Source organism: Streptomyces sp. NPDC046122, from assembly GCF_056429965.1.
Genome location: NZ_JBWKLQ010000016.1, coordinates 1 through 57671, shown reverse-complemented (window position 1 = coordinate 57671; position 57671 = coordinate 1). Strand labels below are relative to the sequence as shown.

General features: G+C 68.1%; 47 protein-coding genes and 7 pseudogenes. 27 read left to right on the top strand and 27 right to left on the bottom strand.

Going from position 1 to position 57671, the window contains the following annotated elements; genetic code table 11:
* Positions 1-49: 49 nt before the first annotated feature.
* The 11 genes and pseudogenes from AC07FK_RS29525 to AC07FK_RS29475 all read left to right on the top strand — a co-directional run.
* Positions 50-742, top strand: a pseudogene (locus tag AC07FK_RS29525) (ISL3 family transposase); the annotation flags it as partial.
* 281 nt (positions 743-1023) lie between these two features.
* A complete protein-coding gene (locus AC07FK_RS29520) occupies positions 1024-4065 on the top strand; it encodes a type I polyketide synthase (protein ID WP_479108001.1) in 3042 nt (1013 codons plus the stop codon).
* Positions 4062-4865, top strand: coding sequence for a thioesterase II family protein (locus AC07FK_RS29515; RefSeq protein ID WP_479108000.1), 804 nt, complete (start codon positions 4062-4064; stop codon positions 4863-4865). Before AC07FK_RS29520 ends, AC07FK_RS29515 begins: the two co-directional genes overlap by 4 nt.
* The gene (locus AC07FK_RS29510; RefSeq protein ID WP_479107999.1) at positions 4862-5164 is read left to right on the top strand and encodes a hypothetical protein; all 303 of its coding nucleotides are present in this window, start codon (positions 4862-4864) and stop codon (positions 5162-5164) included. Before AC07FK_RS29515 ends, AC07FK_RS29510 begins: the two co-directional genes overlap by 4 nt.
* 37 nt (positions 5165-5201) lie before the next feature.
* Positions 5202-5834, top strand: coding sequence for a flavoprotein (locus AC07FK_RS29505; RefSeq protein WP_479108077.1), 633 nt, complete (start codon positions 5202-5204; stop codon positions 5832-5834).
* Between the two features lie 11 nt (positions 5835-5845).
* Positions 5846-8443 (top strand): class III lanthionine synthetase LanKC, encoded by a 2598-nt coding sequence (gene lanKC / locus AC07FK_RS29500; RefSeq protein WP_479107998.1) that lies wholly within the window; start codon positions 5846-5848, stop codon positions 8441-8443.
* A complete protein-coding gene (locus tag AC07FK_RS29495) occupies positions 8443-9150 on the top strand; it encodes a GAP family protein (RefSeq protein WP_479107997.1) in 708 nt (235 codons plus the stop codon). Before lanKC ends, AC07FK_RS29495 begins: the two co-directional genes overlap by 1 nt.
* 176 nt (positions 9151-9326) lie before the next feature.
* Entirely contained in the window at positions 9327-10340 is a 1014-nt protein-coding gene (locus tag AC07FK_RS29490) for a beta-ketoacyl-ACP synthase III (RefSeq protein WP_479107996.1), read from the top strand.
* A gap of 34 nt (positions 10341-10374) precedes the next feature.
* Entirely contained in the window at positions 10375-10629 is a 255-nt protein-coding gene (locus AC07FK_RS29485) for an acyl carrier protein (protein ID WP_479107995.1), read from the top strand.
* A 121-nt stretch (positions 10630-10750) separates the two neighbouring features.
* Positions 10751-11752 (top strand): ATP-binding cassette domain-containing protein, encoded by a 1002-nt coding sequence (locus tag AC07FK_RS29480; protein WP_479107994.1) that lies wholly within the window; start codon positions 10751-10753, stop codon positions 11750-11752.
* A complete protein-coding gene (locus AC07FK_RS29475; RefSeq protein WP_479107993.1) occupies positions 11749-12543 on the top strand; it encodes an ABC transporter permease in 795 nt (264 codons plus the stop codon). The genes AC07FK_RS29480 and AC07FK_RS29475 overlap by 4 nt, the downstream gene beginning before the upstream one ends.
* Positions 12544-13693: 1150 nt before the next feature.
* Here AC07FK_RS29475 and AC07FK_RS29470 read toward each other — a convergent pair.
* From AC07FK_RS29470 to AC07FK_RS29445, 6 genes are all read right to left on the bottom strand, one after another.
* Positions 13694-15067, bottom strand: coding sequence for a cytochrome P450 (locus AC07FK_RS29470; protein ID WP_479107992.1), 1374 nt, complete (start codon positions 15065-15067; stop codon positions 13694-13696).
* Positions 15068-15385: 318 nt separating this feature from the next.
* Positions 15386-15670 (bottom strand): hypothetical protein, encoded by a 285-nt coding sequence (locus AC07FK_RS29465; RefSeq protein WP_479107991.1) that lies wholly within the window; start codon positions 15668-15670, stop codon positions 15386-15388.
* Between the two features lie 232 nt (positions 15671-15902).
* The gene (locus AC07FK_RS29460) at positions 15903-17624 is read right to left on the bottom strand and encodes an alpha/beta fold hydrolase (RefSeq protein ID WP_479107990.1); all 1722 of its coding nucleotides are present in this window, start codon (positions 17622-17624) and stop codon (positions 15903-15905) included.
* Positions 17625-17704: 80 nt separating this feature from the next.
* On the bottom strand, positions 17705-18271 hold the full coding sequence (locus tag AC07FK_RS29455; protein WP_479107989.1) for a TetR/AcrR family transcriptional regulator: 567 nt from the start codon (positions 18269-18271) through the stop codon (positions 17705-17707).
* Positions 18272-18436: 165 nt separating this feature from the next.
* Positions 18437-19315 carry a C1 family peptidase gene (locus AC07FK_RS29450; RefSeq protein WP_479107988.1) on the bottom strand — a complete coding sequence of 293 codons (879 nt, stop codon included), beginning with the start codon at positions 19313-19315 and terminating at the stop codon, positions 18437-18439.
* A gap of 372 nt (positions 19316-19687) precedes the next feature.
* A complete protein-coding gene (locus AC07FK_RS29445; RefSeq protein WP_479107987.1) occupies positions 19688-20191 on the bottom strand; it encodes a hypothetical protein in 504 nt (167 codons plus the stop codon).
* A 10-nt stretch (positions 20192-20201) separates the two neighbouring features.
* Here AC07FK_RS29445 and AC07FK_RS29440 point away from each other — a divergent pair, with 10 nt between their 5' ends.
* Complete coding sequence (locus AC07FK_RS29440) at positions 20202-20726, top strand: transposase domain-containing protein (protein WP_479107986.1); 525 nt, start codon at positions 20202-20204, stop codon at positions 20724-20726.
* A gap of 626 nt (positions 20727-21352) precedes the next feature.
* On the opposite strand, the gene AC07FK_RS29435 is transcribed toward AC07FK_RS29440, so the two are convergent.
* Entirely contained in the window at positions 21353-22033 is a 681-nt protein-coding gene (locus AC07FK_RS29435; RefSeq protein ID WP_479107985.1) for an NAD(P)H oxidoreductase, read from the bottom strand.
* Between the two features lie 113 nt (positions 22034-22146).
* On the opposite strand from AC07FK_RS29435, the gene AC07FK_RS29430 reads away from it, so the two are divergent.
* Positions 22147-23076 (top strand): AraC family transcriptional regulator, encoded by a 930-nt coding sequence (locus AC07FK_RS29430; RefSeq protein WP_479107984.1) that lies wholly within the window; start codon positions 22147-22149, stop codon positions 23074-23076.
* Between the two features lie 123 nt (positions 23077-23199).
* Here the strand turns inward: AC07FK_RS29430 and AC07FK_RS29425 are convergent, their stop codons facing one another.
* Positions 23200-23610, bottom strand: a complete 411-nt coding sequence (locus AC07FK_RS29425; RefSeq protein WP_479107983.1) for a DUF6281 family protein — start codon at positions 23608-23610, stop codon at positions 23200-23202.
* Positions 23611-23758: 148 nt separating this feature from the next.
* Positions 23759-24277 (bottom strand): restriction endonuclease, encoded by a 519-nt coding sequence (locus AC07FK_RS29420; protein WP_479108076.1) that lies wholly within the window; start codon positions 24275-24277, stop codon positions 23759-23761.
* Here AC07FK_RS29420 and AC07FK_RS29415 point away from each other — a divergent pair.
* Both AC07FK_RS29415 and AC07FK_RS29410 read left to right on the top strand, forming a co-directional pair.
* On the top strand, positions 24173-24709 hold the full coding sequence (locus AC07FK_RS29415) for a hypothetical protein (protein ID WP_479108083.1): 537 nt from the start codon (positions 24173-24175) through the stop codon (positions 24707-24709). The genes AC07FK_RS29420 and AC07FK_RS29415 overlap by 105 nt on opposite strands.
* Positions 24710-25394: 685 nt before the next feature.
* Positions 25395-26159: an MFS transporter gene (locus tag AC07FK_RS29410; RefSeq protein ID WP_479107982.1), complete on the top strand. Its 765-nt coding sequence runs from the start codon at positions 25395-25397 to the stop codon at positions 26157-26159.
* Between the two features lie 1047 nt (positions 26160-27206).
* Here the strand turns inward: AC07FK_RS29410 and AC07FK_RS29405 are convergent.
* Positions 27207-27521 (bottom strand): hypothetical protein, encoded by a 315-nt coding sequence (locus AC07FK_RS29405; RefSeq protein WP_479107981.1) that lies wholly within the window; start codon positions 27519-27521, stop codon positions 27207-27209.
* A gap of 2279 nt (positions 27522-29800) precedes the next feature.
* Positions 29801-30593: pseudogene (locus AC07FK_RS29400) on the bottom strand (helix-turn-helix domain-containing protein).
* A 387-nt stretch (positions 30594-30980) separates the two neighbouring features.
* Here AC07FK_RS29400 and AC07FK_RS29395 point away from each other — a divergent pair.
* Positions 30981-31784 carry an SGNH/GDSL hydrolase family protein gene (locus AC07FK_RS29395; protein WP_479107980.1) on the top strand — a complete coding sequence of 268 codons (804 nt, stop codon included), beginning with the start codon at positions 30981-30983 and terminating at the stop codon, positions 31782-31784.
* A 175-nt stretch (positions 31785-31959) separates the two neighbouring features.
* Entirely contained in the window at positions 31960-32478 is a 519-nt protein-coding gene (locus AC07FK_RS29390; RefSeq protein ID WP_479108075.1) for a hypothetical protein, read from the top strand.
* Positions 32479-32754: 276 nt separating this feature from the next.
* Here the strand turns inward: AC07FK_RS29390 and AC07FK_RS29385 are convergent.
* A pseudogene (locus tag AC07FK_RS29385) lies at positions 32755-33105 on the bottom strand (transposase); the annotation flags it as partial.
* A 243-nt stretch (positions 33106-33348) separates the two neighbouring features.
* Here AC07FK_RS29385 and AC07FK_RS29380 point away from each other — a divergent pair.
* Positions 33349-33783 (top strand): hypothetical protein, encoded by a 435-nt coding sequence (locus AC07FK_RS29380; protein ID WP_479107979.1) that lies wholly within the window; start codon positions 33349-33351, stop codon positions 33781-33783.
* A gap of 379 nt (positions 33784-34162) precedes the next feature.
* On the opposite strand, the pseudogene AC07FK_RS29375 reads toward AC07FK_RS29380, so the two are convergent.
* The 5 genes and pseudogenes from AC07FK_RS29375 to AC07FK_RS29355 form a co-directional block, all read right to left on the bottom strand.
* A pseudogene (locus AC07FK_RS29375) lies at positions 34163-34555 on the bottom strand (DUF7144 family membrane protein); the annotation flags it as partial.
* A 135-nt stretch (positions 34556-34690) separates the two neighbouring features.
* Positions 34691-34966 (bottom strand): SHOCT domain-containing protein, encoded by a 276-nt coding sequence (locus tag AC07FK_RS29370; RefSeq protein ID WP_479107978.1) that lies wholly within the window; start codon positions 34964-34966, stop codon positions 34691-34693.
* A 6-nt stretch (positions 34967-34972) separates the two neighbouring features.
* Positions 34973-35404, bottom strand: coding sequence for a DUF6325 family protein (locus tag AC07FK_RS29365; RefSeq protein WP_479108074.1), 432 nt, complete (start codon positions 35402-35404; stop codon positions 34973-34975).
* Between the two features lie 176 nt (positions 35405-35580).
* Complete coding sequence (locus tag AC07FK_RS29360; RefSeq protein WP_479107977.1) at positions 35581-36909, bottom strand: hypothetical protein; 1329 nt, start codon at positions 36907-36909, stop codon at positions 35581-35583.
* 105 nt (positions 36910-37014) lie between these two features.
* Positions 37015-37902 carry a DUF1214 domain-containing protein gene (locus tag AC07FK_RS29355; protein ID WP_479107976.1) on the bottom strand — a complete coding sequence of 296 codons (888 nt, stop codon included), beginning with the start codon at positions 37900-37902 and terminating at the stop codon, positions 37015-37017.
* A gap of 547 nt (positions 37903-38449) precedes the next feature.
* On the opposite strand from AC07FK_RS29355, the gene AC07FK_RS29350 reads away from it, so the two are divergent.
* Positions 38450-39094, top strand: coding sequence for a GAP family protein (locus AC07FK_RS29350; protein ID WP_479107975.1), 645 nt, complete (start codon positions 38450-38452; stop codon positions 39092-39094).
* A 477-nt stretch (positions 39095-39571) separates the two neighbouring features.
* On the opposite strand, the gene AC07FK_RS29345 is transcribed toward AC07FK_RS29350, so the two are convergent.
* Positions 39572-40120 (bottom strand): LURP-one-related/scramblase family protein, encoded by a 549-nt coding sequence (locus tag AC07FK_RS29345; RefSeq protein WP_479107974.1) that lies wholly within the window; start codon positions 40118-40120, stop codon positions 39572-39574.
* A gap of 281 nt (positions 40121-40401) precedes the next feature.
* Here AC07FK_RS29345 and AC07FK_RS29340 point away from each other — a divergent pair, with 281 nt between their 5' ends.
* Entirely contained in the window at positions 40402-41706 is a 1305-nt protein-coding gene (locus AC07FK_RS29340) for a cation:proton antiporter (protein WP_479107973.1), read from the top strand.
* Between the two features lie 102 nt (positions 41707-41808).
* Here AC07FK_RS29340 and AC07FK_RS29335 read toward each other — a convergent pair whose 3' ends face one another.
* Positions 41809-42207 (bottom strand): ATP-binding protein, encoded by a 399-nt coding sequence (locus AC07FK_RS29335; protein WP_479107972.1) that lies wholly within the window; start codon positions 42205-42207, stop codon positions 41809-41811.
* A gap of 54 nt (positions 42208-42261) precedes the next feature.
* Here AC07FK_RS29335 and AC07FK_RS29330 point away from each other — a divergent pair.
* The 5 genes and pseudogenes from AC07FK_RS29330 to AC07FK_RS29310 form a co-directional block, all read left to right on the top strand.
* Positions 42262-42689: pseudogene (locus tag AC07FK_RS29330) on the top strand (transposase); the annotation flags it as partial.
* Positions 42690-43436 (top strand): annotated as a pseudogene (locus AC07FK_RS29325) (transposase); the annotation flags it as partial. It lies immediately after the preceding pseudogene.
* 186 nt (positions 43437-43622) lie between these two features.
* Positions 43623-45137 carry an FAD-dependent monooxygenase gene (locus AC07FK_RS29320; RefSeq protein ID WP_479107971.1) on the top strand — a complete coding sequence of 505 codons (1515 nt, stop codon included), beginning with the start codon at positions 43623-43625 and terminating at the stop codon, positions 45135-45137.
* 555 nt (positions 45138-45692) lie between these two features.
* Positions 45693-46460: a hypothetical protein gene (locus AC07FK_RS29315; protein WP_479107970.1), complete on the top strand. Its 768-nt coding sequence runs from the start codon at positions 45693-45695 to the stop codon at positions 46458-46460.
* A gap of 46 nt (positions 46461-46506) precedes the next feature.
* Positions 46507-47109, top strand: a complete 603-nt coding sequence (locus tag AC07FK_RS29310; RefSeq protein ID WP_479107969.1) for a sortase domain-containing protein — start codon at positions 46507-46509, stop codon at positions 47107-47109.
* Positions 47110-47290: 181 nt separating this feature from the next.
* On the opposite strand, the pseudogene AC07FK_RS29305 reads toward AC07FK_RS29310, so the two are convergent.
* Positions 47291-48051: pseudogene (locus tag AC07FK_RS29305) on the bottom strand (transposase family protein).
* A gap of 352 nt (positions 48052-48403) precedes the next feature.
* On the opposite strand from AC07FK_RS29305, the gene AC07FK_RS29300 reads away from it, so the two are divergent.
* Complete coding sequence (locus AC07FK_RS29300; protein WP_210992464.1) at positions 48404-48589, top strand: hypothetical protein; 186 nt, start codon at positions 48404-48406, stop codon at positions 48587-48589.
* Between the two features lie 293 nt (positions 48590-48882).
* On the opposite strand, the gene AC07FK_RS29295 is transcribed toward AC07FK_RS29300, so the two are convergent.
* The 7 genes from AC07FK_RS29295 to AC07FK_RS29265 all read right to left on the bottom strand — a co-directional run bounded on the left by AC07FK_RS29295 (position 48883) and on the right by AC07FK_RS29265 (position 56892).
* A complete protein-coding gene (locus tag AC07FK_RS29295) occupies positions 48883-49260 on the bottom strand; it encodes a hypothetical protein (protein WP_479107968.1) in 378 nt (125 codons plus the stop codon).
* 350 nt (positions 49261-49610) lie between these two features.
* Complete coding sequence (locus AC07FK_RS29290) at positions 49611-50648, bottom strand: beta-ketoacyl-ACP synthase III (RefSeq protein WP_479107967.1); 1038 nt, start codon at positions 50646-50648, stop codon at positions 49611-49613.
* A gap of 151 nt (positions 50649-50799) precedes the next feature.
* Complete coding sequence (locus AC07FK_RS29285; protein WP_479107966.1) at positions 50800-52368, bottom strand: wax ester/triacylglycerol synthase domain-containing protein; 1569 nt, start codon at positions 52366-52368, stop codon at positions 50800-50802.
* A gap of 89 nt (positions 52369-52457) precedes the next feature.
* Positions 52458-53834: an SDR family NAD(P)-dependent oxidoreductase gene (locus AC07FK_RS29280; protein WP_479107965.1), complete on the bottom strand. Its 1377-nt coding sequence runs from the start codon at positions 53832-53834 to the stop codon at positions 52458-52460.
* Positions 53831-55357, bottom strand: a complete 1527-nt coding sequence (locus AC07FK_RS29275; RefSeq protein ID WP_479107964.1) for a prenyltransferase/squalene oxidase repeat-containing protein — start codon at positions 55355-55357, stop codon at positions 53831-53833. The genes AC07FK_RS29280 and AC07FK_RS29275 overlap by 4 nt, the downstream gene beginning before the upstream one ends.
* 161 nt (positions 55358-55518) lie before the next feature.
* Positions 55519-56349, bottom strand: a complete 831-nt coding sequence (locus AC07FK_RS29270; protein ID WP_479108073.1) for a terpene synthase family protein — start codon at positions 56347-56349, stop codon at positions 55519-55521.
* Between the two features lie 150 nt (positions 56350-56499).
* Positions 56500-56892 carry a hypothetical protein gene (locus AC07FK_RS29265; protein ID WP_479107963.1) on the bottom strand — a complete coding sequence of 131 codons (393 nt, stop codon included), beginning with the start codon at positions 56890-56892 and terminating at the stop codon, positions 56500-56502.
* Positions 56893-57403: 511 nt separating this feature from the next.
* Between AC07FK_RS29265 and AC07FK_RS29260 the strand changes: the two genes are divergently transcribed.
* On the top strand, positions 57404-57671 hold a 268-nt coding region (locus AC07FK_RS29260; protein WP_479107962.1), incomplete at its 3' end, for a transposase.

Sequence of the window (57671 nt, the reverse complement as noted above, 5' to 3'; positions counted from 1 at the left end):
TTGTGCACGCTGAGTGACAGGGCTCGGCCGAGTCGGCCTTGGGGAAGTGGTGGTCGGGGTCGATGAGTACGCGACCTGCAAGGGTCGCAACTACGGGACCATCCTGGTCGATGTCGAAGGTCGGCGGCCGGTGGACCTGCTACCCGACCGGGAGGCATCCAGCCTGGCCGCCTGGCTCGCGAAACGGCCAGGGATCGAGGTGGTCTGCCGCGATCGCGCACCGTTCTTCGCCGAAGGCGCCACCGTCGGGGCACCCCGGGCGGTGCAGGTGGCGGACAGGTGGCATCTCTCGCAGCTACCAGCGCGTTCGCGCCTACTTCCGGAAGAAGCGGCTCTCTCCCGGCCCCGTCACAGCTCGGCCGCCGTGACCCCGCGTCGTCGCCGGATGGATTCTCCACCTGCCCGAGTCCCTGACGGAGACCGACCGCCTTCACTCAAGGCCATCCTGGTCCACTGCCCCGAACTCGATGCCCTCACCGGTCACGTCCGGCCCTTCTGCCAGATGCTCACCGAGCGCCAGGGCGAACGACTGCCGCAGTGGCTCGACGCCGTCCGGCAAGACGACCTCCCCAGCCTCCACACCCTTGCCGCAGGCATCGACCGTGACCGCGACGCGGTGATTGCCGGCCTCACGCTGCCCTGGAGCTCCGGCGTCGTCGTCAATCGGATCAAGATGCTGAAGCGCCAGATGTTCGGCCGGGCCGGCTTTCAACTCCTCCGAAAGCGAGTCCTGCTGTCGTGACTCAAGCTGTGCAATTGGACAGGGCTCTCGGAAGATGCGCGAAATTGGCAAGCCCCCCGCCCGGCCTCGGTGCTACCCGACCCGCGCTCGCCGCCACTCCGCTTCCTCGGCGGTCATCGGGGCCTGGATGCTGTACACGTCGCCGACCGCAGATTGTCCGGCGTGCTGTACTCGCCGTAGGTGCCTATGACGGAGACGGCGGTGCACCGACCCTCGCCGAGTTCGAGGCCGTCGCCCGGACCGTCACCTACCACGAGCCCCGCACGGACATCATCTCCACGGTGACCGGCAAGGACATCGGTTCGGACCTCGCCCACTGGAGCTATTGGGTCGAACAGACGACCCGGCCCGTGCGCTTCCACGACGCGGCCTCGACCCTGCACGGACTCGGTGTCCGCACCCTGCTGGAGATCGCCCCGAAACCCACACTGCTGCCACTCGCCGAAGAGCTCTTCGATGAGCCCGGTGCGGCACTCGTCCCCAGCACGAGGCCGGACCATCAGTGGACCCAGCTCCTCGACGCGGTCCGCCGCCTCTACGAGAACGGCATTGACCTCGACTGGCACGAGGTCACCGCAGACCCAGCCCGGCGACGAGTGCCTCTTCCCACCTATCCGTGGCAGCGTGAGCGGTACTGGATCGCCGCCCCGGACCCGGCGACAACGATCGCCGCCCCGCACACGACCCCGCTCCTGGGAAGGCGGCTCGACCTCGCAGATGAGGGGGGCGTTCGCTTCGACTCCGTCGCCAGCGTGAGCACCCTGCCGTGGTTGCGCGATCACCGGGTCTTCGACTCCCTGGTACTGCCCGGCGTCGCGTACATGGAGATGGCGTTCGCCGCGGCCGGAGAGGTCTTCGGGCCGGCCCCCGCCGAACTGCGGGACTTCCACATCCACCACGCCATGTCCTTCCCGGATGAGAACGCCCCGCGTCAGACCCAGATCGCCCTCAAGCCGGAGGAGGAGGGGACCTACACCTTCGAGGTCCACTCCCGCCTCCTGGCCACGGGCGAAGAAACCCAGCGCGCCCACCAAAGCTGGACGTTGCACGCCTCCGGCAGCCTGACGCTGGCCGCCCCCAGCACCACTCGGTCGTACGGCCTCGAACGGCTGAACGTGGAACGGAACGCACTGCAGGGCCATGAGCTGCGACCGGAAGAGATCTACCAGCGCGAGCGCGAACGGCAAATCGACCTCGGGCCGCTGTTCCAGGTCACCGAACAGCTCTGGCAGCAGGGCCCGAACGCCCTGTCAAAGGTACGCCTCGGCCCAGAACTGCGCTCCGAGGCGTCTCTCCACCGGGCTCATCCCGTACTCATCGAGGCATGCTTCCTCGCACTGACGGTGACGTACCCGGAGAAGCTGGGCCGTAGGACGTACGTACCGCTCGGTGCGGACCGCATCCGTATCGAGACCATCGCCGCAGGGACCGAGGCATGGTGCCACGCACGGCTGCGTCCCACCGATGAAGAGGACCCGGGGATCCTCCGCGCCGACATCGACCTCATCGCGCCGGACGGCACTCTGGTCCTGGCCCTGGACGGCGTCCTGCTCAAGCGCGCCGCGCGAGAGGCGATGATCCCGGCACGACGCGAGAACTGGAGGGAATGGCTCCATTCGACCCGTTGGACCCCCACCGCGCTGCCGGAACCGGCCCCCGTCCCGGCCCACCGGTGGCTGGTGATCGCCGACGGCCGACTGGGCCGGGAAGTCTCCGACTTCGCCCGGGTTCACGGCGTCACCTGCGAGGTCGTCGACGGCTACGGGGAGGACGTAGACCTCTCCCCGTACAACCTGGTCGCCGTGTGCCGCAGCGGCCGCGGAGGCACGGACGATGCCAGCGCCGAGGCCGTGGCGGAAGGCGGACGCATGCTCCGCCTCACCCAGCGACTTGCCATGCTCGACGCGGCCGCGCCCCGGCTCTGCCTGGCCTCAAGCGGCGCCCAGCCCGTGGCCGGCCGCCCCGTCACCTGGCCTGCGGGCGCGGCGCTGTGGGGCATGGGACGGGTGACAGCCAGCGAACACCCGGAGCTGTGCATCACCCAGATAGACCTCGATCCCCGTACCGACACCCGAAGCCAAGCTGCCCTGCTGTACGCGGAACTCGCCCTGCTCAGCGGCACGGTTCACCAGCCCGAGCAGCACCGGGTCGGCTACGAAGGCCACCGCAGGCACGTGGAGGTCCTCGGCCGCGCGGAACCGGCCGACGCGCCGGGTACCGCGATGCCGATTGAGCACCCGGTACGCCCCGACGCCACCTACCTGATCACCGGCGGACTCGGCGGGCTCGGTCTGGAGTCGGCACGCATGCTGTGCGAGGCCGGAGCGCGCCATCTCGTGCTCCTCGGCCGGACACCTCCGGGGGAGGCCGCGCGCCACCTGATCGAGCGACTGCGCGCCGACGGCGCCACCGTGTCGGCGTTCACCGCCGACGTCGCGGACCACGACGCGCTGTCAGGGGTGTTCGCGCGCATCGACGCCGACCCGGCATTCCCCCCGATAGCCGGAGTGCTGCACCTGGCCGGCGTCCTGGACGACGGGGTCCTGCTGTTGCAGTCACCGGAGCGGTTCGCACAGGTCATGGCGCCCAAGGCGCTGGGTGCGTGGCATCTGCACACCCTGACGGCCGCCCGGCCACTGGACTTCTTCGTCCTGTTCTCCTCAGCGTCGTCGCTGCTCGGCACCCCGGGTCAGGCCACCTACGCGGCGGCGAACGCGTTCCTCGACGGCCTGGCGTCCCACCGGCGTGGCCTAGGACTGCCCGGTCTCGCGATCCAGTGGGGGTCATGGGGTGAGACGGGTATGAGCGCGCGGGCGGGGCTGAACGCCGTCCTTGTCGGCAAGGGCGAGCATGTCATTCCGACTTCCGACGGCCTGGCTGCCTTGCAGCGACTGCTCTCCGGCGAGAACCCCGATTCCGTCGTCGCCGTCCTGCCGGCCGACTGGAACCGGTTCGAGGACCGCAACGCACCCGCACTGCGTGGCCTCCTGGCTGACATGCCGGGCGGCAAGCGCGCCGATGCCGAAGAAGGCGTTCGGGCTGTACTCGACGGGGCTCCGCCGGAAACCCGCCGAGCTCTGTTGCTCTCCCTCGTACGGGAACAGGTGGGGCGCGTGCTCGGGGACAGCACCGGCGGCCTGACGGACGAGCATGATCTTTTCGCCCGTGGCCTGGATTCGCTCAGGGCCATCGAACTGAGAAGCCGCATACAGCGGACTCTCGAATGCAAAGTGCCACCATCGATAGTGTTCGACAACCCGACCATCGTCGCCCTGTCGGATCGGCTGCTCGACATGGTGAGCAGGGGAGGCGGAGCGCGATGACGAAACTGGTGTGCCTTCATCACGCGGGCGGTAGCGCCTCCGTGTTCCGCCCGTGGGTCCAGTACGCGCCGGCCGGCGTGGAAGTCGTGCCGGTCACCATTCCGGTCCGGCAAAACTCGGGCCGCAGACTTCACCTCAGCACCGAGGAGCTGATTCCGGCGCTCGCTGCCGAACTGGAGCCGCACACGAACGACGATTTCGTGCTGTTCGGAAAGAGCATGGGCGGGCTCCTTGCCTACCTCCTCACCCGGCACTTCGAGCAGCATGGCGAGCGGCGGCCAAAGGCCCTGGCCGTTGCCGCGTTCGGTGCGCCGCACATACCGTGGGGCAGCTTCACGGCCCAGGACGACGAAGACGCACTGCTGGCCCGTCTGCAGTCCATGGGGGGCATCCCTGACTGGCTGGTCCGGCACCCTGCCTGGGTCCGGCCCTTTCTCGGCCTGCTGCAGGATGACACGCGCATGTGCGCCGAATACCGCCATCAGCCGCAGGAACGCCCACTGTCGGTGCCGGTCAGAGTCTTCGCCGGCGATTGCGATCCTCTGGTCCCCAGGGACGCATTCGCCGGATGGAAGGAGCTCGGCGAGGACGTGGACGTGAGCTTTATCCCCGGCGGGCATTACCTGGTATCGCAAGATTTCGGCCTGCTCAGACAGGCGATTTTCAGTCTCGCTCTGCGCGATCCATCTCCGGCATGTAAAATTCCGGCCCGTCAACTCACAAGCTGCGCAGCCTGGTTGAGCCAGACCCTAGGTTGCTACGGACAGAGAAAGGTCGATCGATCGTGTCGACAAGTTTGAAGAGGATTTTCGGGATTGCCCTGATCGCGGTGGGCGTGGTACTCATCGCCGCCTTCCCGGATACCGAATTCATTTGGTTCGATGGCAGGCCGTTCGGTATCGCACTGGTCCTCTTCGGAGGCCTTGAATTCGCGGAGAGTTATCGACGTACCAAGCCTCGGGGGCTTGTTGATGAATTGCGCAGTGACTTCGGCCTTAAGTCCTCCGAAGACCGGAGGCGGGACGAGGACCGGAGGCGGGACGACGACCGCCGGTGGGACGAGGACGGCAAACGGCGCCGGGACTCGCGCGACGACTGACCGCAGCAACGCAAGCAAGGGACGGAACGTGAAAACGATGCCCCGGCTCGACCAGAGTGACGCGGCAAAGGCGCGACAGGCCAGCCTGTTCCTCGTCGCCACAGGCACACTCTCCACCGCACACCTGCCGTTCTGGCTCAACTGGCTGTCCGCGAACCGCCCTGACTACAAGGTGACGGTGGGGTTGACCGACACCGCGGAGCACTTCGTGAGTGCGTCGGCCCTCGCCACGATGACGCAGACCCCGGTCGTCTCCAACACCTGGGAAACGGTGAACGGCCGACGGGAGCCGGTGCACACCAAGATCGCGGCCGACTACGACGGCATCATCGTCTTCCCCGCAAGCGTCGCCTTCCTGTCGGGGCTGGCATCGGGATCGGGCACCTCGCCCTTCTTCCTTGCCGCGCTCGGCACCCCTGCCCCGGTGGTGATCGCCCCGTCCTTCCCGCCGGGGGTCGCACAGAACCCGATCATCGGCGACGTGCTGGCCCGCCTCACCGACGTTCCGAACTATCACCTCGTCGAGCCCCGGAAGGGCACGAGTCGTTCCACGGGGGCCGATACCGAGGTGACCGCCCCCTTGTGGGACGTGATCGCCACGTTCGAGGCGGCCACCACCATGGCGCCGGACACAGAGACCACAACCCCAACCGCACCTGTGAACGCGTAAAGAGGCCGGGCATGGACCACTTCTTCTACACCTTCGCCGACCCCGACTCGTACGACGAGATCGCCCGCTGGAAGGCCGACCCCGGCGACACCAGGTTCCAGGCGATACGGCGTGGGCTGGTACCGGTCATTCACGCCGACGGATGGCAGTACGCCCAACACGGCATCTGGACCGTCTGCCGGCCCGGCGGCGAACCCGTCACCGGCCAGGGGTGGAAGATTCACATCGCTGTCACGCCCGACACCTTCGAGGCACTCCGGGAGAAGGTCTCGGCGTTCTGCTTCGCGCGCGGCGTCCCCTTCAAGTTCCTGGCCCGCTACGAGTACGCGTGGCTGATCAACGCCAAGTACGCGCCCCGGCAGGTCAGCGGCAAGGGATTCGTCCTCTACCCAGCCACCGAGGAACAGTCCGTCACCCTCTCCGGTGAGCTGGTCGGCCTGCTCGCCGACGCGGAGGGCCCCCGCATCCTGTCCGACCTCCAGGTCGACCAGAGCGTTGTCCACGTCCGGTACGGCGCCTACACCCGCCGGTACTGCCGTACCGGCGAGGGCAAGCCGATCCTCGCCCTCGAGCACCCTGACGGTCATCTCGTCCCCGACCGCAGGTCCGTGCCCTTCAATGCCCCGTCGTTCGTAAAGATCCCGGACGCGTTCAAGCCGGCGACGCCCACCGCGGGCGGGCCGGTTCCGCCGTACCGCATCGACAAGACGCTGCACTTCTCCAACGGAGGCGGTGTCTACCTCGCCACCGACAAGAACACCGGCCGGCAACTGGTACTCAAAGAAGCCCGGCCCTTCGCCGGATACGACCTGGTCGGCGGCGACTCGGTCGCCCGGGCCATCAACGAATACCAGGCGATGCGGACCCTCTCCGCACTGCCGGGCATCCCCGAGGCCTACGACCAGTTCAGCTGGCAGTCGCACGTCTTCACCGCAATGGAATACGTCGACGGGACCACCCTCCAGGAATGGTGCGCCGCCAGGGTTCCCTTCCTCGTCCGCCCCGACCCCTTCGAGCCGCCGACACCCGAGGACATCAGGGTCTACCGCGAAGACGTCCACGCCATCCTGGAAAAGGTCCGTCACGCGATGGACGCGATCTGGGATCGAGGCTACGTCTTCGGAGACCTTCACTCGGGGAACGTGATGGTCACCCCTGACCTCGACATCAAGCTCATCGACCTGGAAACCTGCCTCCCGCAGGACGCGCCCCGGCCGTTCCCCGGAGCGCCCGGCTTCACCGACCTGACCAGGACCGGGCGAGCCGCGGACGAGTACGCCCTGTGCATGCTGGAACTCTCCTGCTACATGCCTCTCACCCATCTGATCCGGATGGACGGGACCAAGCTGCGTCAGATCGTCGAGGCCTGCCGGACGTGGTACGACCTGCCCGAGGAGTGGGCGAACCGAGTGCTGCGCGTTGCACATCGTGCGGAAACCGCACTCGACGGCCCGACAGGGCTCGCCTCCAGTCACCTCGACGACTCGCTCGGATTCGAGACCTGGGCGTCGCAGATCGTGACCGGGCTCCGGGCCACCATGGACCAGGACCGGACCGACCGTCTCTTCCGGGGGGACTTCACCGGCTTCTCCCTCTCCCCGGTCTCCCTGGCCACGGGGGCCTCCGGAGTGCTGTGGTCGCTGCTGGGCACACAGGGCCTGGACGCACCCGATCTCACGGAACAGGTGACCGAGTGGATCGCCGTCCGCAGCCGGGAATCGGCCCACAGACTTGAACGCGGCCTGTACGACAGCGCGCTAGGCGCCGGTTACACCCTGTGGAAGGCCGGGCGCCACGACCACGCCCAGTGGCTGGTGGAGACGAGCCTGGCGAAGGGCCGCGGCGGAATCGGACTGAGCGTCTTCAGCGGCATCGCCGGCATCTTCCTGGCCACGTCCGAGATGGCATCAGGCCCCGAACCGCTGGTGCCGGAAGGGCTCGCCGAGCAGCTCGGTACCGAACTCACCCAGCGGGCACGGGCATACCTCGACCGCCTCGTGAAGAGCGAACAGCCGGACGTGTCGCACTTCGGCCTCATGCACGGCGCGGCGGGCATCGCCCTGGCCGTCCACCGCCACGGACTGCGCACCGGGGACACCGCCGCGGTCGACCTCGCCCGGCAATTACTGGAGTTCGAACTCTCCGGTTACGTCCGGTGCGCGGACGGCTCCCTGCAGTTCAACGAGGCCGGACGCAGAAGCCTCGGATATCTCGAAGTGGGATCCTGCGGCGCCGCGCTCGTCCTGGCGGAACTCACCAGGCACGAGAACTGGACCTCCGCACAGGCCTCAGTGGTGGATCTGGTGCGGGCGACCGGTCCTGAACTCATGGTGCAGAGCGGTCTGTTCCGTGGGCGTGCCGGCTTCGTCGCCGGACTGTCCACACTCGCCCGGAACGGGACGGTCGAAGCTCAGGCCCGTGCGTTGATAGCCCGGCACTCGCAGCAACTGGGCCTGCACGAGATCCGGCCACGCGAGGGCGAGCTGCACTTCCCGGGCTCGCGCAACTTCAAGCTGTCGAGCGATCTGCGGACAGGCAGCGCGGGCGTCCTCACCGGCATCGCCTTCGCCTCCGGCCGCCGGGACAGCTGGCTCCCTGGAGTCTTTTAGTGGGTGTACTGGGACACATCATTCCGCTGGCCTTGATGGACACCTTGAGCGTGTCCACCCTGGCCATACCAGTCTGGTTCCTGCTGACCCCGCAGGCGCTGCGCATGGCGAACGTCTTCGGTTATCTGCTGATCGTCGCCGTCGGCTATCTGGCGCTGGGCCTCTTGATGCTGAGCGCGCTCTCGGCCGTACGCGAGCCTCTGGGCTCCGCACTGGACTCGCCCGCCGGGGACATGGTGACGGCGGGGAGCGGCGTGGTGCTCATCCTCATCGGGGTCTGGTACGGCCTTCTGCGACGTGAGAAGGCGAGGGAAGGGCGCTTCACCCGGTGGCGGGAGTCGGCGGTCGGCGCGTCGGCCACGGCCCGAGGTGTGGTCGCCGTGGCCTTGATGGCCATCGCGCTGGAGATCGTCACGATGTTCCCGTATCTCGCCGCGATCGACGCCCTCGGCGATTCCGGTCTCCCGTGGCTCGCGCAAGCCGCCATGCTGGCCCTGTACTGCCTGGTCATGATCGCCCCTGCAGCACTGATGGCGCTCGGCCGGCTCGTCTCCCGACGGGCGGTGCAGCCCGCTCTGCGCCGGATCGACCACTGGCTCAGGGTCAATGCCCGGGAAAACACGGCATGGCTGTTCGCGCTGGTGGGCTTCCTGCTCCTGTCCGGCACCACCGCCTATGGGAAGGCCATGGATCACCTCACTGGATAGGTCCGCCCTCCGCGAGGAACCGACGACACGCACCGTTGCACATCACGGCGACCGGCATCCGGTTAATCCACCGACGTAACACGACCGACAGGTGCTCCTTACGCACCGACCGCCCAGACATTGGCAAGGAGAGCGACATTGACCAAGCCGCGAGGCACCACGAGGCGGGGGCCGGCATGAGCCACATCCCTGTACTGGTCGGCCTCGGCGCCACGGTGCCCCCGCGCGTGGTGGACAACGAAGAGCTGTCGCAACGGCTCGGCACCGACGACCACTGGATCCGCACCCGGACCGGGATCACCCAGCGGCACTGGGCCGACCCCAAGACTGCCACGGGCGATCTCGCGGTGACCGCGGCACAACGCGCCCTGCGATCAGCCGGTGGCGGCCGGGTCGACATGCTCATCCTGGCCACCAGCACCCCCGACCACCCCATGCCAGCCACCGCCCCGGACGTCGCCGCACGCCTCGGCCTGGGGCCGATCGCCGCGTTCGACATCTCGGTCGCGTGCGCGGGCTTCGTCTACGCCCTTGCCTCTGCCGCTGGCGCCATCGCGGCGGGGATCGCCGAGCGTGTCCTGGTCATCGGCGCGGACATCTGGTCCACTCGGCTCAACCCGCAGGACCGCAACACGGCGGTCATCTTCGGCGATGGCGCCGGCGCGGCGGTCCTCCGGGCCGGGGAGCCCGGTGAGCCCGGTGCCCTCACCGGCTTCGACCTCGGCGGCGACGGCACGCTCAAGGACCTGGCCCTTGTTCCCGGCGGAGGCTCACGCCAACGCTCCGATCCGGACGGCACGGGCGAGGCGGACGACTACCTCACCATGCGCGGCAAGGAGATCTTCACGCACGCCGTACACCGCATGGGAGAGTCCTCGGCACATCTGCTCAAGAAGGTCGGCTGGTCCGCCTCCGACGTCGACTGGGTCGCGGGACACCAGGCCAATGTCCGGATCCTCCACACCGTCGCCGACCTTCTTGAGGTCGACCGGGCCCGCGTGCTCATCCACCTCGACCGCGTAGGCAACACGTCCGCTGCCTCCATCCCCCTCGCCCTCACCGACGCAGCAGCCGACGGACGCCTCGGCTCGGGAGACCGCGTCCTCATGACCTCCTTCGGCGGGGGCCTCAGCTGGGGCTCCGCCGCCCTGACCTGGCCACCGATCCAGGTGTCCGAGGTCCTCGTCTGACTTTCACCCGTCCTCACGCGAAAGGCACCACACCATGACCGTCGATGCCCTCAAGGACCAGCTTGTCACCCTCCTCATCGACAAGCTCGAGGTCAAGGGAGAGGTCACCCCCGAGATCCCCTTCACGGAACTCGAACTCGACTCCCTGGTCCTGCTCGAGTTCTCCGTGCTCCTCGAGCAGCGCTACAGCGTCGAGATACCCGAGGAAGACCTCCTCGACGCCGGCGACATCGCCGGCGTCGCCTCCCTCGTCCTCGCGCGGCAGGACTCCGCGACGACCCGGGCATAACCGCCCCTCATCTGCCCGAACCCCGTGCGCGCGTCCCAGACCGCCGGAACCCACCGCAGCCCCCGCATGCGATGGGTTCCGGCCACCCGCCCCGCACCAGCTGAGAAGTGGAGTAGTCGCGATGGAGACGGCAATCACGGCGGAGGGTCTCCGCAAGCGGTACGGAGACCACCAGGCGCTGAGCCACGTCGACCTCGCCGTACCCGCGGGCACGATCCTCGCCGTCCTCGGCCCTAACGGCGCGGGCAAGACCACCACCGTGCGGATTCTCACCACGCTCCTGGAGCCGGACGAGGGGCGTGCCACCGTGGCCGGTTACGACCTGGCCACCCAAGCGCGCGAAGTGCGCGGCAGTATCGGTCTGGCGGGCCAGTACGCGTCTGTGGACGAGCGGCTCACCGGACGCGAGAACCTCCGGCTGATCGGCGTGCTGCTGCACCTCGGGCGGCGCGGGGCGAAGGCAAGGGCTGACGACCTCCTTGAGCAGTTCGGGCTCGTGGCGGCAGCCGATCGTCCGGCGAGAACGTACTCGGGCGGGATGCGCCGCCGTCTCGATCTCGCCGCGAGCCTGGTCGGCCGCCCCCAGGTGCTTTTCCTCGACGAGCCGACCACGGGCCTCGACCTCACCGGCCGGCGGACGCTCTGGGACATGATCCGCAACCAGGTGGCCGAGGGGGTGACCGTGTTGCTGACCACCCAGTATCTGGAGGAGGCCGACCAGTTGGCCGACCGGATCGCGGTCATCGACCGGGGCACTGTGATCGCGGAGGGCACCCCTGACCAGCTCAAGCGGAAGGCGGGGGGCGAGCGGCTGGAGGTGTCGGCTGCCTCCGTCGCCGATCTGGCGACCGTGGAGCGGACACTGTCCGGCCTCTCGTCGGAGGAAACGGTGACGAATCCGGAAACCCGTACAGTCTCCATACCGTTGACCGACGGTGTGAGCACGATCGCCGCGGCAGCGAAGGGTCTCGAACTGCTCGGGATCGAGCCGGAGGACTTCGCCGTGCGCAGATCGACACTCGACGACGTGTTCCTCGCCCTGACAGGACAGCAGAGCGAGCCCCGGCCGGAGCCGGAAGCGACCGGGGCCGTTGCCGCGTCCGAGGAGAAGCAGCCGGCATGATCGAGGCAGTCAGCGACTCGTTCGCACTCGTCGGACGCCGGATGCGGCACATCCGCCGGATGCCGGAACACCTCCTCGGCGTCACCGTGATGCCGGTGGCGTCCGTCATCGTCCTCGGCTACCTATTCGGCAGCGCCATGCAGGCACCCGGCCCGGGCGGCTACAAGGAATACATCATGGCTGGCATCTTCGCGCAGGTGATGCTCACCAACATGACCACCACCGGAGTCGGCGTGGTCAGCGATCTCAACAACGGCCTGGTGGACCGGTTCCGCGTCCTGCCCATCTCCGGTTCCTCCGTCCTGGTAGGCCGGACCTTGGCGGACGGGCTGCTCGTCGCCTGGAGCTGTGTAGTGATGACACTCGTCGGGTACGCCATCGGCTGGCGCGCGCACAACGGCCCGCTCCAGACGCTGGCCGGTTTCGGGCTGCTGCTCCTGATGGGCTTCGCGATGTCCTGGCTCGGGGCCCTGCTGGGACTCGTGCTGCGCAACGTGGAGACAGTGAGCGCGGTGTCCGGCGTGATCATGATGCCCCTCGCGTTCCTTTCCAACGCGTTCGTACCCTTGGACGGGCTGCCGGGCTGGGTACGGGGCCTCGCCGAGTGGAACCCTGTCAGTGCGGTCGTCTCGGCGAGCCGGGATCTGTTCGGCAACGAACGGGGTCCGACCAGCGGGGCGTTCCCTGCGGAGCATCCCCTTCCTACGGCGTTGGCGGTGCTCCTGTTTCTCCTGGCCGTGGTGGTTCCGATGGCCGGACGGGCGTACCAGAAGGCGGCCGCGCAACGCTGAAACCGTTCACTCGCCTCAGCCGGCACGGCAGGATGAGGCGGCGCGGCATGAACGGCCTTGATGTACTCAACGGCATCGCCAGGCCCGAAGTCCCGGGGTAGCGCCTTGTGGAGTTCCGGAAGAACGATGATCTGCATGGGGCAACGGTCAGCCCATAGCGCGTCGACCGTTCGTGCCCCCGGGCAGCGAGTACGCCGTCCGGGGCACGAACGGAGCGCGTCAACTTTGCGGTCGGTGTGCCCCCTCGCCGGGGCCGGGGCGACCGGAGCCTTGGGCGCGGCGGCGGGGGCCTTTGGTTGTGCCAGCTGCATGGGCGTTCTGCGGGGCCCGTCCGGCGCAATTCCCGTGCGGAGCCTCAGCGTGCCCCCGGGGCAGCCCCACTGCGGGAGTGTGCGACATTCCGCGAGTTCCCCTGAGTCCGGCTGAGGCATTGCCCCCGTGCCCTCGCGCAAAGCGGGCCACGGCGTCCTCTCGGGTGATGTCGCTGGCCGCCTGGAGGCCCGGCTACCTGAGTGGCACCTCGCGTGCACCAGCTCGCAGCGACCGAAGCGACTGTGGCCCAGAGTTGAATGAACCACCTGTTACGGCAGGAGATACCGGTGGCGGGTCGCTTTGGTCGCCGCCTTCGCTGCCCAGTGGCAGCGACTGAGAGGCCAGCGACCGAAGCAAAGCGACCCAGCAGGCGGGGCAGCTCCCCCGCGCACCGGCAAAAGATCAGGTCAGCAGGCAGCAGGCAGCAGGCGAAGGCGCAGCGACTGAAGCTACTCACGGCCGCTATATATGAGCCCAACCTTGAGTGTGCGTGTGCGTCATATATAGAAGACTTCAGTCGCTGTTCTCTGACTCATAAGGCCCTGACCTGCACTTTTAGGAGTCCCGCCTGGCAGCGACCGAAGGTCCCTCAGTCGCTGGCCGCGCTGGTGAGTCGCTGAAGTGCCACGAAGCAGGCCCCGTCGACACAGCAGGGCGCTTCCCCTCGGCTGCGCACCCCCTGTCCAACGCTTCGCTGGTCTGTGTTCGTTGTTGAGTCGCTTCAGTCGCTGATAGGGGAGCACATGCCTGCTGAGCTGTGGATTTCCCGTAGCGACTCAAGGCTGGCGAACCCTGCTGCCTCACTCACCCCAGCTTCTCTGGCTCCGAGAAAGACGGCCTAGGCGGTACGGGGCCGGACGCGGCAGCGTGCCGGGCCGGTCGCCCGGAGGGTGATCGCGGAGCTGATCGGCACCTCTGTGTCGATCGCCTCCAGGTCGTGCTTCTGGAGGATCATCGCCAGCGCGATCACGGACTCCAGCATCGAGAAGTGCTGCCCGATGCAGGCGCGCGGGCCGCCGCCGAAGGGGAACCAGGCGTAGCGGGGGCGGCCCGCCTCGGCTTCGGGGGTGAAGCGCTCGGGGTCGAACCGCTCCGCGTCCTCCCAGTACGCGGGGTGCCGGTGGGTGACCCAGGGGGCGACGATCACGTCGGCGCCGGCGGGGATGGTGTGGCCGCCGATCTCGGTGGCGGCTACCGCCCGGCGGCCGATGACCGGTGCGGCCGGGAAGAGCCGCATGGCCTCCTTGAGCACCTGGGTCACGTAGGGCAGGGCCTCGAGGTCGGCGGCGCCGGGGGTACGGCCGGCCAGGACGCGGTCGACCTCCTCGTGGGCCCGCTTGCGCTGCTCCGGGTGGAGGGCGAGCAGGTGGAGGGCGAAGCCGAGGGAGGTGGCGGTCGTCTCGTGTCCGGCGAGCAGGAAGACGAGGACCTGTTCGCGCAGTTCGGAGGCGTCGAAGCTGCCGTCCTCGGCGCTCTCGGCCTCGGCGAGGAGGGACAGCAGGTCCTGTCCGCCGCCGTCCCCGGCGTCCTGCCCGGCCGCCCGTCGCTCGGCGATGATCCGGTCGCAGACGGCGTACAGCTCCTCGTGCGCGGCTGCGGCGCGGCGGTTGCCGGGGGTGGGCCAGTCGCGGGGGATGTTGACGGGCGAGAACCCGCGGCGCAGGACGTAGTCGCCCATGACCGGGAAGGCGCGTTCGACGATCTCGACGGCCGCCTCGACGTCCGTGCCGAAGAGGATGCGGGCGACGGCGCGCAGGGCGAGTCGTGTCATCTCGTCGAGGACGTCGACGGTGGAGTCCGCCGCGGTGCTCCACCCCGCGGTCACGGCTCCCACCTCGGCGGCGATGGCCTCGGCGTAGCTGTCGACGCGGCGGCGGGTGAAGAGCGGCTGGGCGAGCCTGCGCTGGCGCAGGTAGTCCTCGTCCTGGCTGGTCAGCAGTCCGTTGCCGAAGGACTCGCGGACTTCTTGGTAGAAGTGGTTGTCCTTGCGGAAGTTGGCGGACTCGGTGGCCAGGATCTGCTGGGCCCCTTCGGCGGAGAAGACGCCGTAGACGACGCCGCGCATGCCGGGCGGTCCGGCGGTGATCCGGACGACGTCCCCGTGTGTGCGCTGGGAGTTCAGGAAGGTGCCGAGGGAGTCGTTCTTGAGGTCGAACATCGAGCCGAGCAGCGGTAGCCCCGCCGGGCCCGGAATCGTACTGGTGGTTGCCATGTGTGCGTTGCCCCCTTGATCGTCACCGGCCCGGTGATTGTCCCGCACCGGGTGACTCACCGGTAGCCTCGCACGAACACCGGGCCGGATCCGGGGGGTTGGCTCGAATGTCGGTGGCGCCCGGGCCACCTCCGCGATCGCATGACCCTCGGCGCACTCCAACACGATCCGCGAACGCAACACCAACGACTGAGCACTCGAACGACGACGCACCCACGACAGCAACATGTCCCGCTCGGCATCAGTCAGAACAACCGGCGGAATCTTCGGTCCAGGACGACTCACACCAGACCAACGACAAACCTCTGACTCAGGACACTAGATGCTCAGCACGCCGATGAAGGTCAGCGCGACGCCGAGGCCGGCGGCGCCGAGAGCGGCACCGGCGACAGCCGTCCACAGGCGGCCGATGCCCAGACGCGCGTAGTGGATGCCGGCCACGCCGAAGGTGACGGCGAGAGGCCCGGCGAGGACCGCGAACACGAGCACCGGCGTCCACGGACCGACGACGGCGAGTACTCCGAGGACAAGTGCGGTGGGCCCCAGGGCGACCGCGGGTGAGTCGGTGGGGTTGGTCGGTACGGGTGTGGTCGGCTGAGGCATGGCTCGGTCCCCCCTTTGAACGTGTTCAAATCCTGTGCTGATCGTACCAACACGGTGTGTGGCGGCTGGGGGTGGCCCTGCGAAGGACTCGCCGAGGGGCGGCTGTACGACGCGGCGGCCAAGCGCCACGGGGTGCCCACCGGCCGCCTCGGCGCGGCTGTCTGGGGCAGGGCCGGGGGAGCGCGGCTGCCGAGGGCGGCCGTCTCCGGCGTGCGCCGGGACGGCCCCACCGTTACGGCTGCTGCCCACCGGTCGTGCGAAGGAGGACGCGGGCCACCTCCTCGGGGTGGGTGAGCTGCGGGTAGTGCCCGGCCCCGGGGACGGTGAGGTGGTGCGCATCGGTGCGGGCCAGGGGGTCGGAGGCGCCGGCCACCAGGGTGACGGGAACCGCGACGTCGGCCAGTTCCCGCCGCAGCGCGCCGTCGTCGCGGCGGGCAGCACGCAGGGCGGCCACTGTGCGCCGAGCGGTCCCCGAACGGCGCAGCGCCGCAGCCGCGCTATCGAGGGCGGGTCCGGCGGGCACGCCGAGGCGGGTGGCGAGCCGGGCGGCGGACATCCGGCGCAGTGCCACCGGGGCCACGAGGTCGCGCACGAACCGGCGCGGAGCGTCCTGGAGGAAGGCCGGCGCCACGAGTACGAGCCCGCTGATCCGGTCCGGATGGCGCCGGGCGTAGCGCACGGCGGGCCCGCAGGCCAGGGAGTGTGCCGTGAGGAGGGGGCGGCTCGTCACCGGCTCCAGCAGGTCCGCGAGCCAGTGTTCGAGAGCGGCGCCGGTCGGGCTGGAGCGGCCGAGGCCGGGGAGGTCGGCGGCGAGCGTACGGCTGCCCAGGAGTGCGCTCACCGGGCCCCACGACTCGGCGTCCAGCGGCAGACCGTGCAGCAGTACATGCGCGGGGGCCTCCCGGTCCCCGGCCACCCAGGTGCGGCTGCCCGCGACCCCGTGGAAGCCATGCGGAGCCGCCGTTGCGCCGGTACTCCCGAACCGGGTGGCGACGAGATGGTCGGCCCAGTCGCGCAGTGCCTCCCCGACCGGCGGCACCGCGATGCCGTGGGAGCGGGCGAAGGCGTCGGCCGGGCCGGTGGGGTAGCGGTCGGTGGACAGGAAGGAGAACGTCTCGGGGTCGGCGCCGGTCAGCGCCCGGGGCAGCCGCCGCAGCAACGGCACGGGAAGGTGGCGGCGGGGGGCGCGTACGCCGGTGTGCTCGGCGATGCGACGCAGCAGAACGGGGAGTTCGGGGGTCGCGTCGTCGAGGATCCAGTAGTCCTGGCCTGCGGCATCCGGGTCCTCAGGCAGCACGGCGAGGAACCGCGTCAGGTGGTCGAGCGTCACGACCGGCAGGAAGGTGCGGGAAGTGCCGGGCACGGCGGGCAGGCGTCCGTGCCACAGGTCGTCCACCATCGGGGCCAGACCGATGTACTGGCCGGGGCCTATCACGACGCCCGGGTTCGCGACGGTGAGGGGGACGCCCAGTTCGGCGGCGCGGCGGCGCACCGCGGTGTCGCCCTCCTGCTTGGATGCCTCGTACGCGCCCAGCCGGTCGTAGTCGTCGTCACCGCTGCCGTTGCTCACGCGGTAGCCGCTGATGTGCACCAGGCGGCGCGGGCTTCGCGACGTCGCTGTCCACTCGACGACGTGGACCGCTCCGGTGACGTTCACGGCCCGCGCCTCGACGGGGTCGAGCCCGAAGGCGTAGCGGGCCGCGCAGTTGAACACGTCGCGGACGGCGGGCAGCGCGCCTGGCGGCAGGTCGAGTCCGGGGCGGGTGATGTCGGCGGCGACGACGGTCAGGGCGCGGGTGTCCACGCCCGTACGGGCCAGCGATGCGATCAGCGGCTCGGCGGGGCCGCGTACGGCGGCGGCCACCCGCCGTCCCCGACGGAGCAGTTCGGCGACGAGTGCGCGTCCGATGAAGCCGGAGGCGCCGAGTACGAGGGTGTCGGCGGATGAGGGCACGACCTTCTCACTTTCAGTAGACCACCGATCTATATATTTCTTGATGCTGAAAGAGCCCACCCGTGGGTGGGCCGGTGGAATCAGACCAGCTGGGTGAGCGCCCGCGCTGCCCGGTCGAGGGGAATTCGGCTGCGGTGAGCCCTCGCCAGTACCAACGCGCCCTCGATCAGGGCGAGGACGGCCGTGGCGGCCGACTCGGGCGTGGAGTGGCCGTCGGCCGCGAACCGATCGGCGAGGGTGGCCTCCCAGGACGCGTACACCTCGGAACAGGCCCGCTGGAGCGCGGTGTTGCCGACCGCCATCTCCAGGGCGACGGTGGTCACGGGGCATCCCTGGCGCCAGTCGGACGCCTCCAGGCGGTCCCCGAGGGCCTTCACGAGTGTCGCGAGCATCTCCGCCGTACCGCCCCCGCCGGAGTCCTGTTCCAGTCCGGTGAGGAGCGCGGAGATCTCCTGACCGCCCTGACGGACGGCTTCCTCGATCAGCTGGTCCTTGCCCTCGGGGAAGTGGAAGTACAGCGACCCCTTGGGGGCGCCGCTCGCGGCGACGACCTGGTTCAGCCCGGCGTTGTAGTAGCCCCCGGCCTCGATGAGGCGCTGAGTGGCGTTCAGGAGTTTGCCGCGGGTCTCCGCCCCCTTCTGTCCCATGGCTGAAAAATAGACCGGTCTTCCTATTTTCGCAAGGCGCAGGAAGGTGCGCGACCCAGGAGCAGGTCACGGGCGGGGCCGGACGCCCTCACCTGCGCGGTACGGCAGTTGGGGCGGGCCCCGCCACGGAGACCGTGAGGGCGTGACCGGGTCGGGCGCCGAAGGTCAAGCGTCGAACACGCCCGTTTCCAGGTACTCGGCGCTCACGAGGACCCAGAAGTCCTCGGCGAGCGAAGCAAGGACGTACTGGTAGGGCAGGTAGCCGTATCCCGAGTCTCCCCATCCGGGACCCCAGGAATTGCGGACGGCGAATGCCCCGCTGACGGTGCTGCTGTCGATCGGGTTGGTCACGACGCGGCTGTCGTCGAAGCCGACCACCACGACCGCATGACCGCCCACGACGTTCTCGTGCGGCGCCGGGAAGGGGATGTCGCCGTTGTCGGCTTGGAAGATGCTGCCGTAGACCGTGAAGCCGAACATCGGCGGCAGCCCGGCGTACACGTGCGACTTGATGTCCTGGAGGAGTTCCTCGGGAGGCCGGCTGGGCGTGTCGAGCCGGTAGTACTGCAGGGCCTGGAACTGCTCGGCGAACGAGTAGCAGAACGCCGACGGTTCCGCGTCGAACTGGGCGGTGTCGTACGGCCAGTACCTTTCCGGCGGTGTTCCGAAAAGCCTCAGCGCTCCCATCGTCGTGCGCAGATACGCTCCCGTGTCACCCGTCCACTGCAGGAGATTGCGGGTGGCTTTGTAGAGGAACATCCGCGAGACGGGAATGTACTTCTGCGCGGCGCGCAACTGGAAGTACTCAACGATGCCCGCTGCGGCGTTGGCGGTGCACGACCCGATCTCCGCTTGATCCACCACAGGGGAGCAGTACGACCGCAGGTCGTGCTTCTGCGGCAGAGTCGGTGCTTTCAGCGCGCCTGTCCTCGCGACCAGGCTTGCGATGCCGTTGGATTCCTCGGTGTAGTCCCGGATGTCCGGCCGGTCGGGCAGCCAGCCCATTCCCGTGCCCGGACCGCTGGTGTGCTGGATGACGTTCATTGGACACTTCCCGTGAAGCACGGTGTGGATGCCCTCGCGCGGCTCATGCTCGTGAGGGCGTTACGGAGGTTCTCTTCCAGTCTTCTACTCATCGCGTCAGTTGCAAGTGCGGGACAAGGAGGGATAATTGCTCCGCTCACACTGTGTCAGCGATGGCCGCGTCAACTGTTGAACGGTCCACTGGCGGTTGTGACACTCTGGGATCGGTTCCACGGAAAGGCCCCAGGGAGTCGGCTCACCGGTGACGGATGGTTGCCGTTCGGCGGAGAGCGCGCAGCGCGAACGGCAGGCGTCGGCCTGCGGGTAACGGTCAGTCGTCATCGCGGCGAAGTCGCATTCTTCCGCCGGGCCCGGCGCACCCGCACGTCGCGGTCAGGCCGTGGTGGTGAGACCGGGACCCTCCGGCTCCGTGGCCCGAGGATGGCGCGCCAGAAGGAACGGCGTCGCCAGGAGCAGTACGCCGGCTACGCCGATCGCCACGCGCGCGCCGGTGACGGCGGCCAGCACGCCCCACAGGGGGTCAGCCCGGCGATCGCGCCGGTGCCCGTCCACCTTCCAGGTCACCAGGACCCGCCCGGTCCGCTCGGCCGGCACGCGCTGGAGACGCTCGGTGGCGAACAGCGGGTTGAACACGCCCATGCACGTGATCATGACCAGTTCGACGGCGACGACCAGGACCACACCCGCCTTCCCGGGCATGACGATGAACAGCCCCACCGGCCACAGGGCACGCGATGCCCCGAAGGTGATCAGGGCGCGGCGGCGCCCGTAGCGGGCTTCCAGGTACGGCGCGACGCGGGCGCCGGCGAATTCGCCGACGCAGGGCAGGCCGCTCCGTAACAACTTCGGGAAGCTGTTAGCCGCACGGGTTGTCATCCGTCTGTGCGTGGGTGATCTGCTCGCCGTTCTCCCGCGCCTTGTCGATCATCCGCTGGAGCATGCGTTGGGCGGCGTCTCTCTCTTCGTCGCCGGTGCGCGGGTGTTTCCGCCCGAGGTGGTGGATGAGGTGATCGCGCAGTGCGGACGCCGGGAACAACGAGCCCGGCTGCTGCCTGCCCGGGTGGTGGTGTACTTCGTGCTCGCGATGTGTTTGTTCTCGGGGCAGGGCTATGAGGAAGTGGCCCGGCTGCTGACGCAGGGCCTGGAACGGGTGCGGCAGTGGGAGAAGCCGTGGCGGGTGCCGACGACGGCGGCGATCGGCAGAGCCCGTAGGCGGTTGGGCCCGGAGCCGCTGAAGGTGCTGTTCGACCGGGCGTGCAGGCCGGTCGCGACACCGGAAACAACCGGTGCTTGGTATCGCAGGTGGCGGCTGGTCGCGGTGGACGGCACCGTCTTCGACGTCCCGGACACCGAGGCGAACAGCATGTTCTTCGGCCGTCCCGGCTCGGGACGGGGGCAGCAACGGCCGTAGCGAGCAGACTGGCCGGCCGCGACCGTACGGTTCGCAGCACCCAGGATCGATACACGTCGGTGGGGAGCCGCGAGCTGCACGGTGCAGAGAACGTGCGCCTCGTCGTCTGGTTCCACTGACGCCGCCCGCCTTGGCCCGGACCCGAGCGCCGACTCGGGTGGTGGACTCGCTGCATTGCACGGTGGCAGAGCGAGGTCGGACGCGGCGGTGCGAAGGGCTCGAAAGTTGGCCCCTCGCACGTCGACCGGGCGGACCGCCCCCGCCGGGTGCGCAGGACAGCGTGGCGTGGCATGAAGCGTCGCTTCCGCGGGCAGTGGTAGCGCAGCGCCGAGTCGGCCCTTGGTGTCCTCTGCGCCCGGCTTCGAGCTCCTTGCGGCGTCGTTCGGCCAGCATCTCGAGCAGGTCACCGACCGGGGGGTCTCCCTGTCGAACCAGGAGGTTGGCGGTCCGAAGTACCTGATGACTCGCCGAGACCCGCGGCCAGGAGGCCATCGCCACCCTCAGCGCGGTCGCCCTCGCACACACTGGCCTGCGCCCCTGACGCGCCCCCCACGGCGAGGGACAACCGCCACACGGATACGGGACCGGAGAACCGGGGTGCGTACGGGGCCGCCGGCGCCTGGCGGTCAGACCGCCACAAGCTCCTCGGCGACGAAGCTCTCCACGAACTCCCGTGCACGACGGTCCAGATCGGCGTACTGCGCCTCTCGCTCAGCACCCGTGACCGCTTTCCCGACCAGGAGATTGCCTTCGGCGTCGACGCGCTGCGGGCGCTCCTCCGCGTCGGTGAGCAGGCCGACGGTGGAATGGGAGAACCCGCAGTAATAGGCGATGCCTTCGCTCAGATTGGTCTCGAGGACGGTTTGCATCCCCTCCACGACGGGATCGTCGGCAGTGGCGCCGGCCAGTCCCAGCCACAGCATGCGCTTGCCGGCGAGGCGGGGCTTACTGCGGCCGTAGGCGAACCCGTAGTTCCATACGCGGTCGATCCAGCCCTTGAGGATGGCGGGCACGCTCTGCCAGTACACCGGGAAGACGGCGACGACGACATCGGCGTCGAGGATGCGCTGCATGTGGGCGTGCGCTTCGTCCGAGTACGCCTTCTCCCTGTTGCCCCAGTCCGGCTGGTCCGAGCTGTTCATCCGCGGGTCGAACCCCTCGGCGTGCAGGTCGAGCAGGTCGATGCGGTAACCGGCTGCTTCGAGCCGGGCTGCAGCACGGCGGGCCGTGTGCGCGGTGAGGGAATCGGTGCGATGGTGTGCGACGACCACGAGGGCTGTCCTGGCATGGCTGTCGTGCTGCGTCACGGTGTCTCCTGGCTGGTCTCGGTCGATGCGATAAAGCCATTACAGCCACGGTGACTTGGATGATCCATGGGAGAAACGCTTCGAAACATAGGAGATCGTCTACGATGCGTTCCGTGGATCCTCTGAGTTCGCTCCTGAGCGGTATCCGGGCCGAGGGCTCGGTCGTCACTCACGCCGTACTGACGGCGCCCTGGACCATCCGCTTCGCCGACGACGCACCGCTCATCATGATCAGCGTGCTGCGCGGTGGGGGCACCCTGCTGCTGCCCGACGGCACCGAGCGGGCGGTCGGCGCGGGCGATACGGCCATCGTGCGCGGCCCCGCGCCGTTCCACCTCGCGGACCATCCCACCACTGTCAACAAGTCCCATGCGGCGTACGAGATCGCCTGCTTCACCACGGATGCCGAGTGCACCGCCCAGGAACTCGGCGGTATCCACTGGGGCACCGACTCGCAGGAGGCGACCGCGCTGATCGTGGGTGCCTACCGCGCCTCGGGCCACCGCCACGAGCGGCTCCTGCGTGCTCTGCCGCCCGTCCTGGTAGTCAAGGAGGACGCCGAGGTCTGTGCCTGGCTGGAGACGGCCGCCGCCGACGCCGCCCGTCTCTCGGCCGGTTCGCAGGCGCTGATGGACCGGCTCCTCGACTGGGCCCTGGTGTGCACGCTGCGCAGCTGGTTCGACCAGGTCGGCGCCGACGCGCCCAGCTGGTACCGGGGTCTCGCCGACCCCGTCCTCGCCCCCGCCCTGCAGGCTTTCCACGACCGGCCCGCCGAGGCATGGACGGTGGCGTCGCTGGCCACTCGGGCCGGCGTCTCGCGGGCGCTGTTCGCCAAGCGCTTCACCCAGTTGATGGGCCGCCCGCCCCTCGCCTACCTCACGGAATGCCGCATGGACGAGGCAGAGACGCTTCTGGCCGACACCGACCTCACCGTCGCCCAGATCGGAAGGTCCGTCGGCTATGCGGACGCTTTCGGCTTCAGTGCCGCGTTCAAACGGCACAAGGGCCTGAGCCCCAGCACGTTCCGCGCCGCGGCGGCTTGAGTTCCGGTCCGGCGACCGTGCAGGTGCATAGTGCGGAGGACGCTTCCTTCTCGCCGCCCCTTGGCGTGAGTCACGGGGGCGGTGCGGGGCGCCGTCTTCTCGGCGGCGTCCCCGCACCGGGTATCACGAGCCGTCGATCAGTTTCTTGACCTCAGGAGGAAGCTCTTTGCCGCGGTCGATGGAGACGAGGAGGACATCGCTGGGCGCGTCGTCCACCGCGATGGCGATGCTGGGGTCCAGCCCTTTGACCGCATAGGCAGTCGTCAAGGCAGGAGTTGCCCTGCCGTCGTCATTGTCGTTCGGTGTGTCGTCGCACGAGGGAAGGGCAGCGGTACCGATCTGTGCCCCCACCGTGAAGTTGGCGTTGGCCACGCCCGAGTACGTACGGTTCTCGTACTCGACCAGGAACGCACAGGACGATGCGGACTCGCCGTCATAGCCCGTCGTAGTGCACGCGGCGCACATCACAAAGGCAGTTGCCGCCAGCAGCGCCCACGCGGCTCCGCTCCGGCCCGCCGGATGTAGTGCCTTCATCGGAGCGCCTCCTTCAAGAGCGTTCGTCTGGGGGAGTTACTGCAAGAAGCTGCCGATGGGCACCGCGTCGTACTCCGTGGCGCCCGCCGTGGTGATGCCGCCGGCTGAGCCGGGCAGCCGCAGAGATAAAAAGAGACTTCGAGAAGAATCACCCTGGCGAGCCGAAGTCAGTAGCCGCAGCCTGCGAAACCTCGCCCGTCCACGGATAGGCCGCGTCCGCTCCGCGCCACCTCACCGATTGCGGTCGTCGATCACCTTCTCCGGATCGAGCTCGCCGGTGCCACCAGGTGCGGCCGTTTCGGCTCACGGCCCCTCGTCGGCTGCCGCTGGCTGAGGACCTTTGGGCCACTGTCGGCGCGCTCTTCTGTCCAGGGGGTCTACGACAGTGCTGTCGGGCGCGTTTCTGCGACTTGGCCAGCGGGGGACAGCCGGAGGTGAAGCGGCCGTTCGTCACGAGGATCACAACGTCTGCCCCGTGGAGCTGGCGGGCGGTGCCGTTGAGGACATGCAGGTCCGGGGTTCCGACAGGTGAGCCGGCCAGGCCATTGCGACGGTGCTTGCATTGGATGACCCAACGACGTCCGAACGGGTCGGTGGCCTTCACATCCGCTCCGTTGTCGCCGGCCCCGCCGACCTGTACCGCATCAGCGCAGCCGTCCCGCTTCAGCAGGTCCCGTACAGCGTGCTCGAATTCCCGATGATGGAGCGAGTCCAGCTGACTCATCGCGTACCGCAGGCCGCGGGCCCGGACCTGCTCCCACTGCGACCGCTGCTGACGCTGGTACAACCATCCGCCCACCACGGCTGCGCCAAGGACGAGAGCCACCAGGAGCACCCAGGGGTGGTCGCCGATCCACTTGACCACTGCGACGAACAGCGCGATGGCCACGACGGCAACCAGGCCACGGGCGATGGCCTGTGCCTCTCTCTGCTGCTGTCGCCTGCTCCCACGGGACGTGCGGCGCCTTGCTGGCGGCCGGCGGCGGGTCACTGTCCGTTCCCGCTGGTCTCGAACCGGATCGGGTACGACACAGACGGCCGTGGCACAGGCTTTCGCTCCACCTTGGGGAAGCGGATCGGGTATGTCACCGACTTCTGACGAGGCTTCACCGCTCGACCGTGGTCCGCGAAAGTGATCGGGTGCGTAGCTGTCTTCTGCGGCCTGGGTGCCTGGCCGTTTCCCGTGCCGGTGCTGATGTTGCCGTTCCCTATGCCGACGATTGCGACCACGGCCACGGCTAATATCGCCATCTCATGGCGCGCTCCTGCTGCCCATCGATGGTGCCCACGGACGTAGGTTCCGTCCGCCTTCGTGTAGGCCTGGATGTACGGCACCGCTGGCCTTCCCCTCCTGATCTGCTCACCGAAGTGCCCATCAAAGCAGGCGGTATTGACACTCGGTCAGAGTCCAATCACCCCGGGTGATGCGGGCGATGCGGGCGATGCGGGTGGTGCGTATGTGGCAGGAGAGGCAGCCCGCGGCGGGGCATTCCCGCTTCGAGCGCCAAGGCATCCGGAATCTCCTTCGCAGGCCTCCACCTCCGCGCCTCAACGATCTGGATCGACCTCCTGAAGGCCAACCGATTGATCACGACAGAGTGAGAGACAGGCGAACCGTCCGGGAAGGGCCGGGAAGCTCTCCTTCCAATCCGTCCGTGGCGCTGCCCAACGTGGTTGATCGGCGACAGCTGTCCGCTGCACTCGGCTACTCGCAGTCCGCTGCCAGCGCCGTGAGTGTCTTCGGGGCTCCGCTCGCCGGTGCACTCTAAGCCGCCGGGCGGACCGTGCCGTTCGCCGTCAACGCGGTCTCCTTTGCAATGTCCGCGGCATCGCTGTGTCTGATGCGCGCTCGGTTCCAGCTGGCCCGACAGGACACGCGGACGACGGCCCGGCTCACCACCGAGATCCGTGAAGGGCTCGGCTGGCTCTGGCGCCAGCCGGTCATCCGCTTCCTCACCCTGGTCTCGGCCGCTGACAAGGTGCGCTACGGCGCCGGGTATCTGCTGATCATCACCCTCGCCCAGCAAGTCGGCGCCTCGTCCGTGTGGATAGGCGTCATCTTCAGTGGCGGTGCGGTCGGCGCCATGGTGGGGGCTCTGGTCTCGGACCGGGTCACGCGTCGCTTCCCGCTCGGCCGGATCGCCGTGGTGATGCTCTGGTTGGAGGCGCTGATGTTCCCGCTGTACGCACTCGCCCCCAATCCGCTGCTGCTGGCAGCTGTGGCGGCCGCCGAGTCGCTGGTGGCTCCGGTCTACGCGGTGGTCATGACCACCCACCAGTTGGCCATCACGCCCGAAGAGTTGCGGGGCCGGGCGACGAGCGCCGTCCAGACGCTCACGACGGGAGCCTTGTCGATCGGCACACTCGCAGGCGGCGCGCTGATCACCGCACTGGGTGCTAAGCCTCTGGTCTGGCTCTGCGGGGCATGGCTACTCGCCCTGGCCCTCCTCACCACGGCCAACCGGGCCGTGCGACAGGCACCGCTGGTAGGCACGATCCCAGAACAGAAGGCCACCAGCACCGTTGAGTCCGCGGACGTGGCCAGCTAGCTCCCGGGCTGCGGCCACCATCTCGTCGTTTGTGTACAACTCGCGGTGATCGACGGTGGCCGCACCATCCCTGCGCCAGCCTCCACCTGCAAGATCACGATCTACAGCTGGAGTACGAGGGGCGGGCGGGATGGGCGGCGCGGCCGCGGCCGGCGACCGGGGAACGTCAACAGGGGCGGGGGTCCCGAGCCAGGCGCGGTCATCGGGACCCCTGGAGCGAGCAATCCGAATCCGTGCATGTGCACGCGTCGCCCGGATCAACGGCGCGGTGAACTTTTGGTCACGCACGACGGCGGTGGCCAGGAGTGCGCCGAGTGCGCCAGGACGAGGCCGACGAGCGGCAGAATCGGCCGTTCAAGCGCGGCGTCCGGTGGGGTGGGCCGAAGGACCAGGTGCGGACGTACCACCACCGGTGGCCAGTACGCATGCACAAGGTCCGCCAGTGGTACCCGTCAACCCAGGGACACCGCCTCATCTGGCGCGGGCCCTACATCAAGGGACCGGCCGACGCGCCCCTACTGCTGGGCGAGAAGGTCTACTCCGTCGCAGGCCACTCATCAGTGACCTGCGCCGCAGGCGCAGGAGGAACCGCCGTGTGCTCCTGTCGGTGACGCCACGCAGCCCGTATGCATGTTGGTGCACCAAGGAACTGCCGCCTCGTTTACTGGTTGTGGGATTTGAGACCAGGGCGCGGCCGAGCTGGGCCGCCGGTGAGGAAAGCCGGCACGTCGCAACCAGGAGTTTGCAGTCTTCTTCTTTGCCCGTGACCGAAGTGCGTGCAATGCGTTGTTCTCGGGGGTGCCCCATGTCCATTCCTCGAGGGTGCGGCCCCCCCGGGGCCTTGGCCAACGCCCGGTCCAGGGTCCCCGGGTCTTCGTTCCCGAGCGCTTGGACGCTGGCGCGGCTGAACACGACACCCGTTCGCTCAAAACGTCCGGCTGGGAATTCCCAGCCGGACGTTTTGAGCGAACGGCTTGCGGCCCATCAGCTCAACAGACATCGCCCGTTACGGGCTTGCTGGCGAGCGTTGATAGGCGTCCCGCGTTGTTAGAGAAGGCCGAGGTCGAGGTCGAGCCCCGGTCCCGTCTCGGCGTCGGCGCCGTTCCTGGCCAGGGTGTCCTCGCCGCTGCAGATCTGCTGGACCGAGACGGCGGTCGCCGGGCCGCTGCCGAGGACCGTGATGGGCCCGGTCGCGAGGTTGATGAGGCCGAGCTGGAACGTGTCCTGGCTGACGTCGGACCGCTGCTCGCACACGACCACGTTGCCGTCCTTGCCCTTGTGCCGGCCGTCGGGGTGGCCGTAGCCGTCGCCGTCGCCGGCCGCGGCGACACCGGCCCCGAGCATGCTGAAACTCCCGAGCATGGCAGCTACCAGAGCGGCATTGCGAAGCTTGCGCACAACATCTCCACTTCCGTCAGATTTGACGTTATTGGGAAGTACCGGACAAATCAGCACGTTAGGTCATGCTTGCGCTGTTTTGAGTGCAACGCGCCGTGGTGTCCCCTCGCTACGGAGGGGCCGGGCGGCCGTAGCTGTGACGGATACGGCCGACGTTTACCGTCCGGCCTTGCGAAGCCGCCGACCAAGCCAGGGCCATCTCCCTTCGGGTTGTTGCAGGGGTGTGGGGTGTGGGCGCACGCTTGTAATGAGTGGACAAGGCGGGTCTTCCCGGGGGTCGGCTGCAGGCGGCGGCCGGCCCCCGGTTGTGCTGCCCTGCAGCCCGCCGGACTTCTGATGCTGCACTGCGCTACGTCGCCTGTGTCCGGTCGGTCAGGTGAGGGTTGCCAGCTGCTGATTGAGTAACCGGCCACGCTTCTTATGCCAATCCGCGCTGGATCGGGCGGCGCTGCCGTCCTACGCCCTCATGTGGTGGACATGGAGTCCTGGGGGTCGTGGTGTCTTGTCTAGGCGGTCATGGGGACGTATGAAGGGCCGGTGAGCCGGCCCGGGTAGGCGAAGTGCCTGGGTCGGCCACGTTGAGCAAGCGGACCGCTGATGCGGACGAGGCCACGGGCCCGGCCTCCACCCAGGCCGGGCCCGTCGCCGTCTGCGGCCCGCACTGTCGGTGGTGGCTGGCACGCTGAACGACATGAATAGCAGAACGGCGAACAGGTGCTTGCCCGCGAGGGGCCGGAGGCCGCAGGCGGCGGCGACCAGGCTGTGGGACGTGGGGCAGACGCCTGGTCCACCGCCGTCGCTTCGGTGCGCCGCCAGCTGGCCCGAGTACATGCAGGGCTGCCGCCCCGTGAGGAGGAGCCGGCCGGGACCGGAACCCTTCCCCGGCCCCTCGGCGAACCGAGGCCGCGGCCACGAAGCGTGCTGACTTCTGGACAAGGCGAAACCCTGTGCACTTGAGTTTCAGGAACGGACGTGGGTGCAGAGAGGCGGCAGCCCTGGCCGGGCGGGCCGTGACCTCGAGGCACTGACGGCCGTTGGCAGCCCATGAACACAGCTAAGCGCACACTCGCTGTCCTGGCCGTTGCGGCAGCCTCCATCGTGGTTGCTGCCCCCGCTCACGCCGACCAGGGCCCCGCTACCGCACCCGTGGCGGACCCCATTTCAGGCCTGCTCGGCGGTCTGCCTGTGCTGAGCGGCCTGCCTACGAACAGCCTGCCTACGAACTCCCTGCCTACGAACGCCCTGCCTTTGAGGGCCCTGCCTCTGCAGGGACTGCCGATCGGCTAAGTCGTCTCGGACCTGCCAGACAAGTTGACGCAAAGGAGAAGCCCCCAACCCTCGCGGGTTGGGGGCCTTGCGGAGCCCTGGGCCAGGCGCGGTTCAGGGCCCCTGCGGCGCGCGCATGCCCTGGGGGGATGCACGCGCGCGTCGCCCGGCACAACAGCGTCGGCGGCCCTCGGGTCACGGGTCGGTCACCGGCCACCTGACCGGTCGGCGTGACCGCGCCGGCACGGCGGGCTCCGCCGTCGGCCTGGCCGCGAGCCGCATCCGATTCACTGATTATCGGGCGACTGCCAGTGCGGATTGTGGGCACTCCACAAGATTTATCTGATCTCGGGTAGGGGTGAGCGGTCGGGGCAGGCGGCCCAGCATGAACGTGGACCAGGAACCCGTCAGCGAGGATTCCCAAGCCGGGGCAGGGAATGACGGTGACCAGCCCAGGAACGTGGCAGACGCCGTGTCCACGGCTGTCACCTCGGTGCGCCGGCAGCTGGCCCGGGTACATGCGGGATTGCCGCCCGTCGACGCAGAACCAGCAGAACAATGCCCTGGCCGTCCGGCCCCTGGCGCCGCCGCTGCAGAAGCCTGCTGACCTTCTGGGGAGAAGGCGAAGCCCTGGGCGGCGTGTGACGGCTTGGTCCAGGGCTCCGGCTGCGACTGCAAAACGTCTTCTGGAGTCGCAGCTTCCACTGTGCAGGCTTCGCAGGCGGATGCCGCCCACCGCACCGCACCTGGGCAGGGTCTCTCACTCCATTGGTCGCCACGCGCCGGGCCGTGCGTGTGACTGAACTGGTGGGGGCAAGCCCTTGGGGCGGCATGAGCAAGCCTGCCGACAGGCCGGGGCAGGCCCGGCCTGTCGGGCCGTCCCCGAACCGCTGATCTCCCGTGGGGTGAAGCAAGCCGCAGCTGAGAAAGAGCGCCGGCCGAGATTGAGGCTCAGTCCCGCATCTCAGCAATACGGTTCAGGCTGTCTCGCGGAAGGACTCAACGGTGCTCGCCGCGGTGATGTGCGACTTGATGGTGTCGGTGATGAAGTGGCGGCTGTGTCGGGGTTGAGGGCTTGGGCCTGGAGATGGTCGTACAGCACGCTGTAGAGCTGTAGGTCGGGTGGTTTTTCCAGGTAGAGGTCGTGGGTGAACCGTTCCAGGTGGACTACCCCTGCCTGGGGGCTGTCGGCGAAGTGCAGGATGGAGAACTGTCCCGAGAGGCCGGGGTGGGCTCCCATGTGGTGGGGGAGGATCTGCACGGTGATGTGCGGTTCGGTGCTGAGGACGTGGAGGTGTTCGAGTTGCTCGCGCATGATGTTGCGGCTGCCGACGGCGCTGCGTAGGGCCGATTCGTCCAGGACGACCCACAGCCGCAGGGGGCGGGCCGGGTCGTAGATCCGGTGCTGGCGGCGAAGCCGTACCCGAAGGTGGCCTGCTCGGCGGTGAGAAGGGGGATTGTTTCCCCGATGACCGCGTCGGCGTAGGCGGGGGTCTGCAGCAGGCTGGGGATCATCGTGGGCTCGTAGGAGTGGATGGATGCGGCGGCCGTCTCCACGCCGATGTAGATGCTGTGGGGGATGTCGCCGTAGGCGTGCCACCAGCCCTGCTGCCCGGATTCCTTGGCCATCTCCATCAGGGAGTCGATGACCTGCTGGTTCGTCACTTCGTAGAGCACGCACAGGTCGCGTACATCGCGGGGGCTGACGGAGCGGCGCCCGATCTCGATGTGGCTGATCTTGGGCTGGGAGACCATGAGCCGTTCGGCCACTTCGGTGTCCTTGAGCCCCTTGGCCTGGCGGAGCCGACGGAGTTCGGCTCCCAGGCGGCGCCCGTAGCCCCGCCATGCCTGCCGTGGCGCGCGAACGATCCGGCCCGGCGTCGGCGCTCAGGCGCCTCCCTGGACATCGTCGGTTCTTCGCCGCCCTCTCGCCGGCGCCTTCCGCCCACTGCCTGCTCGGACTTCGGTGACGGAGTGTGGACGGTGGGGGCTGGTTCCAGCAGGTGACAGACGCCTCTGCGTGCAGCGCGGAAGGGTGGATTTCGACCGCGAACAGAAACAAGCGTCATACGTCTATCGCGTCGGCATCGATCACTGCTAGAAGAGTGACACTTCAACAACTCCTGGCCCGCACGGCACCTTGAGGAACGTGTTGTCATGTTCGCATCTAGATTGAGATGGGTTCTGCCTCCGCTGCTGGCGATGTTCGCCGCGAGCTTCGGCCTGGCCCAGCCCGCCTCCGCCGCTGCGGCGGCGGGGGAGCGGTACGTCGCTCTCGGCGACTCCTACTCCTCCGGCGTGGGTGCCGGCAGCTACCTGTCCGACAGCGGCAGCTGCCAGCGCAGCAGCAAGGCCTACCCGTCCTTGTGGGCGGCGGCCAACGCCCCGGCCTCGTTCTCCTTCACCGCCTGTTCGGGGGCAACGACCAGTACCGTCAAGAGCAGCCAGCTGACCCCGCTCAACAGCTCCACCACGCTCGTCAGCGTCACCGCCGGCGGCAACGACGTCGGGTTCGCGAACGTCATGCAGACCTGTGTTCTGCAGAGCGAGGCGACCTGTGTCAACGCGGTGAACAACGCCATCACACAGATCAACAGCACCCTGCCCGGGTCCCTTTCGTCTCTCTACGGCACCATCCGCAGCAAGGCGCCGCAGGCTCACGTCGTCGTGCTCGGCTACCCGCGCTTCTACCAGTTGAACGGCAGTTGCATCGCCGGGCTGAGCGAGACCGAGCGTGCGGCGATCAACCGGGGCAGCGACGCCCTCAACGGCATGCTCGCGAAGCAGGCCGCCGACGCGGGGTTCTCCTACTCCAGCGTCGTGGACGAGTTCACCGGCCACGAGATCTGCTCGAGCGCCGCCTGGCTGCACAGCGTTTCGGTGCCCGTCTCCAACAGCTACCACCCCACGGCCACAGGCCAGTCCGGCGGCTACCTGCCGGCCTTCCGCTCCGCCGTCTGATTCCCCGGGCCGCACTGCCGGGGTCTTCCGCGCCCAGAAGTCGACGCGGGTAGACCTCGCGGTCCGGTTGCTCAGCCCCGCCAATGTCCGCACCCACTCGCCGAAGTCGGCGCCAGGAGGAAGACTCATGAAGTCTCCGCAGGTCCCCAACGGTCGCGACACCGCTGCAACCCGCATGAGAGGAACCGGACTGCGCTCGGTCCTCACCGCCCTCGCCCTGGTCCTCGGCGCCCTCTTCACGCCCGGTGTCGGCGTCCTCACGGGTGCCACCGACGCCCACGCGGTCACCAAGATCAGCCATGCCACCGCGACCTCGATGTTCCGGAGCTCCGGGATCACCTGGTCCTCGTCTGGCGGCTGCTCCGACCGCTACAACTCCACCTGCACGTCCTTCGAGCAGCTCAACCTCGCCTCCGCCCAGGGCGCCCAAACTCTCAAGAGCGCCAGCGGCTGCGCCCTCAACATCACCGGCGGCACCGAGACCGGCCACGCCAGCGGCACCTACTCGCACTGGAACGGCTACAAGCTCGACTTCAGCAAGTACACGTGCGTCGGCAACTACATCAAGAACACCTTCACCTACATCGGGGTGCGCGGTGACGGGGCCCCGCAGTGGAAGTCCGGCGCCGGCAACATCTACGCCGACGAGGGCAACCACTGGGACGTGACCTTCTACAACTGCGGCGGCTGCTGAGCCGGATCCTGCTGCGTAGCAAGGTGGGCGGTCTGCCGCGAGCTCTCGGGCAGATCGCTCCACCATGTCCGCGCCCGCCGACTCGACCGGGCGCCGTGGCCGCGGTGTAGTGCCGGGCGGGTGAAGGCGGCGACGGCCGTGTGAGCGGCCGACGAAGGGGGCCCTCCTCTCCCTTCTCATTCTCGGGCTGGTGGTCGCCCGCGCGGTCAACGTCCTTGCCTGAGGAGCTGCGGGAACGGCATGTCCGGTTCCGTCCGGTGAGGGAGTGTTCTCGTAGCGGGTGGCCAGACCGCGCCACTGCTTGAGGCGATTGATGCAGCGTTCGACGGTGTTGTGTTGCTTGTACGCTTCGCGAATCCGGGTGGGCGCCCCGCCGCTGCGCCCTCTGCGCTTGCGGTTGGCGATCTGGTCAGCAGGTTGCGGAATCACAGCTGGCATTCCACGCCTTCGCAAATGGTCCCGGATGGCTCGCGACGAGTACGCCTTGGCCGCCAGCACCACGAAGGGCCTGGTCCTGGGCCTGCCAACTCGACGCGGGACCCGGGTGGCGACCATCACGTGCTCGAACGCGGGCGCGTCACGCGTGAGCACGAAGCGCAAAGGGTGACAGCGGCTGTCAGCGGCGAGAGGACCTTGACGCGGCCTCGATACCCCGCCGCCGGTAGGAGCCCTCCGGGTCGTTGATCGGCAGCCGGACAAACTGCGTCAGCACGGCAGGATCGTGCTCCTCACTGAAACGCAGCACCCCTGCCGCCGTACTGCTCACCCGCAGCGAACCCTTCTGCTCCTGGTCGTCGTCCCGATTTGCGTCGAGCGGTGATCAGGTGTGGCGGTAAGGCGGTCCGGCAGCAACCGCGAGAGGATGGACGCATGGTGATCGCGCTGCTCGCTGTGCTGGGTGTCGACTTGATCGTGGTCGTCGTTCTGTTGCTCGTTGTGCTGACGCGCCGGCGTTGGATCAGCCGCCAGCCGGGCGTTTTCAAGGGAGCGGTTAGGGTCGTCGACGGCCAGGTGCGAGGGCTGTCCGCGAAATGGCGGCGAGGCTATGGCTACTGGGTCCGTGACGTTCTTGTCTGGAGGAAGGCGCCCTTCCTGTTCCGGGGTGACTTTGTTCCTGCAGATGCCCTGGCAGGCGCGGATCGTGCGGCCGAGCCGGGCGAGGTGAGACGTCTCGGGAAGCGCGTGGCCGTCATTTCCGTGGAGGTCGAAGGCGGTGCGCGTATCGAGGTTGCTACTTCGGCGGACAAGCGTGAACGGGTGCATGGGCCGTTCGTCGTCCCCGGGCTGGGGGCGGGCGACCGCTGAGGGGGCCAGAGCGAAGGTTTGTTGGCACTGGGAGACGCTGCAATGGGTGACGTTGCGCCGACGATGTCGTGGTCCATCCCGGGCAAGATGCGGTCGGTTCCCTGTGTCATGAGCAGGCGGGCCCGGCCCGGCTTCTACCGTTACGAGGTGGGTGAGCCGGCGAGTGTGCGGGCCCCTGTGCTTGAGTCCCGTCGGGGGCTCGGCCAGGACTCCAGGCAGGGGACGACGCGACACTCGGGGGGCCGCGGGGCGGTCTTGGAAGAGCGGGCACGAGAAGACCGCGGCCCCGACGCGCGACCTTCGCGAGGACAAAGCCGTACCCGAGACTGTCGTGCGCCGCAGGCTCGGCCCGCTGGACCCGCCGAAACGTGGCGGGCGCCGCACACAGTGCCCAGATGACGAACGCGTCGATCGCGATCAGCACGATCGACCAGACGGGTGCGTACGGCAGCCAGAGGAAGTTCGCGATCACGCCCAGGCCCGCCAGCAGCGCACCGATGACCCTGGCCCATGTGGCGCCCTGGAACAGCGCCAGTCCGGCGAGAACGATCACGCTACCCAGGGATCAGATGGCCCCAGCCCCATCCAGTGAGGTCGAACTCGAAGACGTCATTGCGGGTGGACAGGAACACATCGTCGTTGGCGATGGCGGCGATGCCCACGAGGATGGCCATGACGCCACCGAAGATCACATGACTGCGGCGAAGGCGAGCCAGCCGCTGCCACTCTTTGCCGCGCTTCCAGTGCGGGCGTCACTCATGAGATTCGTCATGACCGCTCCATCCTGGACGGCTTCAAGGACGGGCCGGCCCTAAGGGAGTCAGGAGCCCCATCTCTGCCAAAGAGCTGTGGCCGCGACCGGCACCGTGATGGAGTCGTCTCCTTACGTTCCCCCACCACGGTGGCGTCAGCCGAGAATCCTGCGCTTCTGCGTTTCGAATTCCTCTTCGGTCAGAACCCCTTGGGCTTTCAGTGCCCCCAGCTCCTTCAGCTTGTCGATCGTGCTGTCCATGTCGTCAGGAGGTGGGGCCGGAGCGGCGACCTGGGGCTGTTGCAACATCTGCTGCTGAGTGTCCTGCTCCGCCCATCGGCCCGCCTGCCTCCGTGACACACGGTTGGATACCGCGGTGGCGGTTCCGGAGACCACGGCTGTACGCGCGATACCACGAAGAAGTCCTGGCATGTTCGATCATCTCCCAGACTGCGTGTCTGCGGCCTCGGCTGCTTCGAGGGAGGCCAACAGGGCCTGGACGGGAATACGGCCGTTGGCCACGAGTCGAGCACCGCTGCGCCGCATGGCTCGAGCGAAGGGGGCGGCCCACACGTTCTCGTACACGATGATTCCAGCCGCATTGCCCGGCTCCAGAGCGGTACCGGCTTCGTTGATGTCTTCCTCGTCCAGCAGTCCGGACGAAGCGCCCTCGAAGACGGAGAGGTCGATCCCGTCGCCGAGATCCCTCAGTTCTGCCGCGGCAACCGACCCGTCGCTGTCTTTTCGGACGAAGACGAGGTCAAGGATGCGGATGATGCCGCGATCGACGAGGTCGAGGAGGAGGGGGAAGCCCTCGCCCGTCATTTTGTTGCCGGGGAACTCGACCACCAGGTAATCGACGGGCCCCATCTCTTCCAGATCAGCAAGGTCTTCGCTCACGGCCACTCCTCACGAGCGATCGAGGTCCGGGCCCGACCCGGCCGCTGACAGCAGGCGTTGGTGGCCGTCGGCACGGCGACGGGAGAGCCCTCTCGCCATTTCAGCACCCCGCTCATACCTTCGCACTTCCTGGAGACGGGCCGTCCTCAACTGGTCGGTTGCCCTGGCGAAATATCAGCCGCCTGTGCGTGTCCTTTCTCCGGGTTCCCCGCCAGGAACTCCACCAGGGCCATCACGAGGAGCCAGACCAGTGCGATGCCGACGATGACCAGGGCGGTCGGAAAGCTCCACAGGATGCACGTCAGTACGGCCAGACCGGCCAGGACCCAGGTGATCCATGTGCGGTGGCGTCGGATGAATGGTCCGACCGGTCCGGTGCGCATCCCCGCGCGGTCAGCGGTGGAGCGGACGGAGCCGATGCCGGAGTGCCACGATTGCCGTACGAACGTCGCCCATCGGCCGTGCCCGCTCAGCCAGGCAGCCAGGGCGACAACCACGCTGAGCGTCACCGCCATGCGGACCATGGTGCGCATGTAGCGCGTGAGCGTGTCGTAGACCGACTCGGCAGCGGGCTGAGAGACGGTGTCCGGCAGCGCGTTCAGGTATGTCACGCGGAAGAGGGTCAGGCCTCCACCGAGCAGCAGCATGACGAAGGCGAAGGCGAGCGCGGCAACCACGAGAACGCGGCGGCGGTGTGCGGACAGCACGACCCCGGCGGCGATGAGCAGCACGGAGAGTACGGGCAGCCAGAACCCGGCCATCTGAAGGATCCGGAAGTACGTCTTGACCTTGCCGACGTTGTCGGCTCGCAGCACCGTGAAGTCGGTGTGCACTTCGGGGATCTTCGCGGCCGCGGTCATTCCGTCGTCGATGAGGCGCTGCTTGACCTGGTCGACGACCGGGCCGAGGTCGACGGTGACCGAGTCGTTGTTGATCTTCATTGCGCCGCCGCCGCTGCCCGTCAGGGCTTTGTCGACGGCCGAGTGGATCCGGCGGTTGGCATCGGTCCAGAAGTCCTCGAAGGTGTCGGAGGAGACGATCTCCTCCGACTTGTCGTGGACGAAGCTGCGGATGGCGCTCTGCAGCGAGTCGCCGAGTTTGCCGAGGGCCTTCTCAGCGAGCGGCCGGTCCGCAGGCGCCACTCCCTCCAGCAGGGTCGGCAGGTCGATGTGTTCCATCACCGCGTTAGTGACCCGGTTCGCGGCGGCCGCCTCGATGTCGGGGTCGGAAGCGAGCGGGGCGACCGTGTCAACGTAGTGGTCCGTGTCGCCGATCTCATCCGCCGTCCAGGCTGCGACAGCGGCCAGCGGGGCAAGGATGCAACCAAGGACGATGAGCAACGCGGAGAAGAAGGACCGCCACCGGTGACGGGGAGCCCGAGCCTTCTTGTCAGCCTCCAAAGCGGTGATACGAGCCTGTAGCCGCTCCAGCTCGGAGCGTTCATCGGCGGCACCCGCTGATCCGTCGTTCGGCATGGCTCGACCCTCTCGTCCTGTGGGTTCAATGCCAGCAGACCCCAGCCCGCGGCCACGTGCGAGCACTCGGCGAAATGAACGCAGACGCGGAACTCGGAGCTGCGCTCAGGCGGCGATGGTGGGGAAGCTCCAGGAGCCGTCGAGGATTTCTTTGCGTGGGCGGTAGAGCCGGATCAGGTAGTTCCAACCTTCCATGATGGGGAGACAGTTGGCGCGGCCCTCGGTGCAGCCTCCGAATCGGACGGTGATCGACCCGTCGCTGTTGGGCACCCCGGTGACGCTGTTGACGCTGTAAGCGTCATGGTCATTGGCCTGGAAGAATCCCTCGGCGTTGTACAACGAGATTGACCAGAAGGCATCCACCGGGACGTCACGGACCGTCAGTTCGTACTCTCCTACCGGCAGGCCCGGGTCGACGGTGATGTAGGACGCCTCCGTCTCGGGCAGTCCGCCCCATCCGGCGGCCGTTCCGATGAGGTGGCGTACGGGGTCCACGGCGTCGCGTGTGCCGAAGGCGCGTTCGACTCCACCCAGGCCCTTGGCGAGTTCGAGGAGCGCGTGACGCGTGGCGTTGAGGCTTTCCTCGTCGTAGTCGGTTGGTTCGAACGCGCGGCTGGAGACAGCCGTGAGCGCGAACTTGTCCTGCAGTTCGCCCACCGTCGCCAAATCCTCGGGGTCGGTCGGGTCGACGAGTACGCGCAGAGCCACGACGACGAACGGGGTGTCGAACTCCGCGGGAGTAAGTTCGTACTCACCGGGCTCGCAGAAGATGCGATTGACGTAGTGGTCCTGGTTCACCACCATCACCGAGAAGTAGCGCCCGCCGGCGTCCGGGATGCTCAGTTTCGCCCCGCGGCTGATGTCGACGACTGCGAAGCTGTACAGAGTGTCGCGGTTCATCCGGATGACGGGCTGTTGGTCGACGGGGGTGGGGGTGCGGTTGTGTGACCAGACGTTCACGCCGCCGGCTGTCCGCTGAAGGTCGTTGAACATTCTGTCAGTCTCAGCGCGCACGAAGTTGTCGACGTTGACCCGCAGGGCGTTTGTCACAAAAACTCCTTAACCACCGTTTTTCTGCGTAATCGTCGCATGCGGTCTTGGTGCCAGCAAACGCCGACCGGTCGGGCGAAGACGAGGGAGCGGAAGCGGCCCCCCTCCAGGTCGCTGGCCCGTGCCAAAGCAGGGCACGATCAGGCATGGGGGAGCCAGCAGCGGGTCCGGCAGCGTCCCCATCACGCGCCATTCCTTCCACCATCGGCCAGCCTGGTGAGCGCCATCGCTGGGCCGGTCCCGATCATGTGGCTACCGCTTTTCCGAGTCGTTGGGGTGGACGTGGGGCGGAGTGACCTGACAGGTGCCGCGGGGGGAACGACTGCGGCCGTTCCTGCCGGCAGGGCTTCGCGGGAGTGGCCTGCTTGACCAGCCGAGCCGCCAGCTGCAGAGTCGGGACGTGGCACCGCAGCAGCGCCGCATCCCTCTCCCGGCCAGCGCCTCGTCCGCAGGTGGCGGACGGCCCCTGAACCCAGGAGCGACTGATCCGATGGTCCTCAACCTGGTTGTGATCGGTACGGCCATCTCCCTGGGGCCACTGCACAACAGCGCCTTCATCCTGTTGCTCTCCTCGCGGCGAGGCGTTCGTCAAGGTCTGGCATTCCTGCTGTCGTGGCTGGCCAACCTGATTACGGTGATCGCGGTCGTTGTGCTGCTGACCGGCGGTCAGCCCCCGGCCCGTCACAGCGTGCCCTCGACCGCCGCGATCGCTGCGAAACTCGCCATAGGTCTGGCGCTGATGCTGTACAGCGCGTACCGGCACCACCGGCCGCCCCGCCCGCACTCCCCGCCACGCTGGACCGCCCGGATCGACCATGCCACTCCGGTCACGGCAGCCGGTCTGGCATGGCTGCTACAGCCCTGGGCTCTGGTCGGCGCCGGCGCCGCGACTGCCATCGAGGCGAACCTCTCCACCCTCACTGACTGGCTCGTGCTGACCGGCTACTGCCTGCTGGCCACACTCAGCCTCATTGTCATGGAGATGTACGCGGTCCGGGCGCCCGCAGCCGCGAACGCACACTTGAATGCCCTGCGGAGCTCGCTGGAGCGGCACCAAGAACAGCTGGTCGTCACGCTCTCCCTGGTGATCGGCCTGTGGCTGACGGCCCGGAGCATCGCCGAGCTGGTCACCTGACGCAGGAAGCCCCAGCGGCGAGATCACACTAGCGGTGGTTTGTTAGACCGGGACGACCACCGGCTACACCGGTATCGGGTTCACGGGTCTGACGACCTCAACGGACCGTCACGAAGGCCGACACGGCGAACGCGGGAGCCGTGGTCGGGCAGACAACCGTCTGCCTCGTTGAGGCTCGCTCGCGCTCTACGGCTCCCCTCGACGCAGACGGCCATGAGAGGCTTGGCCCGCCCGCATCAGCCGCGAAGACGACCAGCACGGGAGGTGTCTCACCGACCTGCCGGGCAACGAGGCGGACCTCGTCAGATGTCGGCTCGCGAAACACCGGAGCCGCGCCACCGCAAGGTGGGGTCAGTGATCGCGTGGACCTGTGCTACCGAAGGCGATCACCTCTTCAGCCCGCTGATCCGAGCCAACGGAACCGGCGCATGACTGCCGGATGCGACTGTGGTCATCACACAACTTCCGGGCGGGGCGTCAGTCACCTGGGTGGGCCATCGAGTCGAGGGCGACGGCGGCGGCCAGGACAGTAGTGTGGTCGGTGCCAGGGCTGATATCCACGCTGTAGGTGTCGCGTACGCGGAACCACTTCTTGGAGACTTCGGCGATCTTGTAGCCGTCGCGCTCGATGGTGTACTCGTGGTCCACGAGGTTGCCCTGAACGGTGAGCTCGTCGCCGGCCTCGGGCTTGATGAGCCAGCGGTCGCGCAGCGGGCTGACGAGAGCCTTCTTGACCAGAGCGACGCGGTTGCCGTCAGCGTCCTCGATGGACATCGAGTCCTTGATCCGCAATGGGCGGCTCCGCACGGTCGCGATGCTGCGGCCGTCCCGGTCCTCAATCTCGTAGGTATGGCGAGCGCGCAGAACCTTGCCATTGACCTTGTAGAGATGATCGCCGGCCTCGTTGTCGATCCAGTAGTCGTCCCCGATGGACATCGCCTTCTGCTTCAGGTGGTATCGCGTGACGCCTTCGCCGTGGTCGAAGGCGTGATTGGCACGTCGACGGTCTTTGCGTTCCTCGAACATCGCTGGGCTCCCTTCTGGCTCCAATCGAGAAGTCTTTCCTTCGCTTTCTACCCCTTTGGGCTCGATCGCCTTCTCATGAAAACGGTGAGCGGTTGTCGCTCGCTGTGACCGGGGAAGGGTCCGAGCCGGGCTCGGTCGCCCGTGGGTCGGCCGCGCTCGGGCAACCGGATAGCCCTTTCTCCGTGTCGGTGCGGCTGCGCCTGCCGCAGTTGCCACAATATTCCCTAAACGCCCCGTTGCGGATTGGGCCCCATGCCACCAGACCGGAGTATTCGAAGCCGATGAGTAGTGGCTCGTGGACCGGCGTGGCCGTAGCCGCGGTCACCGCTGGATACGCGCTGGCCTCGCGTCGACTCGCCTCAACGCCCGTGTCTCTTGCTCTGGTGTTCGTGGTGTGCGGGGTCTTCATCGGTCCCGTCGGGCTCGACCTGATCGATCTGGAACATGACGCAGGTCCGGTGCTTACCCTGGTGGAAGCCGCGTTGGCCCTGGTGCTCTTCATCGACGCGATGAGCGTCCGGCGGCGGGACCTGCTCAGCGGGGGATTCCTGCCCGCCCGGCTGCTGGCCGTCGGGCTGCCCCTGACCGTCGGGGCGGGCTGGCTGCTGGCGTGGCCGTTGCTGCCGGGCCTGACCGCCTGGGAACTGGCGCTGCTGGGCACCATCCTCGCGCCCACCGACGTGGCCGTGAGCACCACTGCCATCTCCAGCCCTCGTGTACCCGTGCTCGTGCGCCGAGGGCTCAACGTCGAAAGCGGCCTCAACGACGGCTGTGTGCTTCCGTTCTTCGTCCTCTTCCTGGCCGCGCACCCCGGTACGACCGCCTCACATGACGGCGTACTCGGGGTTTTCTGGCGTGCGTTGCTGCTCAGCACCGCACTCGGTCTGGCGGTCGGCTTGCTGGGCGGCCTGCTCCTGCAGAGGGCCCGCGCCAAGGGGTGGGTGTCTCGGGAGTGGCGCCAGGTCTTCGTCCTTGCAGTGGCGGCCGGCGCCTACGGGCTGGCCGTCGCCACCCATGGCAGTGGTTTCATCGCCGCCTGGGTGGCCGGGTTCGCCTTCGCGACTGGGCTGCGCCGCCGGCCGGTGGCAGAGGCGGAGGTGCCGGACCGTACCGCCGACTTCGCCGAAGACCTCGGCGGGCTGCTGGCGGCCCTGAGCCTGCTGGTCTTCGGCGCGGTGCTGCTCGGCCCGGCGCTGGAGCATCTGACGTGGCGAATCGTCGTCTACGCGGTGCTCAGCCTGACGGTGGTCAGAATGGTGCCTGTCGCCCTCGCGTTGGCAGGCAGCCGGCTGCGACCACCCACGGTGGCCTACATCGGGTGGTTCGGTCCCCGAGGTCTCGCCTCCATCGTCTTGGCCCTCCTCGTCGTGGAGGAGCACTTTCCCGGAACGGAGCTGATGGGCAGGGTGGTCGCGGTCACCGTCGGTCTGAGCGTCCTGCTGCACGGGGTGTCCGCCATTGCCCTCTCCGACCGCTACGGCCGCTGGTACGCGGCGGCTGAAACCACCGTGCCGGACCTGCGCGAGGGCAAGCAAGTAGCGGAGCAGGCCGTGCGGCACAGGCTGGGGATGCCCGGCCGACCGTAGAGGTGAGCTTCGGGCGGTGGTCAGAGCCGTTGACCGTGGCTGTCGTCTACAGCGACGCCCGCATGCTGGCGTGCCGGGGGATGCCGGTCGCGAAGTCACAGCTCACGCATCGAGCGCGGATTCCGTCCACACGGTCTTGCCCTGATCGGACCATCGCACACCCCAGCGGTCCGACAGCTCACCGGAGATGAACAGTCCTCGTCCTCCTTCGTCACTTGCCCGCGCATGGCGCAGATGCGGCGCGGCAGGGCTGGTGTCGAAGATCTCGCAGGTCAGCGTGTGACGCGTAGTGTTGCGGATGAGGCGCAGACGAACGGGTGGCCGGCCGTAGCGAATCGTGCTGGTCGCCAGTTCGCTGACCACCAGTTCGGTGGCGAAGACCGCATCGTCCAAACCCCACTGCCCGAGCCGGCCGGCAGCACGGCGGCGCGCCTCGGACACGGCGCTTAGCTCAGCGGGGATGTCCCAGGACGCGACATCGTCCGGATGGGACTGCTGCACGGACAAGTGACACCTGGCCTGGCTTGCTGAGAGGCGGCCTGGAAGGATGTTGCAGTGCCCAAGCCGTATCCGAAGGAGTTTCGCGAGGACGTCGTGCGGGTCGCACGCAACCGTGAGCCCGGCGTCACGCTGGAACAGATCGCCGCCGACTTCGGCGTCCACCCGATCACGCTGTCGGAGTGGCTGCGCCGTGCCGACACCGATGAGGGCGCCAGGCCCGCGACAGCGTCGGGTGAGTCGGCCGAGCTCCGCGAGGCCCGCAAGCGCATCCGGCTGCTGGAGCAGGGAAACGAGGTCCTGCGGAGGGCTGCGGCGTATCTGTCGCAGGCGAACCTGCCGTCAAAATGATGTACCCGCTCGTCCGCGAGCTGGCCGCCGCCGCTGCCCCTCACCGGGTGCCGGTGGCGGTGACGTGTCGGGTGCTCGGGCTGGCCCGCCAGCCCTACTACCGGTGGCTGGCCTCACCGGTCACCGGTTCCGACGCGAAGGAGGCCCTGGCCACCGAGCACCTGATGCAGCCCCGACTCCGCGGCGAACGCGAGGCACTGCGCGTCCTCCTCGCCACCCGCCAGGGTGCAGTCCTTGCCTCCACTGCGGCGATCAACCAGCTCAAAGCCCTGATCGTCTCCGCACCGGACAACCTCCGCGCCGAGCTGCGGAAACTCAAGCGCCCGGCCCAGGTCACCCACTGCGCCCAGCTCCGCGACCGCCCCGCCCAGGACCTTGAATACCGGATGACAGCACGGGCCCTTCGTTGCACTGCCCAACGCATCCAGTGCCTGCAAGCGGAAGCAAAAGATCTTGAAAAGGAGATCCTGGCCCTGGTGAGGCAGATGGCCCCGGACCTTCTCGGCCTGCTTGGCGTCGGGCCGATCACCGCGGCCCAGGTTCTGGTCAGCTGGTCCCATCAGGGGAGGTTCCGCTCGGAAGCAGTTTTTGCCTCGTTCGCCGGCGTCTCCCCAATCCCCGCATCTTCCGGACTCACCAGCCGGCACCGCCTCAACCGCAGCGGAAACCGGCAGCTCAACCGGGCCATGCACACCATCACCCTGATCCGCATGCGGCTCGACCCCGCCACGAAGTCGTACGTCGCGCGCAGGATCGGGGAGGGCAAGGCCTCCCGGGATGCGCAGCGCTGCCTGAAGCGCGCGATCTCCAGGCAGCTGTTCAAGATCCTCGAACGAGGAGATCAGCCCACGCAGCAGATCACCGCTGAAGATCTCTCTTAAACAGCTTGGCTTGATATAGCAGCCTCGGAGGGGGGCCTGGCCGTCCGGCCATGCGGGTGCACGCGGGTGGCCGGACGACGAAGCCACCCTGCCAATAGGAATGTCCGATCTTTAACGCATTGCGTGACAGATCCTGCAAAGTCGCACCCCTTCTAGGCCGTGGCCGACGGCAGAAAGCGGTGAGTTATGCCCGCCGACCCCTCCCTCCAAGCCGAGTTGAGGAACGCTGTTGAGGTTCTCATCGTTGGCGCCGGCCCGACCGGCCTCACCCTCGCGGTCGACCTCGCCCGGCGCGGCGTACGCAGCCGCATCGTCGAGGCGGCCGACCGCCAGTTCGCAGGGTCACGCGGCCTGAGCCTGCAGCCGCGCACCCAAGAGGCCTTTGACGATCTCGGCGTCATGGAAGCGCTGCGGGAGGCCGGCCGCCCCCTTCCGCCCATGCAGACCTGGCGCAACGGCTGCCGAGAGGGCGAATGGCAGTTGGTGCAACGCGACCCGCAGGCGCCCGCGTCGCGGTATCCCGTGCAGTGGCTGGTGCCGCAATGGCGGACGCAGCAAGTCCTCCAAGACCGGCTCCTGGCCTTGGGTGGGACGGTGGAATACGGCACTCGGCTGACGGCCCTGCGTCAGAGCGACCAGCAGGTGCAGGCAGAGGTGACACAAACCGACGGCGTCAGCCGCACCCTGAATGCCGCCTATCTGGTCGGCGCCGACGGCGGACGCAGCACCGTCCGCGAGGCGCTGGGCATCACGATGAAGGCCGAGGGCGGCCCACTGCACGCGGCGGTGGTCGCGGACGTGCGTCTCGACGGCCTGGACCGCGAGCACTGGCACATGTGGCCGGACGGGCCGGGCGGCGAACTGTTGCTATGCCCGCTGCCCGGAACCGACCAGTTCCAGCTCACCGCCCCGGTCGGCGACGCGGAGAACGACCCCTGCCCGCAACGGATCCGGGAACTGATCGCCACCCGCACCCACCTGCCCCCAACGGCCGTCACCGACGTCCAGTGGACCTCCTCCTACAAGCCCCGCACAGCACTGGCCGAACGCTTCCGCGACAAACGGGTCTTCCTCGCGGGCGACGCCGCGCACGTCCACCCGCCCGGCGGCGGCCAAGGCCTGAACATCGGCGTCCACGACGCCTACAACCTGGGCTGGAAACTGGGCCAAGTCCTGCACGGCAACGCCCCCGACACGCTGCTGGACAGCTATGACGCCGAACGCCGCCCTGCCGCCCACGACGTCCTCGACCTCAGCGCCCAGCTCTACCGCCTCGGCCGCAAACCCGAAGGAAGCCGCGAGCGCGCCCGCCACCGAAACCGCCTCACGCTCCTGCCCGTCCACTACCGTGACAGCCCCCTGAGCACCGAGGCCCGAGAACACCTCACACCCACCATCCTTCAAGCAGGTGACCGCGCCCCCGACCTCGCATACACCCTGGCAGACGCAGCCGCCCACGACACCCCGCGACAGCTCTTCGAACTGCTCGCAGGCCCCCACTTCACCCTGCTCGCAGTGAACAGCACACCACCCCCCGTACCACCGGCCGTCCGCACCCTGCAGGTGACCGGCGGCGCCCTGGCGCAAGCCCTCGGCACGGGCCTGTTCCTGATCCGCCCCGACGGCCACATCGGCCTGGCCACCCACAACCCGGCACACCTCGAGCGCTACTACACCAAAGTCGGGCTCGCCGCCGACTGAGCTGCCCCAGCCCGCCCGGGAGTACTGGACACGCCCGGCCGGGCCAGTGCTGCCGTACCGCAAGGGGCCCATGACGATCAGCTGGTACGCCTGCGCCCGGTGGATCCCCAGCTCACCCTGCGTACGCACCCCACCCCGAGTACCCCAGCGCACCCCACCCCCGCTCCCCGGATGCGCTTCCCGCACCCGGTGGGCCAGCACCACTGAGGCCCTCGACGCACGCAGCTGCTCGGTCAGCCGGACCGCATCGACCGCCCGACCGGCTCCAGTGCCGCGCCCTGACCTTCTTCATCACCGGAAGCCACAGCTCCCATGGTGCGTGCGGCGAGGCCGGTCGGACAGGGGGCGCGAGAAGCACACACACGGAAGGCGAACAAGCGCTCCGCTCAAGCGAACTGATGGTGTTCGCCCCCTTGCTGCCGATTCCCCCGAATGCACCGTTTGGGTGGCCTTCCCTGTGATCGGGCGCCCAATATTTGACTGAAAGCACCGGTATGCGCACGCGGCGCACCTCCTGTTCGGGGGAGCCGGTCTCGACTCTCAGCTGGAGTACGCATGAAGAAGACGACGGCCACCGCTATCGCCGTTCTAGCGGCGATAGCGTCCGGTACGGTCCTGGCGCCTGTGGCGTTCGCAGGAGACGACACCTCGCGGGACGGTTCCCTGCACGCGACGCTGTCGCCGATCCCGACGAGCAAGGTGACCGGTTCGGGCACGGCGATGGTGCACCTGAAGGGCAACCAGGCCACCGTGACGATCAAGACACGCGGCCTGCTGGCGAACGCCCCGCACGCCCAGCACTTCCACATCGGGGCCAAGGGCCAGTGCCCGCCGGCTTCCGCGGCCACCAAGCACAACGGCCAGCTGAGCCTGAACACCACCGACGGCCTGCCGTTCTACGGCAAGATCGGCGCCTCACTCACCACCACCGGCGACACCGGCGCCAGCCACTCCGCGCTCGCGGTCGACCGCTTCCCCATGGGCGCCTCCTACACCTACCACCGCACCATCACCGTCGACGACGAAACCGCGGCCAGCCTGCGCAACGAGAACGCTGTCGTCGTGGTGCACGGCATCGACTTCAACGGCAACGGCAAGTACGACAACGTCCTGGGCCCCAGCGACCTCGACCCCAAGCTGCCCTCCGAGGCCACCAACCCCGCCCTGTGCGGCCCGCTGAAGATGGCCCCCGCCGGCGCGGTCTCCGGCGGCCTGGGCGGCACCCAGTCCGGTGACACCACGGCGCTCGCCGCCGCAGGCGGCCTGCTCATCGCCGCAGGAGGCGCGGTATATCTGCGCCGCCGCACCAGCCGCCAGAGCTGATTCGGCCCGCCGGATGCCGAGCCGCTGGCCAAGTGGCCGCCGCGGAATGTGCACCGCGGCGGCCACCGGCTTCACCACCACCGCCCTCGCGCTGCTGGCCTACACCGCCCTGACCGCACACCCGCCACCCCCAGACCCACCACCGGACGCCGCCCGCAGCAGCCAGTCCGCTACCCGTCACCGCTGGGGGCCGGACATCCCGGCCCTGCCCCGCTCCGAGCCCTACGGCATAGAGATCCACAAGCTCGGTTTGACGACGACGGTCGAAAAGGTCACCACAGCCGCCGACGGTGCGATAGCCATGCCCGCCGACGCGGACCACGCCGGCTGGTACACCGGCTCACCCACCCCCGGAGAGAACGGCAACACCATTCTCGTCGGCCACCTGGACTCCACCACCGGCCCCGCAGCCTTCTACGGGCTCGGCGCCCTGCGCAACGGCGACCGCATCACCCTCAAACGCCGCGACCGGACCACCGTCACCTTCACCGTCACCACCATGACCGTCTGGCCCAAGAACAACTTCCCCTCGGAGCGCGTCTACGCCCCGACTCCCATCCCTCAGCTGACGTTGATCACCTGCGCCGACTGGGACGACGCGGCCAACGACTACCGGTCCAACCTCGTCATCACCGCACACCGCCGATAGGCCGCACACCCACCCCGCCAGCGGGGCCTTGGACCTGTGCCCGGGATACCAGGGCCCCCTTGCGGGCGCGCGCATGCCAGGGGACTGGGGGCATGCGCGCGCTGTCCGGGACAACGGCGTCGGCGGCACTCGGGTCACGGGCGGAATTCGCTTCGGGCTGTTAGGGGAGCCTTTTCCATCCTCAGCTTGAGCTGGCCAGATGGAGGGTGAGGACGGCTTGGACGAGGCTGGTGATTCGGGTCGTCGAGCAGCGGAGCCTGCGGAGGATCCGCCAGGACTTGAGGGTGGCGATGGCCTGTTCGACAAGGGCCCGGATCTTTGCGTGGCATCGGTTGACGGCACGCTGACCGACGGAGAGGCGGTCCCACCGGCCGCGGTATGGGAGGCGGACCGTGCCGCCTGCGCCTTGGATGCCCTTGCCCGCCCAGCAGCTGATGCCGGCCTCGGCGAGAGCGTCGATGATGTCGTGCTCGCGGGCCGCCCGGATGTCATGGACGGCACCGGCCAGGGCCGGTGAAGCCCACAGCAGACGCCCCTTTGGGTCGGCTATGACCTGCACGTTCATGCCGTGCTTCTTGTGTTTGCCCCAATAGAAGGGACGGTCGGCGGCGATCCGGTCGATCGGCAGAAGCGTCCCGTCCAGGATCAACGCCTTCATCGACGCGGCCCGCATGGCTTCGGCCAGCGTGGGGGCGAGGACGGCCAGGAGCCCGACGGCCTCGGTGACGTAGCGGTAGACGGTGGTGGTGCCGATCCTGAAACCAGCCGCGAGCTGGGCATACGGCTGGCCGTTGCGGAGGTAGACGAGGGTGAGCAGGGCCTGGCGCCCCGCGCTCAGGCGCCGCCATCGGGCGCCGGGAACACGACGGTGTTCCTCAGGCGGGCAGTGAGGAAGCGCACGGCAGAGCTGGAAACGTCGACGCCGGACGGGTAGACAAGTATACGAAGCCTCAGGTGGAGACGGTTCTCTTGGTCGAAAACCCATCTACCAGGGGCTTCATCCGTCCGTCAGGCCAACTGGCCATCCTACAGGTGAGATTGCCAATGGCTCACTGTACGGCTGGCCGCTGCCCCGCCCCGGGCCGACCGGTGACCTACGTCTTCGATTACGTATTTCTACTGACGCCTCGGGAAGGCAGCGTTGGGAGACTCACTCCATGAGCTTCCTGACGGAGCCGTGGTGTCACGCCGGGGAGCTTGCTGACTCCCTACTGGGCAACCGTCGCCAGCCGTCCAACGGGTAGCGAACGCTGTCTGGTCAATAGAGCCCGCCTGAGCATTGGAGAGTCCTCCGATGGTTTCCAAGATTCGAGTGCTTCTGGGCATGCTCGTGCTCTTGGCGCTGGCGCTTGGCGCCATCGCCCTGCTCGCGGCCATGAAAGCCGATGCCACCTGGTTCACGGTCGTTCCTCTCGGCATCCTCGTTATCGGCGCGTCCGTCGTCCAGTCGCTCGGATGGTTCAACAAAAAAGGCAGGTGACTGGCCTGGCGCCTCGCAAGGCACACAGCTTCTACTACGGCGCCCTGCCCGCGGGGCACGGCAGGTCCGTCCGCCCGGCTAGGCAGTGTCCCGTGGATCAGATGGTCGGTTTTTCTGGTTGGAGAGCCATACGCGCAGCCGCACGGGGTGCTGTCTTCGAGGTGCTCGGTGCCCCCTCGGTACAGCGGGATCATCGGGACGTCGGTTCGTCGGAAGATCGGCGATCACGGGCCGAGGCGGGGCTGAGGGGCCGCGTCATGCCGGTTTCGAAGGCGTGAGACGCGCTCCAGTCCCTACTGCCGGGGCCGGTGAGTCAGGGTGGCGGTGTTGCGCAGGAGTTCGAAGGTGATGCCGGTGGCGATGGCGTAGATGCCTTTGTGGAACAGGTCGGTGGCCAGTTCCTGTTTCTGCCATTTCCATGGCCAGGGGGCGATGCCCAGGCTGCGGTAGAGCATTACGTCGCCGCCCCAGACGGCGGCGTAGTGCACTGCGGTTGCCGCCACCGGGCCCAGGCCGGTCAGGGCGAGTGCCCCGCGGACCGCGCCCATGGTGATGCCGTGGGCCAAGTGCACCGGGATGTTGAGCTTCTCCGCGGCGGCCTCGTCGCCTTTCCTGCCGGTCAGCGCACCCTCGTCCTCGCCACCATCGCCGCACGCTGGGAACTCACCCACCTGCCCGGCGCCAAAGTCCGGCCCGTTCCCAGAGCCTCACTTGCCCCCAGAGGCTTCTCCATGCGGCTCCAGCCGCGCAAGAGCATCAACGCACGGTGAAACACGCCGACGGACAGCCAGCTCCGCTGCGCACCTTCCGGGCGGAGTCTTCATCCCCCTCGGCGGCGCGCCAGTACGCCAACGGTTGAGCCAACTGTTGCGCGGGCCTTCACAGCGCCCCGGAGTTCCCCAGGTCACCACGGGTGTACGGGCGTGGTCGGGCCTCAGTGCGGCGGTGACGTCAAGCGTGGGACGTCGGCGGGAGAGAGGTCAGGTAGGTCGCCTGCTGACAGGAACGCGGGAGATCGCACTCAGTTGAGAGCTTGAAGGCCGCTGGGCCATAGCAAAGTGGTGGCCGCCCAGGTGAAGCCTGCACCGAAAGAGGTCACGAGGACTCGTTGCCTGGCTTTGAGTTGCCCGTCGATCGCACAGTGGCTCAGCAGCAGGGGGATGGAGGCCGCGGAGGTGTTGCCGACGTGGGTGATGTTGGACGGTACGCGCTGTGGCGGGATTCCCAGGGTGTTGGCCACGGCCGTAGTGATGCGTGCGTTTGCTTGATGGACGATCAGTCGGTCAATGTCCTGGATGCTCCATCCCGCAGCGGAGGCTGCTTCCTGTGTCACGTGAGTGATGCGGCGCACCGCGTGCCGGAATACTTCGTTTCCCTTCATGTGTACGTACCGATTCTTCATGTCGTCGGTTGCGTGTTCGGGGCGGCGGGAGCCCCCATCGGGGATGTAGATGGCGTCTGCGTGCTCGCCGTCGCTGCCCCATGCGGCTGGTCCGAAAGCTCCTGGTTCGTCAGCGTGTCCGGCTGTGAGTACGACTGCGCCTGCTCCGTCGCCGAAGATCGGCGCGGTAGAGCGGTCGTCGGGGTCGATGACGGCCGACATCTTCTCCGCTCCGATGACCAGCACGGTGCCGGCGGCTCTCGCGTGGATGAGTCCTGCTGCGACGGTGGTGGCGTAGACGAAGCCCGAGCAGCCTGCGCCGAGATCGAAGGCGGGGACGTGTCGGAGGCCGAGTTGGTGGGCCACCAGGGGCGCGGTGCCGGGCACGGGATGGTCCGGAGTAACGGTGGCCAGGATTACGGCGTCGACCTGTTCGACCTCCGCCGATTTCATCGCCCGTCGTCCTGCCTCTACCGCCAGGTCACTGGTGGCCGTCGCCGGATCGGCGATGTGTCGCTCAGCGATGCCGATGCGGGTACGGATCCATTCGTCCGTCGTGTCTAGGCGTGAGGTCAAGTCGTCGTTGCTTACCTTCTGCGGGGGCAGGTAGGACCCCAGGCCGATCAGCCGCGCGGCAGACGTCGGCGTTGGGGTCGTGGTTTTGCGGGCAAAGATCAACGGTCCGTCTTCTCTGTGCTGCTCATCCGCGGGACGCCAGGGGAGGCTTCGCCTTCGGGACCTTGGACTTACCGGTCGCTCGTTGTGATTCCGCTGCCCCTGGTCTCGGCGGGTGATGGTCGAGTCTTGCGGGCAATGGGAAGGGGCGCAACTACGCCTCAGGCACTGCGTGGGGGCGATCTGCCAGTGGGTGGGGAGCCGGCACACCCGGACCTTCATGGCGGGAGGGCGAGGCTGCCCGTCGGGCCACCAGGTCGACCAGGTCGGTAACGGTGGGTGCCTTCGCCAGTTCGCTTTCGGTGATCAGAATGCCCAGGCGGTCCTCGCAAGTCATAGACAGCAGGGCAACGGCCAGGGAGTCGATGCCGGCCTCTGACTGAGTGGCCCGGGGAGTGATTCGGGCAGCCGCCAAACCCGCCTGTTGGACCAGGATGTCTTTGATGAACGCGAAATCAATGACAGTTGCGGTGTCGTAGTCGGGGGCGTGTGCTGGGGTCGTCCCCTCGGTGCGGGAAGGTTGGCCCGGTACGTGCGAGTCGTCGTCGGGGTGCGGGAGGTCGTCCACCGCGTCATGGAACAGGCTGGGCAGGTGGTTCAGTCCGGGGAGAGCGGCGTCGGTGACGAAGCAGACGCTGGTGGTTCCGTTGTAGCTGCAGGCCACGATCGACGCCGGCTGGTGCCGTGGGAGCCAGTTGAAGGGCTGGATGCAGGTGACGGGGTCCTGCTTGTAGCGGAGAGGTCGATGGATGGCGAGGTAGGAGGTGGTGATGGTGGCCCGGTCGGGTGTGGTCAGCCGGGCGGCCAGGGCCCGGAAGGCGCGTGCGGGGACGAGGTCCATCACGGTGCGCATGGCCTTGTGGCGGGTCGGGTCTTTCGTGGTGCGAGTGGCGGCGATGACGTGCTCGAGGCGCCCTTCCGCTGTCGGCTGGTGGCAAGGAAGGGGCGCGGATGCGAAGGTGCAGTAGTTTCCGGGCCGGTCGTGTTCCTCAGCCTGGCGCAGGTTGACCATGGTGACAGCTGGCAGCGGCCTGTCGGCGCCCCGGGGCCAGGATTGTGATGTCCACGTGCGCAGGGCGCCGCTGAGGGCAGCCAGGAAGGCGTCGTTCGTGTCGCCGCCACGGACGGTGGCGGCTTTCCGCAATCGCTGCGTGGGGACATGCGCCCAGCGGATGTCCCGATGACCGGTGAGAGGCAGCGCGGTGTCGTTCCACACGTTGTTGGTGGCGCTTGCGGCGAGCATGCCGCGCACGGTACCCAGGTAGGCTCCGGCGCCTGCGTGGGGAGCGGGCTGCGTGGTGGGCGCGGGGGCGGTACCGAACAGTGTGGTCAGGGTGCCGACCAAACCCATGCCGTCCTGGGTGCTGTGGTGCGCTCGCAGGCAGACGGCATAGCGGCCAGGGGCATATCCGGTCAGCAGGCAGATGTCCCACAGAGGGCCTGTGCTGGGCAATGGGTACGCGACGATGGCGGGCAGCGCCGTCTCGATCTGCTCGTCGCCTGAGGGGAGGTGCTGTTCGCGGACGCGGTGGGTCAGGTCGGGGGTCGGATCGTGGTGCCAGCGGGCCTTGAGCCCGGGGCCGTTCAGGTAGTGGGTCAGGCGCGGCTCGTGCTCCAGGTGGGAGGCGACATGAGTGCGGAGTTCGACGAGGGTGGGAGAGGTTCCTTCCAGGTGGAGGATCACTCCGATGGTCTGGGAGATCGAGGGATGGGCCTGGGCCATGCTGTGCATGGTCAGGTCCATGGGGGTGGGACGAAGGGACAGGGTCACGGGGGTTCTCCGCGGTGGTGGTTCGGTGGGGAGAAGAGGGGTCAGGCCGGGGTGAGCCGGAAGATCCGCAAGCGTCGCCCCGAGCGTTGGGCGAAGGAGACGTAGGCGGGCCAGACCTCGACGAGGTGGTCCCAGGCAACGGCTCGCTCGGTTCCCTCCAGAAGGGTGGCGGTCACCGGTAGCGTGCGTCCGCGACGGGTCACGCTTGCACGGGGCGTCGCGATGAGGTTGTGGGACCAGGCGGGGCTCGGCGGGCGGCCAAAGTTGGTGTCGACGACGAGATAGCTTCCGTCTGCTTCAAGATGGCACAGCAAGGGGGTCTGCCGGGGTTGGCCGCTGCGGCGGCCGATCGTGGTGAGCATCAGGGAGGGCAGCGTTGCGGGCATGAGGAGCATCCGGCCCCCGCTGAGTCGGTGAGCCGTCCGGTCGACGCCCGGCGCAATATGGGACATGACGCGCACGAAGTGGGCGTTACCCCCCGCCTTCTTCAGAAGACGGGCGATGAGTCCGTCCTTATGGGTGCCGCTGGTTCGGATGGACTGAGGTTGCGCTGGCAGGGCAGTTGTGGGGCGCCCGGCGGCATAGTCGCGTCGGGCGCTGCCACCGGTTGCGGCGGCCTTGCGGGTGAGTTCGGGCGCCATGGCGTAGGCGCGGTAGAACGACGGCAGATAGCCAGGAATGTCGACGGCCGGCCGACGGCTGCTGATTGCCTGAACGGTCGCGGCAGCGACCTTCTCCGGCGTGGTGGGCGGCAGGAAGTCGGCGATCCTGGGCATGCGGGCCGAGGGGACGTGGACTTTGAAGAAGTCAGTGCCAATGACGGTGGCCGGACGCACCAGGGTCACGCCGATGTTGGTGCCGGCCAGTTCGATGCGCAGCATCTCGGCGTATGCCTCGACGGCTGCCTTCGCCGCGGCGTAGGCAGCCGATGGTCCTTTGACGAAGATCCGTCCTGCGGCCGATCCCATCGCCACGATCTGCCCACCGCCGCCCGCCCGCATCAGCGGCAGCACTGCTGTGACGGAGCAGACCAGAGCGTCGTAGGCGGTGCGCATGGACAACTGGGCCTGCTCGACGGTCATCTCTTCGACGTCCGCCCAACGGATGTAGGCGGCGTTGTGCACCAGGACGTCGATGCGTCCGTGCTCGGCATGGACTTTGGCGATCCAGTCCTCAAGGGCGGTGCGGTCGGTCACGTCGACATGGGTGAACACGACGGATGGCGCCCCAGGCAGCTGGGCGAGGTCAGCAGCGGCTTGGTCGAGGCTGGCCTGGGCGTTGTCGCACACGAAGACATGGGCCCCGGCCGCGGCCAAGGCGCGGGTCAGGGCCCACCCGATGCCTGCTGCACCTCCCGTCACCAGGCACACGCTCCCCGGCAGGGAGGGGACAGCCGACTTGGGGCGGAACGGGTTCATGGGGTGGTCCTTTCGGCGGGTTGAGCACTGCTGAGTCGGCGGCCCGGCATGACGAGACGTGACGGCCGGATGCGATGGGTGAGGTGTCCCAGGGCAAGCAGAGCGAACGCGTCGGTCAACAAGGGGACGTGATACGGGAAAGGACGCGGGCCGAGCATGTCGGGGACGGAGATGATGCTTCCGTCGGGACGCTGCTGGGCGAGCAGGTAGTCGGTGGCACGGGCAGCGGAAGCAAGGTCGCCCTGTCCCGCCAGAATGATCAGGGCATAGGCGGTGCTGATGGCATCGCTCGGGGCGCCGTTCTGCTGTCCGAAGCCGCCGTCCGCGTTCTGTGCGGTCCCAACCAGCCCGGCGATCCGGCCGCACATGTCAGCGACGGTCGGAGGGGACTGCCGGAGGTAGGGGCGAGCGGCGAGATACGCCCTGAAGAGGGTGTGCAGGCGACTGCTGCTCCAGCCGGGAGGAAAGGAGCCGTCAAGCATCTGGCGGTCGGCGAGAAAACGCAGAGCAGCCTGGGTGAGGTGATGGTGGCGGCCTTGGGTGCCGAGCGCGTTGATCGCGGCGGCGGTCATGCATGCCTCGGAGGGAGTGCCTGATCCGTAGGTGGGGAATCCGCCGTCGGCACCGCGCACCGCGATCAAGGCGTCCAGGGCGCGCCGAATCGGAGCGCGGAAGGCGTCCGCGTCCAGATCATGCAGGAATTCGACCGCGACGGAGGTGCAGTCCGTGTCAGAGAGCTGAGCGTCGTCGGTGTAGGACCAGCCGCCGTTCGCGTGCTGCACGTGCACGAGGTGTCGGGCGATGCGATGTAGTACCTCGCGCGGTGCGCCGACGCTACATAGGGCAAGGCCCGCGGTCACGGTGCACCACGTGTCAGTGTCCGTGACAAAGGGCAGGCCGCCGTCCTCCCGTTGGTGCCTGAGGGCGGTGCGCAGACCAACCTCGACGACGCTCTCCATGCCGGGCATGTCCGCCAGGGCGTGCAGAACTGACAGGTGGATGAAGAGGTTGCCCTCCCACACCGTTCCCGGGTGCTGGGTGGAGACCAGCAAGGTGACATCATCCTGGCTGGCCGGGGCTCTGCCTCCCGCCCGGTTAAGGACGGCTCTCACGGCAACGGCCTGCACAACAGCCCAGGGGTGCAGTGCACTCACATCGAAGGCATGGGGACCAACCTCGTCCTGGGCGGTAGCTGCGCCCAACATGGTGAAGATGGCGTGGACCAAGGCGCGCTTGCGAGGTCCGGTGAAGTCCGGGACACGGCTGACGATGTCATCGACGGCCAGGTGACGTGGCGGGTGCCCCGTGCTGCGGCCCAGGGCGGAAGCGGCCACGGCCGCGTCCATCAGCTCTTCGCTGCCGCGGTGGCGTTCCAGGTAACGCACCATGCGGTTACGTGCGTCGCGGTGGCCAGATCCGCACCGCTGCACCAGCGCCAGGGCGAGCGCGGTTTCAAGGACCCGGCTTCGGCAGGCGTCGCGCACGGCACCGTCGGCCTCCACCCGGTTGAGTACGTGCGCCAAAAGACGTCTGCGTCCGGCAGGCAGTGCTGCTGGCAGACGCGACGACGGCCAGGCCGGGGGGAGCTGGTCGGCGGCAGGGGGTCTCATCGGTGGACAGTCCTTGAGGGCATGGGAAGCAAGGTGGGGCGCGGATCGGCAGGGGGCCGGGCGAACGAGATCAGTCAGATGGACCGGGTAGGGCACCTGGGCGACCAGCGGGCGTCGAAGCGATGGGTGACGCCAAGCCAGTGCAGGGTCGCGGCCATGAAGGACTCGAGGGTCGCCACGTAGCGCCGTACTCTGTCCTGCTCGGTTCCGGGAGCGGCCCTGGCCGTCAACGAGGCGGCAAGCGCCTGGAAATCCCTGACTCGGTCATTTCGCATGCCGGTGACCTGCTCGCGTGCTGAGGACAGGGAGCAGCCGCGCTCACGGCCCAGCACGGTCACCAGGTTGTCGCGGTCCTCCCGTAGGTCCTCCTCGGCCGAGACCAGGTCATTGGTCCAGCCGGCCACATCAGCCGCAGCCAGACGCAAGGCCTCCATGAGTTCTTCCCCGTGGGAGAGGCCGGGCCATGGCGCGCCGGCGGTGCACTCCAGGATGTCTGCCATGGTCAGCGCGGTGATGGTCCTGCGACGCCGCAGGACGTAGTTGCTGAGCCCCAGACGGGTCTGGTTTGTGCGGTCGGCGGCCTCTTCACGCGTGGCCAGGGCGAAGTCGCGGTAGTCGGCAACGAACCGCTCCCGCCACTGCGCGGACATCCGCGGAGCCGTACGCCGCCACAGGTCATCCAGGGCTTGCTCGATCCCGCTGCCCGATCCTGCCGCGCCGCCGCCAGTGATTACGTCCAGTAACTGGTTAAACAGCGACGCGACGTCCTCCGGATCGATATCGACCCGGCTGCGGTCGAACCGGTCGTCGACCAGACAGATGAATGCCGCCCACTGGGCCGTCAGCTCCAGATCGTCGGCGCTCGCCCCCGGCACGGTCAGGTCGGCGAGTTCACCCAGCCGCATGGCCACCAGACGCTTCTCCTCAAAAGCGCCGGCAACCAGTCTCAGATCCCGTGCCCACGCCAGCACCGCGGCGCTGACCTTCTCAGCCTGGACACCACCCGGGATGCCAGGACAGCCAGGTCCGACATCAGGCCCCCTCAGCATCCGGCCTCAGCCCAGAGCCGGCACGACATCGACACGGCCCGCGACCGTGGCCAGGCTGGCCCCGGTGGCAACCGGCGACGCACCGAACGCCCTGGAGAACACCGCCGCACCGTCCTGCGTCAGCATCGTGTCAAACGGCCTGCCCTCCACCGAGCCAGGCGAGTTCAAAGACGGCATGGTGACCGTCATTTTCGTCATGTCGAGCTCGTACGTGGACAGATCAACAGACTGCGCCGCTTCATCTCCGACAGCCGCATCCACCGACATCGACCGCCGAGCCAAGTCACCGTGCGCCCCGGTGAAGCGCAGGCTGCGCCCGTCCGAGGCCCTGGTGAAGGTCATGCCGCCACCCGCAGTCCAGGACCCCTCGGTCAGGTCGAAACCGATCTTGCCCTTCATCGGCCACTGCACACACGGGGCCGGTCCCGAAGAGTCGAGCACAGCCGGAGCACCAGCCGAGACCACAACTCCGTCATCCGCCAAGTGCTGAGCCGCCCTAGAAGACAAACACCATGTGACCGTCCCGGCAACAGGCATCACAGGTCCCGCAGCCGCAGCCGCGGACACAGCAACGGCAGACAGGGAGAACAGAGCAGTGACCATCACAGCACGACGCCGCATGGGAAAGCCTTCCGTCGGAGGGTCGCCAGAATTGCCTACAACTCCTCCAAGACCGGGTGAATATACGTTTCTGCTCTTGCAGTTCACCTGAAGGCGTGAGTCAGCGGAATCGCTGCGCTTCGCACCTGCTGAGCGGCAACATCGCCCAGAACCTCCCACAACGGCCATCGCGTCCCCTCGCCAGCGCCCCGCCCCCGCTCTGGACAGGCGACCGGAGTCCGGTACTCATAGGCACCGGAGAGGGACTGTAAAAGGAACGGTGTAACTCCGATCATGGAGGATTGCACCTGTGACCAGCGAGAACATAGCCGTAGCGTCTGAGGCGGGGGCCTCGCCGACGGCTGTCGATGACCGGTTCCTGAATGAGCTCGTGGCCCGAGCTCAGGCCGAGGGCCTGCAGCTGACGGGCGAGGGCGGTCTGCTCCAGCAGCTGACGAAACGGCTGTTGGAGTCCGCCCTCGAGGGCGAGATGACGGACCATCTCGGCTATGACCGGCACGATCCCGCGGGCAAGAACGGCGGCAACTCGAGGAACGGCAAGCGGTCCAAGACCGTCG

Bases quoted from the DNA above. Each gene is read 5' to 3' on its own strand.
- AC07FK_RS29285 (WP_479107966.1), bottom strand. From the start codon at position 52,368: ATGGCCCAGGCCCATCCCTCGATCTCCCAGACCATCGGAGTGATCCTC.
- AC07FK_RS29395 (WP_479107980.1), top strand. From the start codon at position 30,981: ATGTTCGCATCTAGATTGAGATGGGTTCTGCCTCCGCTGCTGGCGATG.
- lanKC (WP_479107998.1), top strand. From the start codon at position 5,846: ATGGACCACTTCTTCTACACCTTCGCCGACCCCGACTCGTACGACGAG.
- AC07FK_RS29270 (WP_479108073.1), bottom strand. From the start codon at position 56,349: ATGCGGCTGGGTGAACTCGCCGACCTGACCGTGCCGGGGGCGAGCGCC.
- AC07FK_RS29280 (WP_479107965.1), bottom strand. From the start codon at position 53,834: ATGAACCCGTTCCGCCCCAAGTCGGCTGTCCCCTCCCTGCCGGGGAGC.
- AC07FK_RS29355 (WP_479107976.1), bottom strand. From the start codon at position 37,902: ATGTTCAACGACCTTCAGCGGACAGCCGGCGGCGTGAACGTCTGGTCA.
- AC07FK_RS29490 (WP_479107996.1), top strand. From the start codon at position 9,327: ATGAGCCACATCCCTGTACTGGTCGGCCTCGGCGCCACGGTGCCCCCG.
- AC07FK_RS29465 (WP_479107991.1), bottom strand. From the start codon at position 15,670: ATGCCTCAGCCGACCACACCCGTACCGACCAACCCCACCGACTCACCC.
- AC07FK_RS29470 (WP_479107992.1), bottom strand. From the start codon at position 15,067: ATGGCAACCACCAGTACGATTCCGGGCCCGGCGGGGCTACCGCTGCTC.
- AC07FK_RS29320 (WP_479107971.1), top strand. From the start codon at position 43,623: ATGCCCGCCGACCCCTCCCTCCAAGCCGAGTTGAGGAACGCTGTTGAG.
- AC07FK_RS29455 (WP_479107989.1), bottom strand. From the start codon at position 18,271: ATGGGACAGAAGGGGGCGGAGACCCGCGGCAAACTCCTGAACGCCACT.
- AC07FK_RS29405 (WP_479107981.1), bottom strand. From the start codon at position 27,521: ATGCTCGGGAGTTTCAGCATGCTCGGGGCCGGTGTCGCCGCGGCCGGC.
- AC07FK_RS29475 (WP_479107993.1), top strand. From the start codon at position 11,749: ATGATCGAGGCAGTCAGCGACTCGTTCGCACTCGTCGGACGCCGGATG.
- AC07FK_RS29480 (WP_479107994.1), top strand. From the start codon at position 10,751: ATGGAGACGGCAATCACGGCGGAGGGTCTCCGCAAGCGGTACGGAGAC.
- AC07FK_RS29265 (WP_479107963.1), bottom strand. From the start codon at position 56,892: ATGAAGGGCAAGATCGGTTTCGACCTGACCGAGGGGTCCTGGACTGCG.
- AC07FK_RS29315 (WP_479107970.1), top strand. From the start codon at position 45,693: ATGAAGAAGACGACGGCCACCGCTATCGCCGTTCTAGCGGCGATAGCG.
- AC07FK_RS29485 (WP_479107995.1), top strand. From the start codon at position 10,375: ATGACCGTCGATGCCCTCAAGGACCAGCTTGTCACCCTCCTCATCGAC.
- AC07FK_RS29360 (WP_479107977.1), bottom strand. From the start codon at position 36,909: ATGCCGAACGACGGATCAGCGGGTGCCGCCGATGAACGCTCCGAGCTG.
- AC07FK_RS29345 (WP_479107974.1), bottom strand. From the start codon at position 40,120: ATGTTCGAGGAACGCAAAGACCGTCGACGTGCCAATCACGCCTTCGAC.
- AC07FK_RS29310 (WP_479107969.1), top strand. From the start codon at position 46,507: ATGTGCACCGCGGCGGCCACCGGCTTCACCACCACCGCCCTCGCGCTG.
- AC07FK_RS29515 (WP_479108000.1), top strand. From the start codon at position 4,062: ATGACGAAACTGGTGTGCCTTCATCACGCGGGCGGTAGCGCCTCCGTG.
- AC07FK_RS29445 (WP_479107987.1), bottom strand. From the start codon at position 20,191: ATGACAACCCGTGCGGCTAACAGCTTCCCGAAGTTGTTACGGAGCGGC.
- AC07FK_RS29365 (WP_479108074.1), bottom strand. From the start codon at position 35,404: ATGGGGCCCGTCGATTACCTGGTGGTCGAGTTCCCCGGCAACAAAATG.
- AC07FK_RS29350 (WP_479107975.1), top strand. From the start codon at position 38,450: ATGGTCCTCAACCTGGTTGTGATCGGTACGGCCATCTCCCTGGGGCCA.
- AC07FK_RS29505 (WP_479108077.1), top strand. From the start codon at position 5,202: ATGCCCCGGCTCGACCAGAGTGACGCGGCAAAGGCGCGACAGGCCAGC.
- AC07FK_RS29300 (WP_210992464.1), top strand. From the start codon at position 48,404: ATGGTTTCCAAGATTCGAGTGCTTCTGGGCATGCTCGTGCTCTTGGCG.
- AC07FK_RS29425 (WP_479107983.1), bottom strand. From the start codon at position 23,610: ATGAAGGCACTACATCCGGCGGGCCGGAGCGGAGCCGCGTGGGCGCTG.
- AC07FK_RS29390 (WP_479108075.1), top strand. From the start codon at position 31,960: ATGAGAGGAACCGGACTGCGCTCGGTCCTCACCGCCCTCGCCCTGGTC.
- AC07FK_RS29340 (WP_479107973.1), top strand. From the start codon at position 40,402: ATGAGTAGTGGCTCGTGGACCGGCGTGGCCGTAGCCGCGGTCACCGCT.
- AC07FK_RS29450 (WP_479107988.1), bottom strand. From the start codon at position 19,315: ATGAACGTCATCCAGCACACCAGCGGTCCGGGCACGGGAATGGGCTGG.
- AC07FK_RS29370 (WP_479107978.1), bottom strand. From the start codon at position 34,966: ATGCCAGGACTTCTTCGTGGTATCGCGCGTACAGCCGTGGTCTCCGGA.
- AC07FK_RS29380 (WP_479107979.1), top strand. From the start codon at position 33,349: ATGGTGATCGCGCTGCTCGCTGTGCTGGGTGTCGACTTGATCGTGGTC.